We start from the raw sequence: 57,671 nt of genomic DNA, 5'->3' as shown, positions 1-57,671 counted from the left end.
AAAATAACGGGACACTTTTGCACTGAGCATGACATTTGAAGATAACTTCTCCTTTAACGCGAATGCGATATAAGGATCAATACCATCTTCAGTCGATTCAATTTTTTGCCCTTGATATTCACTCTCAAACTCCGTTCGCCAAGCTAGCGCTCCGCGGATGCCATTGAGCGACACCTTGTCGTTTTCCCACAAGGTATAATCAACATCCAATCCTATACCGTAGCCAAGTGCTGGCGTCACTTTAGCAACCGTACGGTGATGCTCCTCTGGAGATTGACTAACATCAGCTTGTAACTCAGCACTCCCCTTGCCAAGGTTGATATAGTTAACGGATACCGCCAATATCATCACAAGCCATCCTCCCAAAGAGCCACTACCCGAGTTGTTTCTCACCGCATCGTTACTAGAAAGATTTACGTTCACCGAGACATTTGAGAATGCGGTTCCGCCATTGCCATCGGAAATACCATAACTCAATGTATCGAAACCAAAAAAGTCTGCTGGCGCTTGGTGATAACTAACATTAAAATTCTCTAGTAACGCGATATCCGACAATATCTCGCGCTCAACAAACGCCACTCCATGACGGCCGCTACGTATCAATCTCGCTCTATGCCAAAAGCGCTCGCACGCAATGAGTAGCGGTGGCATATAAGCTTGGCTTAATCAACGCGCCTACCGTTTCTGTGTCACGCCAAAGTGCGCTTTTAACGCTCGAGTTAAGTGAGATTGATGGTTGAAACCAAATTCTTGCGCTGTAAGAGCGCCTAACTTGGTACCTTTTTGCATTTTATAGCTTTCAAGCTTATTAGAGACCTTTCTCCACTATCAAATACGTATGTAACTCTGGATGCTGATCAAACTCTAAATGACGAATGATACAACCAAGCTCCATAAACAGTTTTAAGAACCCATTTGTCCCTAAAGAAGAGTAATAAACCTCTGGCCCCATAAAGTCATCAGTGTGTTCTCCTTCCTCATTGGTGCCTCCAAATGAAAAGATAAACACACCACCAGCATTCAGGCTATCTACGATTTTGGTCAACACTGGAACTTGTTGCTCTATAGGAATATGCCAGATGCTATCCCAAGCCGTAATAAAATCGTACGTAGATGGCAGCTTGCCTTCACATATGTCTTGATGATGAAAAGTCACATCCGGATGACGCTCTTTGGCAAGCACTATCATCTTGCTCGAGATATCTAGACCTTCTGGTTCAAAACCATTGCTCTTGAGTAGATCGACAAACCGTCCGGTACAGCCGCAGCCAATATCTAGCGCACGGCCTTTGCTATTTGCAAACTCAAGCGCTCGCTTATGAGCCGCAATACCATTCTCTCGATTAAAATCGTCGCTTTGCCACATATGGGTGATCGTATCGTAAGCTTGGCCTATCTGACGGGGCTTGATCATTGCTGACTATCCTACTCAAAAATATATTTCACAATGCCGTTCTTCAAAATTGTTGACCGACCTATTCAAGTTAAATGACCTCCGGCGGAGCCGGAGGCTTATTGGATGACGCCCTCTAAGGGCTTCAGTAAGCGCCCAAGGCGCTAGATACCAAACTTCAATTGATCACGGTGCTCATCTTCCTGTTCTTGATTTCTTATATATTCAAGTACTGTCTCTTCATCCAAACCGACTATAGATACAAAATCCCCCCTAGCCCAGAAGTGCTCACCATTAAAGTTTCGCTGCCTACCTCGAAACTTCTTAGCTATCGATATAGCGCTCTTGCCTTTGAGATAACCAACAACACTAGATACAGAATACTTTGGCGGAACACTGATGCACATATGAACATGATCTTTCATCAAATGCCCCTCTTCTATCGTTACACCTTTACGTTTGGCTAACTCATGAAATGTTGCACCTAAGTGTTTCCTGATTGCACCGTAAATCATTTTTTGTCTTTTCTTCGGGATAAACACCACGTGGTATTTACAATCCCATCGAGTATGAGACAGACTCTTATAGTCTCGCATAGGTTGTTTCCTCTTTACTTTTGGTCGAGCAAAGAAGTTACACATACCGTTGTCACGGTCAAACCTATGCGAGTCACCCCAGCAGAGCTGGGGGTTTATCAATGTTTAATTACTCCCGTTCATTCTTCATCATCCTAGACCTAAACTGAATCTCAGCAATACAACGAGTAAAACGCAAAAAGTCAGAAACAAGGAGATTCACTATGATCACTGTCAGACATTCACAAGACCGAGGCCAAGCAAACTTTGGCTGGTTAGATAGCAAGCACAGCTTTTCATTTGGGAGTTACTATGACCCTGAGTATATGGGTTTCTCTGCTCTGCGTGTGATTAACGATGATATTGTGCAGGCTGGCGCAGGTTTCGACACCCATGGCCATCGTGATATGGAAATCATCAGTTATGTGCTTGAGGGAACGATTGAGCACAAAGACAGTGAAGGAAACGTGCAATCTCTACCGACAGGAGAGTTCCAGTTAATGTCAGCAGGAAGCGGTATCTACCATAGTGAATACAACGGTTCAAACTCCGAGCCATTACGCTTTTTGCAAATATGGATTCAGCCGAATGAGTTTGGTAAAAAGCCGGGGTATCAGCAGAAAGATTTCGGACAACAGAGTGGATTAACCACCATTGCTACGCCAGATGGCCGTGATGGCACGTTGCAGATAAAACAAGACATGACACTGAGCCAGCTCGTGTTAAAGCCCAATACAGACCTAGCGTACACCATCGAGCCAAATCGAAACATCTACGTTCATCAGGTAGCGGGAGAGTTGAACGTCAACACCACCAAGCTCACTCCAGGTGATGGTGCCAGTATTGAGTCGCAATCCAAGCTGATATTTGAAAACCATGGCGACCAAAACATTATTGCATTACTGTTTGACCTACCATAATCGACAAAGCCAGAGTATTAGGGTCAGTCTGTCGCTGAGCGTATTGCTCTGGTTAATTTATCAAACCCCGCCTCCATTTCTCGTATCATGATGCGAATATTTTCAAACATATCAAAGCCGATAATGTCTTCAAGCACTTTAGGGTGAAAAGTTGCGACTAAAATAATAAGCACGATTGATAAGTAGGAAATTAGCTTACTCAATTGATATCCTTATGTTTTACATGGGCATTCTGCCCTTTCGCTAACATAAATAGCAGTCTAAAAGCTAAGGAGAAAAAGTCCAACTTTTCTGAGTTACGACTCAATAAGAAAGAAAAACACTCAACTCGTATCGTTTTGGTTATCTGGCCAGATCATTAGAAGGATTAGATAGCAAGCAACCCAATTGGACGGGCTGCTTGCTTTTTGATCATAGCTCAGTCGTTCGTGCTGGTAAAAACACTTCTCCCAGCATACATCTCACGCTACCACCGCCAATACTTTCTATGGTAGAAACATCAAACGGCAGCAATTTCCCGTGTGTTGCAAGTTGTTGCTTTTGCGCTGGTGTAAAAGCATCAAACGCCGATTTCGACATCGCGATCACCTTGCCACCATTCACGGTTTCCAGCTGTAGAATGTTGCCACAAAAGTGGTTTACCTGCTCCAAACTGATATCAATCACTTGCTTACTGTTCGCGAGTGACTTAATAACAAAACGACGCTCATACTCAGGGATCACTTCCGAGCAAATAACCGCAAAGTGCTCCCCAATCGCCATCATGACATTGGTATGATAGATAGGGTGGCCCGATGGCAAAGCAGTCTGGAACGACACTACGCGATGGTAACCAATTCGCTTAGCATAGTCTTCCAACGCTTCGCGCTCGCAGCGTTGAGATAGTGCCGCATAGATGGTTTTATTGATGTGATCTTTTACCATCACACCGGTACTTTCCAAAAACGCCCCTTGTTCCACGTAGCTCAGCAAATTGTCGGTGGCAACCACATGTCGTCCAGCGGCATTCAGGCTATCAATTAAGGCTTGTGGACGCACTTCTCGCTGGCGGTTTTTACATGCCATCGGAAAGGTGTAAAACGCTCCATCATGAGTGGTACTAAACCAGTTATTGGGAAATACGGCGTCTGGCGTTTCTTCACCATCAAGGGGGCAATCAAATTCGATAACCTGCACACCGGATTTACGCAGGCCAGTAACCATGGCCTTAAACTCCGCCATCGCTTTGGTTTTGACAGCACTGGCGTCAAGAGCAACTTGGTGCTGAAATTCATTGTCGGCCGCAGTCTCTGCATTAAAACCGAACTCTTTTGGCGGTACCATCACCACACAATTGGCATTTTGAATCGAACGGCCGACACGAGCGGAAATCGTCGTCTCGACAGATGCAGTCATTCCATGGTTCATAAACATCCCACTTCACTAGTTATCGCTTGAAAGTCATCGTTGTTAGCAACGTATTGTTGTTTTGCTTCTTGTCTTACTTAGATTCTTAAATTGTAAATAGTGTGTTAAATATTAATTTACTGAATGCAGGATTTAATCACAGACTAAACCGAAACATTGACTGATTGATGACAGTAATTCAGGAATATTTCCTGCACAAAAACCACGCAACAATGAAAAAAATGCACCAATTTGTGGATTAATATTCCGACAGTTCAATAAAATCACGGGGTTATGTATGGCAGCGGTTGTGAGTATTGGTTAAAAGCTATACACTTACTGAGTCTGATTCATCAGATCTCTTTCACGTGTTCTATCCCGCGAAACGGAACATTCGCCATGTAAAATCAAAATCAAAATCATAACTCTGACTCGCAAGTATCTTCCGCGCAGTTGCAAATCAGCTCGACAACCGTTACTTGTGAATATCTACTCTTATCTTTAGATAGGAGGATTTTTTGACTCTTTGAAACACGACCAAATATGCAGTCAATGGATTACAAAGAGTCTTTCCAACGTTGTTAGGTGAACCATGTACAAACGCTTTGAAAAATTTACAGAAGCTTTTCCAAAGCAAGATCCGGAGAAGCCGCCAGAGGGCATACTCGCTTTCTGCCGCTACTTCACGCGCGGCTTTGAAAAGCCGATCATTTTAATGTCACTATTTTCAACCATCATCGCTATCGCAGAGGTGATGCTGTTCGGATTTATGGGACAAATCGTCGACTGGCTAACCGCCAGCGATCCCCAAACCTTTTTATCTGAAAACGGTCATACCCTGTTTTGGGTTGGTTTTTGTGTTCTGGTGGTGCTTCCCACCATCTTGTTGATTGCCTCGCTGCTCGTGCATCAAACGCTGCTTGGCAACTATCCGATGGCTATTCGCTGGCAGGCACATCGCTATTTGCTCAAACAGAGTCTCTCTTTTTATCAAGATGACTTTGCTGGGCGTATCGCGACCAAGGTAATGCAAACCTCTCTTGCGGTGCGCGAAACCGTGATGAAAACAGCAGATGTATTCGTGTATGTCTCTGTTTACTTCACCTCAATTTTGGTGATGCTCGCGGCAGCAGACTGGCGTTTGATGATGCCAATGTTGGTTTGGCTATGTGCTTACGTCTGCATTCAGATTTACTTCGTACCAAAACTGAAGAAAGTGGCAACAGAGCAAGCCGACGCGCGCTCTACGATGACCGGACGCATTGTGGATAGCTACACCAATATCTCTACCGTGAAGCTATTCTCCCATACCGATCGTGAAACCGAGTATGCGGAAAAAGGCATGAAAGGGTTCTTGGATACCGTCTATCGTCAAATGCGCTTGGTAACAGGTTTTGATGTTGCGGTTGAATTTACCAACTATGTGCTGCTGTTTACCGTCACTTCTATCTCTATTTACTTGTGGATGGATGGCGCGATTACGGTCGGTGCTATCGCGATTGCCATTGGTCTTGCGCTGCGTATCAACGGTATGTCGATGTGGATCATGTGGGAAGTCGGTGCCCTGTTTGAAAACATGGGTACGGTGGTTGATGGTATGAAGACCCTTTCTAAGCCTATTGATATCAAAGATGAAAAAGACGCTAAGCCCATCGTCGTCGATAAAGGCAGCATCGACTTTGATGACGTGAGCTTCCACTACGGTGAAAACAAAGGGGTCATCAGTAACTTGAATCTCAACATCAAACCGGGCGAAAAAGTCGGCTTGGTGGGACGTTCAGGTGCAGGTAAATCAACACTGGTGAATCTACTGCTACGTTTTCACGATGTGGAGGGGGGCAACATTCGTATTGACGGTCAATCCATCTCGAAAGTTACCCAAGACTCACTGCGCAGCAAAATTGGTATGGTGACGCAGGATACCTCTCTGCTGCATCGCTCGATTCGTGACAACATCCTCTATGGTAAACCCGATGCCACAGAAGAAGAGTTGCTTGCTGCAACCAAGCAGGCTCATGCTCATGAGTTTATCGAAACCCTAACCGACCCGTTTGGCAACGAGGGTTACGATGCACAAGTTGGTGAGCGTGGTGTGAAGCTTTCCGGTGGTCAGCGTCAGCGTATTGCCATCTCACGAGTGCTGTTGAAAAACGCCCCTATTCTGATCCTTGATGAGGCGACATCAGCGCTGGATTCAGAGGTAGAGGCTGCGATTCAAGAAAGCTTAAATGAGCTGATGGAAGGTAAAACGGTTATCGCCATCGCACACCGGCTATCAACCATTGCGGCTATGGATCGCCTGATTGTCCTAGACAAAGGTGAAGTCATTGAGCAAGGCAGCCACAAAGAATTGGTCGCGCAAGGTGGAGTGTATGCTCAGCTCTGGGCGCACCAAACTGGCGGCTTTATTGGTGCCGAAGATACTGATAAAGATAGCGTAGCTTAAAACACAAAGCGGAGCATAAATGCTCCGCTTTTTTGTTTCATTTCAGTCACATGTTGATCTCACTCGCAACAATGTGACCCTGTGTACAATTTTACACACCCATTCGAATTTACAAGATTTTCCGAATCTAGATCAGTATTTAGCACTGCATACGGGAGCATGATAACTCTGTCGCTATTAAAAGGAGTTGTTATGTTTTATGTTCACATGCTGCTGCTTCTGGCAGTCATTTTTGTCGGTATTCGCTATGGTGGGATTGCCTTCGGTCTACTTGGTGGATTAGGCGTTTCCATACTTAGTTTCTTCTTTGGCATTGCTCCCGGTACGCCCCCTATTGGCGTTATGCTCATCATTCTTGCGGTTGTTGCGGCGTCAGCAACACTTGAGGCAACAGGCGGCCTAAAACTACTCGTCCAATACGCTGAGAAATTGCTTCGTAAGCACCCATCTAAAGTCGTCTTCTTAGGACCTTTGTGTACTTATTCACTAACAGTCATGGTCGGTACGGGTCACTCGGTGTATCCACTGCTGCCGGTTATTTATGACGTCAGTATTAAGCGTGGTATTCGTCCAGAGCGTCCTATGGCTATTGCGACCATCGCCTCTCAAATGGGCATCACAGCTAGCCCTATTGCAGCGGCAGCGGCGGTAGTTATGGCAACGGCTGCGACCAACCACCTAGACATCTCTTTGGGTCAAGTGTTAATGGTGACCATTCCTGCGACATTAACGGGTGTATTGATTGCTGCAACTTGGAGCTTAAAGCGTGGTAAAGATTTGAATGACGATCCGGAGTTTTTGGAGCGCATGAAAGATCCACAATTCAAAGCGCAGCTTATCGACACCAGTGAAGAGAGCACAGGTGATGCTGGCATCAAAGAGAATCAAACGGCAAAACGCGGCCTAACCGTATTCTTACTCGGTATTTTGACGGTGATTTGCGTTGCTATGTTTGGTAAAGATCTGGGTCTGCTGCCTGATGGCGTAAAAACGTCGACCGCGTTGCAGTTCTTGATGCTCTCTGTCGGCGCTATAATCTTACTAACCACCAATGTTGATCCTAAAAAAATCGTCAACACCAACGTGTTTATCGCCGGTATGAGTGCGGTCATCATCATCTTTGGTATTGCCTGGATGAGTGACACCATCATTGCTTACAACAAGCCTTACATCATCAGCCTCGTTGAAGACGTCGTGAAGTCGCACCCTTGGACCTTCGCAATCGCCATGTACGTTTCTTCTGTGTTCCTTAAGAGCCAAGCTGCCGTATTGACTATTATGCTACCTTTAGGTTTTGCACTAGGCATTCCAGCAGAAGTCCTTATTGGCGTACTTCCCGCTTGTTACGCTTACTACTTCTTCCCATTCTACCCATCTGATCTGGCAGCGATTACTTTTGACCGCTCTGGTACCACTAAGATTGGTAAGTACATACTTAACCACAGCTTCCTGATCCCTGGCTTCATTGGCGTGATCACCGCGACAGCGATTGGTTATGCGATATCAACAGGTGTACTACCTATCTGGTTATGGGCGATTGCGACAGTTGGACTTGCATTTGCAGTGAACAGTTACATGAATCGAATGAGCAGTGAAACGCTTAAATTAGCGTAGAGACTCGCACAAACAGCACGAAAAAAGTGGAGGCAAACAAACGGCTCCACTTTTTGATCCTTTGGCGCTTGCCCCCTAGTTGAATGGGGTTCCCACTTTACGACTGAGGTGTACAATAAGCTTTACTTTTTTAACATTTCATTTACACCCCTCTTTTCTGCGCCCCTCTCTACCTAATATTTTATTTCCTTTAACTTCAATATATTAATCATCATTAATACTCAACACCAATCACACAAAACGACTTGTAGCAAATTTGTTACGCAATCAATTCACTAACTGCATTTTTGTCTAACGCTTTGACCCTATTCCCTTTTCCTTCAACTTTGCTCAAATTTAACTCAATACCCTACAACAAGGTCTTCCAACGAAGGAGACCGTCTGACTATCAAAAGGAAATGACCATGACTATCAACTTCAACCCTCTTGGAACCGATGGCTTTGAATTCGTTGAATACACAGCAGCGACTGACGATGGTATTAACGATCTAAAACGCCTCTTTGACTCGCTAGGGTTTGCTGAGATTGCTAAGCACCGCTCAAAAGAAGCTTGGTTATATCGTCAAGGAGACATCAACTTTATCGTCAACGCACAGCCACACAGCCAAGCAGAAGAGTTTGCGCGCATTCATGGCCCTTCGGTTTGTGGTATGGCGTTTCGAGTGGAAGATGCCGCGAAAGCGATGGCACATGCTCTAGAAAATGGGGGAGAGCAATATGTCACCGAAATCGGTCCTATGGAGCTAAGCATTCCTGCCATTTACGGCATCGGTGAGAGTCTGCTCTACTTCGTTGACCGCTACGGAAGCAGCAGCATCTACGATGTGGACTTTAAGTTCTATCCAGATGCCCAAAAACGCCTAGCCGAGCAAGACGTGGGGCTTTACGAGCTTGACCACCTAACTCACAACGTTAAGCAAGGTAACATGGATGTGTGGTCGGGTTTCTATGAGCGTATTGGCAACTTCCGAGAGATCCGCTACTTCGACATCGAGGGCAAACTCACAGGGCTTGTTAGCCGTGCGATGACCGCGCCTTGTGGCAAAATCCGCATCCCTATCAACGAATCTTCAGACGACAAATCGCAGATCGAAGAATTCATTCGTGAGTATAACGGCGAAGGTATCCAGCACATCGCACTGACCACTGACGATATCTATCAGACCGTACAAACACTGCGTGATCGCGGCATGGACTTTATGCCAACTCCAGATACCTACTACGAAAAAGTCGACGCACGAGTCAAAGGTCATGGCGAGGATGTAAGCCGCCTGCAAGATCTGCGCATTCTTATCGATGGTGCACCAATGAAGGATGGCATTTTATTGCAGATCTTTACTCAAACCGTCATTGGTCCTGTGTTCTTCGAAATCATTCAGCGCAAAGGCAATGAAGGCTTTGGGGAAGGCAACTTTAAAGCGCTGTTTGAGTCGATTGAAGAAGATCAGATCCGCCGCGGCGTGTTAAACGAGGTAACCGATAATGCGTAAATGGCCAACGTTCCCTCACCGCGAGGGAACCTATTCGAAGCAGGCTCATGCCGACTTTCCTGACGAGGCGATTTATGAGCGAGAAGCAGGTCGAGAAGGTTTCTTTGGCCCTGCTAGCCACTTTCACCACCAGCATGCACCAACTGGATGGACTGAATGGGAAGGCGATCTCAAGCCTCGTGCCTATAATCTCAACCATGTTGAGTCTGCTCAACAATCATCGCCTTGGTCTGCCCCGAGCATATTGGAAAATCGCGAATGTAAAGTGCGAGTCTGGAAGCTAGCAGAAAAAATGTCAGGTCTTGCTCGTAACGGCGACGGTGATGAACTGCTATTCATTCACCAAGGCAGCGCAGATCTTTATTGTGACTATGGCCATCTTAAAATTGAAGAAGGCGATTACGTACTGATCCCTCGCTCAACCAACTGGCGACTAGAACCTAAAGCGCCGATGTTCATCTTAATGATAGAAAACACCGGCTCAGCCTACGCACTTCCAGAAAAAGGCATCGTTGGTCAGCACGCCGTATTTGACCCAGCGATACTTGAAGCACCTGCGATTAATGAACGCTTCAAGGCGCAATACAGTGAAGAGCAAACCACGGTTTCACTCAAGCGCGGCAACAAAATCAACACCATCACTTATCCGTTTAACCCACTGGATGCGATTGGCTGGCACGGAGACTTATCGGTACTTAAGCTCAACTGGCGAGACATCAGACCGCTGATGTCTCATCGCTATCACTTACCACCTTCAGCGCATACGACGTTCGTCGGCAATGGGTTTGTGGTTTGCACCTTCGTACCAAGACCTATTGAGAGCGATCCCGGTGCACTGAAAGTTCCGTTCTACCACAACAATGATGACTACGATGAAGTGCTGTTTTACCACGCTGGGGACTTCTTCAGTCGAGATAACATCGAAGCGGGCATGATGACGTTCCACCCTGCTGGGTTCACACACGGGCCACACCCTAAAGCATTCAAAGCCGGGCTGGAAGCTAAGAAAACCTTTACCGATGAAGTCGCAGTAATGATAGATACGCGCAATGCGCTCAAGCACAGTGTCGAAGCCGAGGCGGTGGAAAACCGCGAATACGTTTACAGCTGGAAAGCAGGGAATTGATATGAAACTAGCAACACTTAACAACAACACCCGCGACGGCCAGTTGGTTGTCGTCAGTCGCGACCTCAGCCAATGTATTGCCGTGCCTGAAATAGCCTCAACTCTGCAAGCCGCTCTCGATAACTGGCAGCAACTTGAGCCTCTTCTCAACGAAGTTTACCTTGGCCTTAACCAAGGCATTTTGATGCAAACCATGCCATTTGAGCAGTCACAATGCGAGTCTCCTCTGCCGCGCGCCTATCAATGGGCGGATGGCTCGGCTTATGTCAATCACGTAGAACTGGTTCGCAAAGCACGCGGCGCAGAAATACCAGAGAGCTTTTGGACCGACCCTCTTATGTACCAAGGTGGTTCCGACACCTTCTTGGCACCGCGCGCACCTATTGCTATGGAAAGTGAACAGTGGGGCATCGACTTTGAGGGCGAAGTCGCCGTCATTACCGATGACGTCCCGATGGGAGCAAGTTCCGAGCAAGCGCACGACTCAATCCGACTGCTAATGCTCGTCAATGACGTGTCATTGCGTGGACTCATTCCAGGAGAGCTTGCTAAAGGATTCGGCTTCTTTCAATCCAAACCTTCATCGGCATTTTCGCCAGTTGCTATCACGCCCGACGAACTTGGCAAAGCATGGCGCGACAGTAAGGTTCACCTGCCACTGATCTCGCACTACAACCGTGAACCATTCGGGCACCCAAATGCGGGCGTTGATATGACATTCGATTTTGCCGAACTCGTTGCCCACGCAGCGAAAACAAGACCGTTGTCAGCTGGCTGCATCGTCGGCTCTGGCACAGTCTCGAACAAGCAAGGCACCGAATACGGCACATCCATTGAAGAAGGTGGCATTGGATATTCATGTATTGCAGAGAGACGAATGATTGAAACTATTCGCGATGGTCAACCAACCACATCATTTATGCGCTTTGGCGACAGCATCAAAATAGAAATGCTGGATGATAGTGGCCAATCTATCTTTGGCGCGATTGAGCAAACAGTCGAGAAATATTAAGGGTCATGATTTGATTCTGTATGACTACTGGCGGTCATCGGCCGCTTATCGGGTACGGATAGCGTTAAACCTAAAAGGCATTTCGTTTCAGTCCGTACCGATAAATCTCATCAAAGATGGGGGGCAACAACACTCGCCCGACTACACCGCACTCAACCCGAATGAACTGGTGCCACTACTGGTTGATGGTGAAATCACACTCAATCAATCACTGACCATCATCGATTACTTGGATGAACGCTATCCAGGACTAAGATTGACACCGAGTGAGGGTAAGCAGCGTTATCTGGTGAAAGCACTGGCGCAGGACATTGCAATCGACATTCATCCAATCAACAACCTGAGAGTGATTCAACACTTACACCAACAGTTTGAGATCGATGAGCAAGATAAAGTGCGCTGGATGCAACATTGGATTAGCAAAGGCTTTAGCGCACTAGAGCAAAAACTGACACCGATTCGTGGTGACTATTGTGTTGGAAATAAAGTGAGTCTTGTTGATGTCTGTTTAGTGCCGCAGGTATACAACGCTCAGCGCTTCGGTGTCGATATGTCGACCTACCCGAACATAGATGAAATAGCGGGCAGGCTTAATGAGCTCGACGCCTTTCAGAGAGCGTCCCCTGAGAATCAAAGCGACGCCACATAGCTGAACAGACTAGTCAAATAGAAAAAGGCCAGTCTACTGGCTTTTACTGCTCGCTCACTTGAACTTGTGAATCACCCACACCTTCGTAAGCGGTTGGCGGCCATGGACGATGCTGCTCCGAATCTATCCACTCTTGCACCCACATTGGAATATCACTTGTCATTGGCTGTTCGCCCGCAGCATCAATCACTTGCTGAGGAGGTACAATGCCATTTTTCGAGGTGACACCTGCACGAATCAAAACTGAAGAACAAGGGTGTCCTTTCACCCACATCGACTGCTCAAGATAGAACCATTTGTCATCAGTAGCAACACACTGGGTTTTCATAGTGATTTTGTCGAACATACGCACGCGCTTACGATAGCGAACCGAACTTCCGGCGACCACTAAACCCCAACGGTTTTGTTTGAGAGTACGCATCAATCCACACTTGACCGATAACGCCGTGCGTCCCAAATCATAAAGGGTAAGAATGCGGCCGTTGTTCATCTCCATGAACATATCTATGTCCCATGGGTGACAACGAAATTCGATTTCATCTTGTTGGGTATAACTGATGGCTGGCTTCTTATTAGATTGAAAAATGGTCTTGGCCAGTCTTAAAAAAGGGTACATGTTATTACTCATCTTTGAATGCTGATCTGTAACCATAGACCTGAACTGGAACCTTTACTCTAAAAAGAGTGCGTTTTGTGACCCATATGGCACACACAGTGGTATTGCTAGCATCTGTACGTTCAACGTTTGGTGGTGTTTTTACCGCCAAGAATTGCTACAGTCTTGTCTGTTTAGAGGCCACTAAAACGTTAACCATGACGATATTACTTATTGCTACTCGACTGACTCGCGGTCAAGATCTAAAACTTGCCATTGCTGAACTTATTCTCCAGCACAACTTAACCGCTGGCTCTATTGCTTCTTGTGTTGGTTGTCTATCGAAAGTACACCTTCGCCTTGCAGGTGCAGAGAGAACCTTGCTACTTGAGGAGCCATTAGAGATCGTCTCGATAATGGGCACGCTCACCCCAGATCATCAACACATTCATATTTCAGTTGCCAACAAACGTGGAGAGGTCTTGGGTGGACACCTTCTCGAAGGAAGCATCATAGATACAACAGCAGAGCTGTTGATTCATCGCTATCCAAAGCGCCGCTTTGCTCGAGAGTATGATGCAAATACGGGTTATAGCGAATTGGTTACCGACGAGAACTAAAAAAGGCCTCCAAATGGAAGCCTTTGATTAATATGAATCCTTATTGTGGATTCAACCCTAGCGTTTGCAATACCAGCTTAAAGTTGTCCTGACGCTCTTTCACCGCGTGAACCTTACCACTCACCGGACAAGTACTATCAGGACAGCCACGGTTAACAATACCTGACACCGCATCGATAAACTCAGTGCCTTGCATTCCACCGTCTACGTATTTCTTAAGCTCAGTATGATAGTTCCAAGCCGCGTACGGACCATCTTCATCATTGTAAGTTTGAACCGAAGAGACCCAGTAGAACAGGCCCGCAATCCATTTGATTTCGCGATTCTCTTCTGAGCTACAAATTAAGCCTGGGTTTGAACAGAAATCTAAATCAGCATAAAGAGGATTAGCAGGAGGTGCTTCCACCACCACACCATTCACAGTAGTGCCTACGGTATCTGGGTCAACATGCGAGCGTCCCATAAAGTGGTTAAGCGTACCGAAGTTTTGGCGACCAGTGGTTTGAATAACGCCACGTCCCCACCAACCACAGCCTTCAACCGTTCCAGTCGTATCGCTTCCATCCCAGATAAACTTGCCGGCCTTCTGGCCTTCGTAAACTTTACAGTCAGCACGCTCCCACACTTGCTGTGAGCTATCCACCGTCGATGGGACTTCCATGCAGTGACCATCGTTAGTCCAACGACCAACGTTACCGTTCACTAGCAGGCCTTTCTCGGCAAGAACAGAGTCTGGCGCTGCGAAAATCGGAGCAGGTGCGCCGTACCATTTGGCATTGGTCAGTGCACTGACTTCCATCTTAGGATCGCGCGGACATGAGTATGGATGATCAATACCCGTCACGGGGTCCATCCCGTAATCGGCATACTTCTGACCCAATTGACCACAACTTGCCGTCATAGGGTAGTTAACCGCAGCGCCGTATCTAACTTCTGACCAGTTGTTTTCATCACAGGCGTTGTAACGAATGGTCTCTTGCATACTTTGTGATAGGAAAGCGGCAATCGCAACTTTAGCGTATTTAGCATTGGTCGCGTCATCAGCCGTCTCGTCCAGTAGCCAGAATGTATTGCCCGCCACACCGACGTTGTGCATAGAGTTGAGCCCTGCTAGGAAGTCCGCCCATTTATACACAGTCGACGGTGACCAGTTACCTTGCGACACCTCATACAAGAATGCTTGATTGTTCATTGCATTTTCCGCACTCGCCAGCTCGCTGTTAAGTGCAGCGATACGGGTAAGAGGACCATTGGTGATGCTCTCTCCCACGTAGTAAAGCGGCAACTTAGCGGTTTGGTACTGCTCAATCTTATTGGTAAGTTCGACAGTTTCACTATCAAACAAAATCGCAAACACATTGCTATGCGCTGCCTTACGAAGCTGACCTTGTTTGGACAAGTCCCCCATGAAGTAATTCACCGTTTGCGACGTTGGCATGGAGGTTAACAACGCAGGGGTACGGATATGATCAGAGACTTGCTTCACATACTCTAAAGCGTAGTACCACTGCTCATCAGATAACGCAGGCGTGTCAGCCGACTTAGTAAAGGCAATAAAGTCCGCTTTATTTGTCGAGCCTGCGTCATAAAGTGTAAAGCTTGATAGCAAATCTGCAGAAGATGAAGAGGCCGCATTCCAAACCGCACGCTTACCTGAGTGAGAGTTGTAAGCAAAGTCACCAATAGTTAATGTCCAGCCAAAGGTCGCCTGAGGCGCTAAAGTGGAAATAATAAGGTTATGAGCCTGTGCCCAGCCATTAACATCATCAGTCAGTGCGCTAATGGCACTCGCATCAATCGCGCTGGCGGTTGATGCCACCGCCGCTGTAAGTGCTTGTTTGACTGCTACAGAGCCAAGCGCTTGCCCTTTGTCAGCCGTCGCCAAGTCAAGAACATCCGATGTGAGTACAATCGAGCTGCCACCCGCCGCTTCAGCGATTTGAATGAGTGTAACAAAGGCATTGGTCAACTTAGCGACGTCTGCCAGGTCCTGACTACTATTGGTTGCAAAATATTGACTCGCAGGCGCATCAAGAGAAGCAGGACTTGTGACTACCAAATGGCTTGGCCATCCAGCGACTTCCAATCTCACCGGATCAAGAGGGTTTGGCAAAGTAAGTTTTGCACTTGGCTCAGAAGAGGCACCACCACAATCTAGATGTGTTGCCCAGCTGCTATCGCTACCCGGAATGGAAGACGTCCACCAGTTGGCCTTATACGCTACATTTTCGTTGACCATAATGTCGCCAGCTGTAGCGTGGTTTCCTTGCGTCCAATCTGGGTAAACATTGAAGTCAGCACACGCACCACTTGGAGGAGGAGTGCCAGGGTCTGGTGTTGGCTCAGGCGTTGGATCTGGAGTTGGTTCAGGAGAAGGATCAGGGGTTGGTTCTGGTGACGGATTGGTGCTACTGACCACTTTCCATGGAGAATCCCATTCATTGGCATAGGTGTCCGTTGGGCTTTGACCTGCCCCAACCCACCACTTAGCCTCATAGGTGGTGCCATCCACCGTTACTTGACTACCACCAGAGTACGACTGCGTGGCATCATAAGGTTCAGCAGCAAACACATGGCTGCTAAACACTAGGCACGCTATAGAGAGCGTGACCTTGTTCATCCTAAACATATTTTTACCTTTCTAAAGAGAATATCTTTCTGTTTCACGAGCTAAAAAAGAGCGAATAGAAACCATTTCGTTATTTAGTAGCTAAAAATATGCTAGCAGCCTAAAGGCAGGTTATCAGGCAATAGGTCAATAATAATGATCAGATGCGGGAGATTTCACAAAATAAATGCAAATTTATAATGAGTTAATTATTAGTTGGAAATAAGTTCAATTATTGAACAAAGCTCGCTTGAATCCTGTTTTGTCACTCATCGCTCCTTAACTCCACGAGATGCAACAACTCAGAACCTCTTTCAAAACCCAAATGCTTATTCAACACTTTGCAATAAAGCTGTCACACTTTGTCACTATCTTGCATCGCGACACTCAAACGAAACCACCTTCATTCGGTCAGTTAATCAAACGCTATGCAACAACACAAACACCCGATGGACGCCACTATCGTGCGTCTGATGCAATCACAAGGCTTGATAAAAAGTGAGGCACGCTCAAGGCTTAAACGCGAAGTCTATCAACTCGACCCGAGCCAAATTCAGAAGGTAAAACGCTACGCTGAACATTTTGGCATCAATGCACAAGAAAAGTTGATTGAAGAGATATTGGAGCTAAGACGAGAAAGATTAATTTCCCGATTGACGTGCTAATTGATTCACACATACAGATGCCACGAACCTAAGATTCAATGCTAAGATCATTAAAACTGATCGCTAGGCAAACGCCCTAACGTATCAAATCGTCGAGATTCAAACTAGTAGAGCAAAGCATGGAAACTCTAATCAACGCCGATTTTGACCAGCGCGTAGTGATACGACCAACTGACTACCAGTGGGTTGACTCTCCTATGCCCGGCGTAAGTCGCATGCGTTTAGACCGCATTGGTGATGAAGTGGGACGTGTGACGTCCATTGTACACTATGAGCCAAACAGCGCGTTTTCAGCACACACCCACAGCGGCGGTGAAGAGTTTTACGTTTTGGAAGGCACCTTTTCCGATGAGCACGGCGACTACCCAGCAGGCAGCTATGTCCGTAATCCCATTGGCAGCGCACATACGCCGAAAATTGGCTCTGACGGTGCGACTATCTTCGTCAAACTGCACCAGTTCCATGAGCAAGACCAAGCTCAGTTTTGCATCAATACATTAAAGCAGTCATGGTATCGAGGATTGGTCGACGGACTCACCGTGATGCCGCTACATGAGTTTGAAGCTGAGCATGTTGCGCTAGTTAAATGGGCGCCCAATACCCAGTTCAATGCTCACCAACATTGGGGCGGAGAAGAAATATTGGTACTAGAAGGCACCTTTTATGACGAGCATGGTGAATACCCTAAAGGCACTTGGATTCGCAGTCCTCACCTTAGCAAGCACACCCCCTTCACCAAAGAAGATGGTGCGCTTATTTACGTCAAGACTGGGCATTTATAGTCGAGTTTATTTGATGGCAAACTCGTAACTTGTACTGTGCTTATACTGATTGCCAGGTCGTAGAATCGCATCTGACTCTTTCCAGTCGCGATTGGGCGAGTCTGGATAGAACTGAGTTTCCAACGCAACCCCTTGATAATCTTTGTATAGTCCGCCTAGGCGATTAGGTGTATTCGCTAGCCAGTTACCCGTATACAGCTGCATTCCTGGTTTCGTCGTGAAGACGCTCATTTCAACACGACTGTCTGGAGAGACGAGACGCGCCACCGGCTCGTTACCTTGGCTCTCTAAAACGTAACAATGATCATACCCATTTGCTTGTCGTTGCTGCTCATCGGCCAATAGATGGGTCGAAATGGGCTTGGTCATATTGAAATCGAAACTGGTCCCCGCGACAGCCTCTGGTTCTGTAAAAGGAATACCATCCGCTTGTGTCGGCAAATAGTGCGCAGCACGTATCTGCAAGCTATGACCTAAGATATCCTCTTCAGACTCAGCACCCAAAAGATTAAAGTAAGCGTGATTGGTTAGGTTCACCGGCGTTGCCGCAGTTGTTGTCGCACTGTAGTCAATAAGTACTTGGTTTTGTTCACTAAGGCTATAGCGGACACTCACCATTAGCTCGCCGGGGAACCCTTGGTCACCATCGGCTGAAACTAAACTGAGCTTAACACTGTTATCACTCTTCTCAACCAAACTCCAACGGCGCTTATCAAAGCCATCCAAGCCGCCGTGTAAACTGTTGCCTGATTGGTTGGTCGCGGCTTGAAACTCGTGGCCATCAATCTTAAACCTTCCACCAGCGATTCGATTGGCAAAGCGGCCGACTGTCGCACCTAAGAAGACCTTTTGACGCGCAAAGTCCTCCATCGTCTCAACGCCCAACAGCACTTCTCGTTTTTCATCGTCGATAGGGAGCTTACAGCTGAGCCATGTCGCACCAACATCCATCACCGTTACTTCCATTCCAGAAGCATTCGACAAGGTGTAAAGTGAAGGTGGTTTGCCGTCTGCTGCAAGTCCATTCATTATGGCTGTCATCGCAATCCTCTTATCTCAAAGTCAGTCATTCTCAATGTTCAAGCACTTCTACAACACCTGACCCTGCACTTGCTTGGCAAACATAAATCGATGCTTGCAATCCAGTGGCTGCTTGATACTTCGCGGTCACAGTTTGCTCAACGGCATCGGTTAGACTTGGTGGGATCAGTGCAACGATACAGCCGCCAAAGCCGCCACCAGTCATTCTCACGCCGCCTTGGTCGCCAATCACATCTTTGACAATGTCAACTAAGCAATCTATTTCGCTCACGGTGATCTCAAAATCATCACGCATCGAAGCGTGTGATTCGGCCATGAGCTCGCCCAAACGTTTCATGTCTTGAGCTCGCAATGCCTTCGCAGCCTCAAGAGTTCGGTCATTTTCAGTGATAACGTGGCGCGCTCTTTTAGCAACGACGTCTTCTAAGCTTTGTTGGTTTTGATTGAACTCTTCAATACTCACATCCCGCAGCGCTTTGACGCCAAATACCTGAGCGGCTTTTTCGCACTGCAGACGTCTTGTGTTGTACTCACTGTCGACAAGACCGCGCTGCTTGTTGGAGTTGATGATGACCACCGCCATTGCTTCTGGCATCGACACCGCTTCCGATTCTAGCGTTCGACAATCAAGCAACATGGCGTGATTTTGCTCGCCTTTGGCGGAAATCATTTGATCCATAATGCCGCAGTTGCAGCCGACAAACTCATTTTCAGCTTGCTGACCATTGAGCGCGATTTCCGCTTGGCTGATATCGAGATCGTAAAGTGTTTTGAAAGTCTGCCCAATCACCACTTCCAAAGCCGCAGAAGAACTCAGTCCCGCGCCTTGAGGAACATTGCCCGTAACACAAATGTCAGCGCCGCTGAAGGTGTAGCCCCGCGCGAGCAAGAATTTCACTACACCACGAATGTAGTTTGCCCACATTTTTCCCGGCAAAAACTCGATCGGTTTGGAGAGGTCAAACTCATCGGTATCATTGCCATAATCGACCGACACCAAACGAATGAGGTTATCTTCGCGCTTTGCAGCAGCGACCACAGTTTGGTAGTTAATGGCACAGGGCAGCACAAAGCCATCATTGTAATCGGTATGTTCGCCAATTAGGTTCACTCGTCCAGGCGCTTGAATAATATGGGTCGGTTGATAATCCAGCACCTGTTTAAACACGCTTTTCACGTTAGTTATTAATTCAGACATAATACGCCCTCAATCCTTGGCTAATCACGGCAGCGTCAGCCGCCGTTTAAAATAGGGTGGTTACTGCTCTTTGTAATGCACATCACTCAACGCTCTCAGCCGATCAGCCGCTTGCTCTGCCGTCAAATCACGCTGTGATTCGGCGAGCATTTCATAGCCCACCATAAACTTTCTCACTGTTGCGCTGCGCAGTAGTGGCGGATAAAACAAGGCATGTAACTGCCAGTGCTCAATATCTTCACTGGCTTCAAAGAACGGCGCGAAGTGCCAGCCCATGGAGTATGGGAAAGAGCACTGGAATAAGTTGTCATAGCGGCTGGTCAGTTTTTTCATCGCCACCGCCAAATCATCTCGCTGCTCATCGCTGAGTTCGCTCATACGGCGAACATGCGTTTTGGGTAGCAACATGGTTTCAAACGGCCATGCTGCCCAGTAAGGTACAACAGCAAGCCAATGCTCGGTTTCAACCACGGTTCTTGAACCGTCTTGTCGCTCTGCCTCCACATAATCGACCAGCAGATTCGAGCCATATTGCTCAAAGTACTCTCGTAAGTGCTTATCTTTGCGCTCGATTTCGTTTGGCAAAAAGCTGTTCGCCCAAATCTGGCCGTGGGGATGCGGCTGTGAGCATCCCATGGTTTCACCTTTGTTCTCAAACGCTTGCACCCAAACGTAATCTTTACCTAGCTCTTCAATTTGCTCATTCCAGGTATCGATAACGCCACGGATTTTACTGACGCTGAGCTCAGGCAAAGTTTTACTGTGATCAGGAGAGAAGCAAATCACTCGGCTTAAACCTCGTACCCCTTGCGTTCTAAATAAAGGGTTGTCGGATTGCGGTGCATCGGGAGAGTCAGGCATTAGTGCCGCGAAATCGTTGCTAAACACGTAAGTACCTTGGTAATCCGGGTTCACATCACCAGAAATACGAGCGTTGGTAGGACACAAGAAGCAGTTTTCATCGAAGCTCGGCAACTGTTGCTTAGCAGGATTTTCGTCTTGACCACTCCAAGGACGCTTTGCACGATGTGGTGATACCAAAATCCACTGCCCGGTCAGTGGATTGTAACGACGATGTGGATGATCCACTGGGTCAAACTGAATGTCGATCATAGCTTTTCTCTATAGGTTAATTGCCCGCCGCTGAACATCTTATCAAGCTTTGTCTCGCTCGATCCGTGATCCAATTCGCGACAATGGAAACGTTTACACATAACTTTCATCAAGGATAGTCTTAAAATACAACACACTAAGACGTTATCGCCTTGATATTACTAGTAGGCGCTGTTATATAATTGGAAACGATTACAAACCATCAAGTTAGGAACCAAATCTTAGTGTTACCTCATATCGATAGCGTTGCTCGCTAAGCTGATAAGCCTTGTGGACGCTTGGTGTCCAAGAGTCATCGCCTCCTACGCCCATGTGGTAACCATCGACGCGCACATACAAGCAGCCATCTTTTTCAAGCTCGTTAGTGTGCTTAGCATTAGCTAAACTATGTTGGCTGAACTCGCTGACAGAAAAATGAAACTTGCCCTTCACCGTTAAACTTCCAACCTTTAACTCACGGCTATCACAGCGCAGACCATTTTCCGATGGGAAAATATAGTCAGTATGCATGCTAGACAGTGGCTGTTGATAGCGACCAAAGTGCGCTGATCCAATTCGGTCAGGGTAGTTTTCATGCGGCCCACGTCCAAGCCACTCAACTTGGGTGTCATCTTGTGGCTGATGATATAGCCCGAGCTCCAACCCCACTCTTGGCATTGGTGGTAAGCCTTTCGCGAACGCGACATCTACGTCCACAGTCAACTGACCTTCGCTATTAATGTGGTAACGCCAAGTGCTGCAAATGATTGGTGGCTGATCGTTGCTATAAATGGCTACGCAGGTGATATCGACACCACCCTCAGCCTCGTAATAATCGAAGGAATGACACTCGCGAGTTAAGTTCGCCAAGCCTGCGGTTTGCCAGCGGGCAAACCAAGAGTTGGGATCAAGTTTGTTGGCTTCACTAGTGCCGATATCGTTGTCGATAGGAGCTCGATAAAAGTTGTCTTGAATCGGCTGCGTTAGCTTCTCAACACCGCGAACTTTGCAGCTAACGAGATAGCCGCTAGCACTATCAAATCCAAAGGCGATATCATCGCTCACTACCGAGAGAATCTGCTCAGTTTCCTCCAGTTCTAACTTGGTGATTGGTGGCGTTTGAGGTATCACAAGCATCGGTAGCGTTTGCAGTTCTATTTGCTCAATCGAAGTGATATGACCCGCCTCTGCCCACCGCGTTTTTTCATTCAGTCTAGTTTCTAGATTTAGGTGGTACTCGCCGCCAGGCTGCTTATCGATAACCTCACATAGGATGATCTGCTGTTTCTGCCCAGGCTGAATTGTCATGGACATCTCGCCAGAAGTACTCAGCATGCCATCTTGGAGCAGTTGCCAGCAAAGTACTTCATTGTCACTGGCAACAAACAAGTTTTCGTTCTCTATTTCGATAGTAAGTGGCTGCTCACTAACCAGATTAAACTGATAATATTGCTGAGCTTTTTTCACTTCAAACAAGGCAGGATGCACCGTTCTATCTGGGAATATCAAACCATTGATACAGAACTGGCGATCATTAATTTCATCACCAAAGTCGCCGCCGTACGCCCAGTAAAGACGCCCTTTGTCATCCACTTTGCTCAGGCCTTGATCGACCCAATCCCAAATAAAGCCGCCTTGCAATCTTGGATGGTCACGAAACGCTTGCCAATAGTCGACAAAACTTCCCAAACTGTTACCCATCGCATGGGCATACTCGCATAGGATCAACGGCCGTGATTCATTTGGTAGCGCTATGGCCTTTTTGATGCCGATACGCGGAGTCACTTCTGGCTGATGCCCAACCACAGGCAAGTCCCAATTTACGCGCGCGTACATGGGACAAATTATGTCCGTCGCCGCCGTCATCGCACCGCCGCCTTCATACTGCACTGGCCTCGATGGGTCACGCTGTTTAACCCATTGATACATTGCATGATGATTGCCGCCGATGCCCGATTCATTGCCAAGCGACCACACAATCACAGACGGGTGGTTTTTATCTCGCTCGACCAAATTCACCATGCGTCGCATATAAGCGTTCAGCCATTCGCTGTCATCAGACAAACGGCACATCGGCACTTGGCCATGGGTTTCTATGTTGGCTTCATCGACTAAATACAGCCCAAACTCATCACACAGTTGATACCACATCGGATGGTTGGGGTAGTGCGCGGTACGTACCGCGTTAAAATTATTTTGCTTTAGGAGTTTGATGTCTTCTATCATCGCCTCGCGAGTCATGACATGCCCAAGCTCTGGATGATGCTCATGACGATTGACGCCACGAATAAGCAGCGGTTTACCGTTGACGCAGAGCTGGCCATTTAAGACTTCGACATTGCGAAAACCAACCGAATAGGCTTCGCAGTCAATGAGCTGATTCTGGTCATCAATGAGTGACACGACAACGCGATACAAATGGGGCGCTTCGGCGCTCCAAGCTTTCACATCGGCTACCGACAAGCGATGAATCGCTTTGTTGTCCCACGCACCTTTTTCATCGACAAATTCGACGCCAAATGCCTGAGTTTGAGCTGCTATTTCATTACCTGCTGCATCAAATATTGCCACGTTCACTTTAAGTGTGTCGCTTGGCGAAGATACCGTCGTCGTCACCGTTAACAGGTCATCTCGATAACCAGATTGTAAACTGGCGACAGTCTCCACATCCGCTATATGTGTTATAGGTTTCGTGCGCAAAGTAACATCACGGAAGATGCCACTTAGCCACCACATATCTTGATCTTCAAGATAAGAGCCGTCAGACCATCTCAGCACCATCACGGTTAGTTGGTTGCGACCCGATATCAGATGCTGGCCAAGGTCAAACTCAGCCGGCAGTCGAGAATCTTGTGAATACCCTACCCAATGTCCGTTACACCACAAATGGAATGCACTGTTCACACCATCAAAGGTGATGGTGGTGGACGTGTTTTCTCGTGGTGAATAATCAAAACTTTTACGATACACCCCTGTTGGGTTCTGCTCTGGAACGTAAGGAGGATTATCGACAAATGGGTACTTCACATTGGTGTAGATTGGTTTATCAAAACCATGCAATTGCCAGTTAGAAGGAACCGGAAGAGAATGCCAGTCTGCATCATCAAAATCTGGCTCAGTAAAGGCTTCTGACATAGCCTCTGGCGCTGTCAGCAAGGTAAACTGCCACTGCCCATTAAGAGAGGCTTGATTGTCTGATACGTTACCAACTCGAGCTTGCTCAATACTGCTGTAGGCATGCAAAGGCGCGTGAGCGGTCAGTACGTTACGCTGAATAACGTGTTGATTTTCCCACTCTCGTGCCGCCATCACTTGGGCAAAAGTTCTCATCTCTACTTCCTATGGTTTCATTAACAACTGCTTTGAAACAAAAAGAGCGCTCCAATGGTTTGGAAACGCTCATTGGTATCGTTATTTAAACGCTTTACAAATTAGTTCTTAAACGTGCGCTGACGTACTTTTTCAAGACGTTTTAGGATTTGATCCACACGCTCAGGTTTTACCATGAACTCTTGGAAGCCCTTCATGCCTTCTTTCGCCATCGCAGGATCGGTATCACGATCATAGAACTGCGCCGTACCGCTCGCATCTGCTAACATTTGCACGCCAATGTTTAGGAACTCATCATCAGCTGGTTTGGCTTTGCTATTGGTTGGGATTTGCAGTAGTACATCATTCACCAACTGCTGGATCTCTGGTTTGGCAACAAACGCTAGGAACTTACGTGCATCTTCTTTGTTCTTCGCTTTGGTTGGGATATGAATGGTATCCATTGGCGCATCTTCTGCAATTGGCACAGCAGGATCGATAACTGGGAATTGGAAGAAGCCCATTTTGCCATCAAGCTCAGCAGGGAAGTTAGGCGCAATAAAGTTACCAATCAGGTACATAGCCGCTTCACCGTTATACAAGAACGGCTGCGCTTCCTGCCAAGAGTAAGACGCGTGGTTGTCTAGGTAGTAGCCAGGCTCCACCAGCTCAGCCCAATTTGCAAAAGTCTTTTTAACTCGCTCATCAGTGTAAGGTACTTTGCCGTCCATCAAGTCGATGTGGAAATCAAGACCGTTGGTACGTAGGTTGATGTAGTCGAACCAACCTGCTGCTGTCCATAGGTACTTGGTACCGATAGCAAAAGGGGCTACTTCATTTTTCTTCAGTGTCGCAGCTGCAGCTTTTAGCTCATCCCACGTTTTTGGTTCAGCGATACCATACTTCTCAAAGATGTCTTTACGGTAGTACACACCCCATTGATAGTAAGTGTAAGGCACACCGTATTGCTTACCATTTACCGTCATCGCTGGCGCTGCAGATTTAAAATCTTGAGCCATGTTGTTGTCAGCCCAAATGTCACTTACATCTTCCAATAGTCCACGATCAACGAATGTTTTCATTCGGTTACCCGCATACCAGAACACAACATCCGGTGGAGACGTGACCAGCCAGTTACGAATCGTCGTCTTGTACGCTTCTTTATCATACAAGTTGTACTTCACCGTAATGTCTGGGTTTTCAGCTTCAAATCGTTTCACGATTTCAGCCCACGCTTCTTTTGGTGCAGGGTCTGCTTGATCCGAGTTAATCACTAACTCGCCCGCCCAAGCGGTTGTTGAGAGGGACGCGCCAAGTATGGCGGTAGCAGCGAGGTGTTTCACAATTTTCATAGTAAGATCCTTATTGTCGAGCTTGCGCTCAGGCTCCATTGTTATCGTTATAGCTTGCTGGTCGTCACCAACCAGCACTGATTGTGCGGCTAAATCGGGATTAACCTTTGGTTGCTCCCAACGTTAGACCAGCAATAAAGTGACGCTGCATGGTAAAGAACAGCACCACTGGAGGAATTGCAGCGACGACGGCACCAGCAGAAATAAACTGCCATGACGCCAACCACTGCCCTTTCAATGCACTCAATCCTGCCGTTACGGGGCGCACTTCGTCGCTTTGCACCAAAACCAGCGCCCAAAAGTAGTCATTCCAAATAAAGGTAAACACCAACACAGACAGTGCAGCCAGTGCCGGCCTGACAAGCGGCAACACCACATGCCAGAAGATTTTCATTTCACTCACACCTTCAACGCGCGCCGCCTCTATCAAGGCATCGGGAATACCGACGATAAAGTTGCGCATAAACAGAGTACAAAACCCGGCTTGGAACGCGACGTGGAAGAAGATTAGCGCCCAGTGCGTATCATAAAGACCAAAGGTAATGGTGAGATCGCGCACTGGAATCATCAGGATTTGGAACGGAACGAAGTTACCTGCAATGAACATCGCAAAGATCCAGATGTTGGCCTTGAAGTTGTACTTCGCGAGCGCAAACCCTGCCAGAGTAGACAGCGCCACTGCGCCTGCAACTGCGGGCAATGTGATGATCAAACTGTTCAGCAGATACTGCCCCATCGGCGTTGCAGTGAACACTTGCGTGTAGTTTTCAACAAACTGGATATCACTCGGCCAGCCCCAGTAATTACCTTTGTTGATGTCTTCCATTGAACGAATCGAGGTCATCATCACCGCGATAAGCGGCAGCAGCCACATCACAATCGAAATAGGCAGCGCCACTCGATAGCTGATATTGGTAAAGCGTCCAGATTTTTCTATCGGTTGTGGGTACATTATTTTTCACTCCTTAGCATTCGCCACAAGAAGTAAGCGATGTAGATATCCATAATCAGAAACAGAACAACCGATACCGAGGCGCCATAACCCATGCGGTAGTTGAATATTGATTCTTCGTACATTTGATAAGCGAGTACTGATGAGCTCCCCCACGGACCACCCGCCGTCATGGTCGCCACTAGGTCAAACGAACGAAGTGCGCCGATGACCGTAACCACGATAGCGATAAACGTCGCTGGACGAAGCTGAGGTAACACCACGTACCAAAGCATGCGCAGTTTCTTGGCACCATCAAGGCGCGCAGCTTCCAACTGCTCTGGATCCAGGTTATTCAGACCCGTGAGATACAAGATCATGCAATAGGAAATCTGCGGCCACAGACCGGCGGCAATGATCCCGTAGGTCACGTAATCTTCGTTGGACAAAATCGCAATAGCTTCAATATCGAAAAAGCCAAGTACGATGTTGAACAGACCAAAAGAAGGGTCATAGAACCACGCAAAGACGAGACCCACCACCACTTGAGAGATAACGAAAGGGAAGAAAAACAGAGATTTAACTACGCGAATTCCTCTTACTTGTTGATTGAGAAAGAGCGCAATAGCCAATCCAATGGGTGGTGCCAACATAAAGAACACCAACCACAAAAAGTTATTTTTAAGCGAAGTATAGAAAGCTTCTGAGTCAAAAAGCTCTCGATAGTTGTCGAGACCCACCCAAGTTTTTTCACCCAATCCATCCCATTCATAAAAGCTCAGCCAAATACTGTCCAGAATTGGATAGATGACGTAAACAGCAAAAATTAGGATAGCTGGCGCCAAAAATATCCATGGCGCGACTTGGGTATTAATACGACTTTTGCGTCGCTGTGACGGTAGCTGATTTTGTGGGTATACCGTTTTCACAGATTGTTCCATTTCAAGGTGACCCCTTACCCCATCGCAACATATTGTTAACAGTCATTGATTTCTGAAATCATCAACAATAAGCACTGTTTTAGATGGGTTTTAGTGAAAATACACTCAAATATTAGCCAACATGGTGAAATGTTGTACTGGTCAAAATGAAAACTGTAAACGTTTCCACAGTTTTCACTCAATGTCGTTAACATTTTATGATCATGATCAACTATTCTTGGTTTGACAGCTAACAAGTTGCCAATTAGCGCGTATGGTCATGGTATTCACAAATCTGGCATTCACAAAAACCGGCGTGAGGATTCACGCTTTTTCATGCTGCCACTTGTCTGCATAACGAGGAGTTCTTATGGCTGACATCCGCTTAAACCAAGTCATCAAACGCTATGGCAAGGTACAAACCATTCACGGCGTCGATCTCGACATTAACGATGGCGAATTTGTGGTGTTTGTTGGTCCATCGGGCTGCGGCAAGTCGACATTGCTGCGCCTAGTCGCCGGTTTAGAAGAGATCAGTGACGGCGAGATCTTCATCAATGAGGAAAAAGTAAACGACGTCGATCCTGCTGATCGCGGGGTGGCGATGGTGTTTCAATCCTACGCTCTTTACCCGCACATGACGGTTGAAGAGAACATGGGTTTTGGCCTCAAGATGAATAATCACCCTAAAGAGTACATCCATAAACAAGTGCAAAATGCCGCCAAGACACTGCAACTCGAACACCTTCTCAAGCGCAAACCCAAAGAACTCTCTGGTGGTCAAAGGCAGCGTGTTGCGATTGGTCGCGCGATAGTACGTAATCCAAAGGTCTTTTTGTTCGATGAGCCACTTTCCAACCTAGATGCTGAGCTTCGCGTTGATATGCGTTTGCAGATCGCCAAGCTGCACCAAGACCTTGCCAATACAATGATTTACGTCACCCATGACCAAGTGGAAGCAATGACACTGGCCGATAAAATTGTGGTGCTTCGAGATGGCCAAGTTGAACAAGTCGGTAGCCCACTGGAGTTATATCACTCGCCGAAAAATGAGTTTGTCGCAGGCTTTATCGGATCGCCAAAAATGAACTTCATTCCAGCTCATGTTGAGCAAGTGAACGAGCAAGAGATTACGGTTAAAACCGCGAAAGGTGAGCAGTTCACGTTACCAAGAACCGCAGAACAAGCTCCAATAGCCGGTGATACGCTTACCCTAGGCGTCAGACCAGAGCACCTTACGCTTAATCACGACAATCCGGTTAGATTCGAATTCCAAAGTGAAGTCGTCGAAAGGCTAGGCAACAGTACGTATTTGTTTGGCCAAGCTTCTGGTGTCGATGGTTTCAAAGTTCACCTGCCGGGCGATCAGGCTGTAAACAAGTTTGAGGAAGTCGCCATTAGCTGCAGCTATGACGATATTCATTTGTTTGATGCCGACGGTCAACGAATGACTTTATAGCAAACAATGCGAGTGAGCTTTGAAAATAAAACCTGATTCAAATGCTCACAACGTGCTGTTAAACATACAAATTGAACTCTTATATGAATCGAGTTCTAATACTAGCAATCGTAATAGTTCCAATGCAAAAGGTGCCCCATGGCAACCATAAAAGATGTCGCTAAAGAAGCAGGAGTCTCTGTCGCCACAGTGTCTCGTGTTATTAATAAATCGCCCAAAGCCAGCCAGTCTTCCATCGACTCAGTGTCAGCGGCGATGAAAAAGTTGGGCTATCGCCCCAATGCGGCAGCGAGAGCGCTGGTCAGCCAAAGTACCAATACCATCGGCGTCGTGGTTTCTGACGTTTCGGATCCGTTTTTTGGCACATTAATCAAATCGGTCGATCAAGTCGCCAGAGAAGCCGGTAAACACATCCTTATCGGCAATGGTTATCACAATGCTGACGACGAGCGCCACGCGTTAGAGTTACTCATCAATAGTCGCTGCGAAGCCATTATTCTGCACGCAAAAGGGCTCCGTGATGAAGAGCTCATCAACTATGCCAAAGAAGTGAAAGGGCTGGTGATCATTAACCGCTTTATTCCAGAAATCGAATCGCGCTGCATTTCACTCGACAATGAGCGCGGCGCTTATCTTGCTACACTGCATTTAATTAAGTCAGGCCATCGCAATATTGGATGCATTGCTTCTTCCCAAGATATTGAAGATACCCATCAGCGTATTAAAGGCTATCGTACAGCACTTGAAGATCATGGCATCCTGCTCTCCAAAAACTACATTGAAGCGGGTGAGCCAAGCAGTGATGGCGGCGAACTCGCCATGACCAATTTACTGTCTAAATCGTTAGATATTACTGCGGTGGTCACCTACAACGACTACATGGCTGCAGGCGCAATTCAAGCGCTTGAAAATAATGCCATTTCGGTACCTAAAGACATTTCTGTTATTGGTTTCGATGACGGCTTAATCGCCCGCTTTGTGCACCCACACCTCACAACCGTGCGCTACCCAATCGCAATGATGGCCGAACGTGCCGCTAGGTTAGCATTACTACTTTCTCGCGGCGATGCCATCGAAGATGACCCGATTGTGTTCACGCCGACACTTGTCCAACGTAAATCTGTATTCGCGCGTTAGCCAAAGCGCGCCCTTCATAAATAGGTGGTTGAATGATTTCGATTAATGACCAAGGATTAGAGTTTCACCTTCAAACCAAGCGCTCCAGCTATTTAATCAAGGTCACGAGCACCGGCCACCTTGTTCATCTTCACTATGGAGATAGGCTCAACCACCGCCCCAACTTCGATGCCCTTGAGCATATTTACCACAGTAAAATGGGCTCTTCGACAGACTATGCGGATGTCCCAGGGCAAACACTGAACACCTTCCGACTTGAAGTGCCTACTTTCGGAAAAGGCGACTACCGAAATCCACTTTTGCATGTCGAATATGCCGATGGCTCACGTGTCACCGATTTACTCTACCAATCACACCAACTACTAGACAGCAAACCCGATCTCGAGGGTTTACCGTCAGCAAGTGCGGAGCCAGATAGCCAGCACCTAGTCGTTACCTTGGCCGATCCCGTTACCAAACTTGAAGTGGACGTGCACTACTCAGTCTTTAGCCAATCGGACGTCATCACTCGCCATCTAGTAGTGCGAAATCAAGCCAATCAGCCCGTACAGCTTCTGCGCGCACTCAGTAGCTGCGTCGATTTTGCAGACGAGAACTGGGATCTGATTCACCTGCAAGGCAAATGGATCAAAGAGGCACAAATCGCGCGCCAAGGGCTGGAAAAAGGCACGGTTCAAATAGATTCCAAAAAAGGGGTGAGCAGCGCCAACCACAATCCGTTTATTGCCCTAGCTAGAAAAGAGACCAATGAACATCTTGGCGCCTGCTACGGGTTTGGGCTCATGTACAGCGGCAACCACCTATCGGTGGCAGAAGTCTCCCCGTACAACCAAACGCGGGTCATGACCGGCATCAATGACTTTGATTTCCGCTGGGAGCTGGAGTCAGGCGAGACATTTACCACGCCAGAGATCGCTCTCACCTACTCTGCTAGCGGCTTGAATCGTATGAGTCAGCAAATACACCAGTTTATCAACCAGCATGTTATTTCAGAGCAGTGGCGCGGCGTAGAACGTCCTATCCAAGTGAACAACTGGGAAGCAACCTACTTCGATTTTGACTACAACAAGCTGGATGCTATCGCACAAAAAGCCAAGTCTATTGGTGTCGAGCTATTCGTACTTGATGATGGCTGGTTTGGCAAACGCGATGACGACACTACCAGCCTCGGTGATTATTTTGACAACCCAAAACTTGTGGGTGGCATCGCGCGAATCAGTGAAACCGTGAAGGAGTACGGACTCAAGTTTGGCATTTGGGTCGAACCAGAAATGGTCTCACCTGACAGCGAGCTATTTCGCTCGCACCCTGAATGGGCAATTGCTCACCCCGAGCGAACGCCTTCATTAGGTCGAAATCAGCTAGTACTCGATATGGCCAATCCAAAGGTGATTGAGTATCTATTCGAGAAACTCAGTGATGTATTTACCCGCGCCAAAGTGGATTACGTGAAATGGGATCACAACCGAAACTTTAGTGATACCTACGCTCATTCCTTGTCAGCAAAAGAGCAAGCTTCGTTTAATCACCGCTACGTACTTGGACTGTATGACTTACTCACCCGACTGACAAAGGCTTTTCCGCACATTCTATTTGAGTCTTGTTCTAGCGGCGGCAATCGCTTTGATCTCGGTATGCTCAGCTACATGCCGCAGACCTGGACGAGTGACAACACTGATGCCATTGAGCGCTTGAACATTCAGCACGGCACCTCTCTGTGTTATCCGTTGTCGGCCATGAGCGCCCATGTCGCCGCGAAACCATCGCACCAAGTTCTGCGCCGCACACCGATTGAAACGCGCTTTAATGTCGCTGCCTTCGGAAACTTCGGCTATCAACTCGACATAACTCAGCTCACCGAGCAAGAAACCCAAGCAGTGGTGGAGCAAATCGCTTTCTATAAACAGCACCGACAACTGCTTCAATTTGGCCGCTTTTACCGTCTGTCTTCGCCATTTGAAGGCAACATCACCACCTGGTTGGTGATTAATGAAGAGGGCAGCGAAGCCCTGCTTGGCTACTACCAAAAGCTGCAGCAAAGCAATGGCGAACTGGAATGCATCAAACTGCCCGCGTTAAACCCAGACCGGGCATTTAACGTGCGCTCTAGATCCCAATACAGCGAAGAGGTTGAAACCACCGACACGCGTGTTAACAGCGAACTGTATCAGCTCTATGGCGACCAACTCGCCAATGTTGGCTTACCGCTCAACAATCAGTTTATGGGGGTAGAAATTACCGAGCGTACTCGACATATCGGTGATTTTGGGTCTCGGATTTATTATATTGAGGCGGCGAGTGATTGACTTAGGCGAGATTGCCTTTTTCAAGGAAAAAGCTACTTTTGAGTTCCGGGGATAGCTCTGGGAACATAGAGCTAAACGACTTGGTTTACACCTTGCCATTAAACTCTAGCTTAATCTGCCTTAGGGTAAACACGCCTGCTACATTGAGTGCATCAGTAGGTTGTGCGGATTGAAAGTTACTCGGTTTCACGCCCTTCGGAAAGGCATGAAACCCTTTCGCGCGATCGTTTTTCGACGGTTCCCCGCAAAATACATGGTGCAAATTCACTTGTTTGCCATCGATGGCTGAGCTCCATTCATCCAATGTGTCACAATTGATAGCAAAAGCTTGGCCCGAAAGGGCTGAGCCACACAATACACAGAGTGATAAAGCCCATTTTGAAGAGGTTTTCATATTAATAATTCCTTGTTCTAGCCTGACGATATGTTGTACTAACCCGTTTGGACTCTAGACACGCTTGAGGGAACACGCGAGTAAAGCATGGCTAAAGTAGGACAAGTTGTGACTCAAAGATAATCTTGGTGTAAATGACAACTTTCAAGATTTCATCCTCCTTTCAAAACACAGACCCATTTAAGTCTCGCTAAGTCATTTAACAAGCAGCAAAAATTTGGACTACCGCACAGATGCCGATATGGAATATGTTAGGATGCGGTTACCAATTCTTCTATGGGTTAACATCACCTTGAACAGCAAATTAAAAATTCTCCTTGTTGCGGCAGCGCTGGGCGCTGGCTTCTATTTGCCATCGGTGTTTAAACAGGCGCCAAACGCAGAGATAGATTTGACTGACTATTGCATGCTCTCTGACGAGGTTTGCGAGCAGCAAGGCGTAAAAGTTAAGCTCGATACGCGCCGTGTCACGCCGCTGACGCCGATTAAGGTCGATGTATTTTGGCCAAATGCCAATGCGGAGTTTTTAACCGTTTCTTTGGAAGGCAAGGAGATGGACATGGGCGTCGCTAAGTATCAGCTTGAAATGATCAAACCTGACGTCTATCAAGGTGAAATTATCTTACCGGTTTGTGCCGAGCAACGTATGACTTGGTATGGTAAGGTTTCTGACGGTAAGACCGACATTAAAGCAGCCTTGAGGATGAGTGCTCGATGAACAAAAAATGGATAGGACTTCTAGCGGTCGCGTTTGGCCTTGGCATAGGCAGCAATCTCTATCTCAACGACCAGCAACAAAAGCAGCAACAAGCTGAGGAGCTTGCCAAGCTGCAAGCGGTCTCCGAGTCGGTACTGTATGGCGAGAATGGGCAAGCTGTAGCGATTTTTGATCAAGCTGATCCTCGCACCCGTGTGGTCTACTTTGGGTTTACCCGCTGCCCCGATGTCTGCCCAACCTCATTGGCGATGCTAGCTGGCGCGTTGAATCAGGTCGATGATGAAACCAAGGCCACACTAAGACCTATGTTTGTCTCCCTCGACCCTGAGCGCGATGCCGCGGAAGCCTCTGCCGAGTACGCCCACTATTTTCACCCAATGATTGAAGGCTTATCTGCGCCGTTGGAAGTCACCCAACCACTTGCTCACAAGTATGGCGTTATCTTCCGTAAGACAGAACTTGAGGACTCCAAGCTTGGCTATACCCTCGACCACAGTTCGTATTTCTATTTCCTAAGCCCGGACGGCACGCTTATTGAGAAAGTGCCCCACACGCTCAATCCTGCTCCGATTATTGAGGCGATTCATCGCGTTAATAAGCAAGGGTAAACAACACGATATTTATAAACGATGCACTTATAACACTGCACCTATAACAATGGAATGAACCATGAAGCTCAACAAACTCCTTCTATCTGCAATCGCCCTAGCTCCTATTTCGATGGCCCATGCCGCTATCGATGTGAATGATGTGTACGCACGCGCAACACCACCAAATGCCACAACCAGCGCAGTATTTGGCACCATTGAAAATACCGGCAATGAAGTCCGCACTATTGTCAGCGCAAGCTCACAAGCTTCGAGCGTGGTTGAACTTCACGATGTCATTAAAGAAGGTGATGTCATGAAGATGCGCCAAGTGAACGCCATCGATATTCCAGCCAATGGTAAAACCATCCTTAAGCCGGGCAGCCTGCATGTAATGCTATTGGATGTAAAAGCGCCAATGAAAGAAGGGGACACCATTAACGTTGAGCTGAACTTTGCTAATGGCGAAGTAAAAGTCCTGACCGTGCCCGTGAAAAAAGTCATGTCGGGTATGAAGCACCATAAACATCACTAAGCTCAACACTTAATGTCACAGCGCTGTACAAACAGCGCTGTGCTGCTATCATTAGCCTGTTTTTACTCGTCACATTGGAGGAAGTTCATGATTGTTATCCATACCCACCCGGTAAAGTTGGCTAAAAACAACGGTTAAGCGAAACACAACAAGACTCTATTTCTTAACCCTCTTCCCTTCTTTACCCGGTGCTCATAACCGGGGTCTTGTGCAACCTGCACACACTTACATCGGTAAGTACCTGACCCTTATAAAAATAAGTCTATTTTAGGTACTAACAATGCATTCTATTTTTATCCATCCAATCGCGATCAACGAACTTGGTTGGAAAACCTATTTTCAACAACAACTCACGCTTGAAGAGTACGAAGGTATTATTTTCGGTCGTGTTATTGCTCATCATCGCAGTGGCTACATCCTCTGTACTGAACAAGAGGAATTTCACCTTGAGCATCATATCAGTCACCCTCAAATGACGGTGGGTGATTGGGTACTTCTGGATGAACAACATCGATTTGTGAGACTGCTCGAACGGAAATCTCTGTTTAGCCGCAAGGCTCCAGGCTCAAAGCTAGAAGAGCAATACATTGCTGCTAACGTCGACACCGTTTTTATTGTCTGTTCTTTGAACTTAGACTTTAATCTCAGTCGCATAGAACGCTACCTGACTTTGGTCAATGAAGCCAAATCAGAAGCAGTGATCGTGCTAACCAAAGCCGACCTATGCGAAGACGTAGAAGAGAAACGTCAACAAGTACAATCACTTGACCCATTCTTGATGATAGAAACGGTCAACGCGTTAGAGATTGATTCTCTTCAGGGTCTTCAGTCTTGGTGCAGTGTAGGTCAAACCGTGGCATTTATGGGCTCTTCTGGTGTGGGGAAATCAACACTAGTAAACACCCTAATGCAGGCACAGACGCAAGCGACGGGTGGTATTCGGGAAGATGACAGTAAAGGTCGCCACACGACAACCTCTCGTTCCATGTACAAGATGCCAAACGGTGGTTTGCTACTTGATACACCTGGTATGCGAGAAATTCAGCTTACGGCAAGTGAAGACGGTCTGTCCGAGACCTTTAGTGATGTTGAAACCTTAATTAGCCAATGTCGTTTTGCTGACTGCCACCACACTAATGAGCCTGGCTGTGCCGTACGAGGTGCACTGGAGAAGGGTGAGCTTGATGAGAGACGAGTAGATAACTATTTCAAGCTACAGCGTGAACAAGCTCGAAACAGTGCATCTTTAGCAGAAAAACGAACCAAAGATAAAGAGTTGGGTAAGTTCTATCGCTCGGTTCAGTCAGAAAGTCGCCATCGTAAAAAAGGCTACTAACCGTTTCGAACAATTCTGACTACTATTAACCCAACATGGTTTAGGTATACCCGGTTACCCACAGGCTCAGTTAAACGGGCTGATAGCCGGGTACATCTAACAGCAGCATTCTACTGCGCACAAATAGTCCATTACCCCGACCAATCTCGCGATCTTCACCATCATAAACCACCGATTCAACAATAAACTGACTGCTATTGATGTTAACGACTTTGCCCACCGCTCTCATACGGCCCTTGGAAACTGGACGTGTGATATAGGTAGTAAACGAAGTAGTAAGGACGAAATACTCTTTCTCTAAACTAGCCGCAGCAAAAAAGGCGGCATCATCAAGCATTTTAAAGTAGACCGAACCGTGAACCGCGCCTGCAGTGTGAAAATATTTTTTATGTAGCTCAATTTCAATATCCGCCTGAGCTTCCTGAACCTTAATTCGAGGTAGGTAGAATTCGTTAATTGGTGCTGCTAAGTACATGCTTTCTAAGGCTTGATAGTGTTGGGAGTTCTCCATAATGTTCCTCGTTGAAACTTAAATGTTTGTTATCGTTATACAAAAAAAGCCTGGCTACCGAAGTAGTCAGGCTCTAGATGCTAGCTTGCGTTGGCTAGCACCTCTTGCTTTTGAGGAGCGCCATTCGTTAGCGTAGTCTTCATATCATGGCTGAAATGGTCAACCTGAATCGCGCGGTAGCGAAGCGCGTCCGCCTCTAGAATTTTATCGACTTCTTCTTGGCTCAAAACATTTTCTTTCAGTGCTTGTGCCAAACGGTCAGCCAATAGCCCCTTACGAGCAACCTTGCCTGCTTTAACGCCAGCAAGAAGCTTCTTCTCTAAATCTCGAACGCCATACATGGCAACAAAGGCGCGATCCATCAATCCCACATTGTCGTCTTCAGCCGCACCGACATAACAAAGATGTGTCAATCGATCACGCATCTCACCGGGCACCATCAACTTGTTAGCGATGCGCAAAGTGACATCATCGCTTGGCAATTTGAAATGGTTACCAATTGGGAATAGAAGTGTTTTTAGTGTCTTACCTGCGAATCCGCTTGGGAAATTACGGTAAGCTTCATTAAGCGACTTCGCGGCGTGGTAGAAACAGTAATCGACTGCATAATCGACAAAGTCGCGCTCTTCTGCTCGGCTGCCCTCGTCTTGATATTTCTTCAATACCGCTGATGCCAAGTACAAATAAGCAAGTCCATCACCCAGTCGCGCAGAAATCAGTTCTTTTCGTTTTAGCTCACCACCCAGCGTTAACATGGCAAAGTCGGCGCTCACAGCCAGTGCTTTGCTCAAACGCTTCAAGTTTTTGTAGTGACGTGCTGTTTCGCCACTAATCGGCGATGATGTCAGCGCGGAGCCAGTCAATGCCGCAAACAGACCACCGATCGAGTTTTTCGTCGCATGACCGATATGTTTGAACAGCAATTTATCAAACGCCTCCAGTCCCGCTTGATGATCTGGATTGGCCGCTGCTTCCATTTCTTGGAACACGTATGGATGGCAACGCGTGGCACCCTGACCAAAAATCATAAGGTTACGAGTTAGAATGTTCGCACCTTCTACCGTTATCGCAACCGGCACTCCCAAATACGCCGAGGACAAATAGTTCATTGGACCACATTGGATGGCGCGACCAGCGTGGATATCCATTGAGTCATTCAAGATGGTGCGTGAAATTTCCGTCATGTGGTATTTGGCAATGGCGGTGACAATGCCCGGCTTTTGGCCCATATCAAGCGACGTCGTTGTTAAAGTGCGGCTCGCTTCCAGCAAGTAATTCAAACCACCAATACGACCTAGTGCTTCGGCCACCCCTTCAAATTTACCAATCGACATACCAAACTGCTTACGTACATAGGCATACGCGCCGGTTGTTCTCGCCGTCAAATGGCCAATAGCAGTGCCTAGTGCGGGCAGCGAAATACCACGACCTGCTGACAGACACTCCACCAACATGCGCCAGCCCTTACCCGCATAGTTAGCACCGCCAATGAGCCAATCCATTGGGATAAAGACATCCTCACCTTGGATCGTGCCATTCATAAAGGCCAAATGAAGAGGGTCATGTCTTTCACCTATCATCACACCTGGGTGATCGGTTGGGATCAATGCACAGGTAATACCGACGTTCTTTTTATCGCCAAGCAAACCTTCTGGGTCTAGCATCTTAAACGCTAGTCCCATTACGGTCGCTATAGGTGCTAGGGTGATATAACGTTTGTTCCAGTTAAGTCGGATACCCAACACTTTCTCACCTTGGTGTTCGCCATAGCAAACAACGCCCGTATCCGGTATACCACCCGCATCAGAACCTGCTTCAGGCCCCGTTAGGGCAAAACATGGTGTGTCTGTACCATCAGCAAGTCGAGGCAACCAATAGTCTTTTTGTGCTTGAGTACCATAGTGTGAAAGCAGTTCGCCTGGGCCTAAGGAGTTAGGTACCATGACTGTAATCGCCGCGCTCATGCTGCGGGTCGCGATTTTAGACACTATGGTTGAGTTGGCCAGCGCAGAGAAAGCGCGACCACCGTATTCCTTGGAGATGATCAGCGAGAAGAAGCGCTCTTTCTTTAGGTACTCCCAAACTTGTGGTGGCAAATCACGATCTTCTTTGACAATTTTGTGATCATCGAGCATCGACAACAGCGTTTCGAGCTGGTTATCAATAAAGTGCTGTTCTTTCGCAGTCAGCGTCGGCTTGGGATAATTGTGAAGGGTATTAAAATCTGGATTACCAGAAAACAATTCGCCATCCCACCATACTCCACCCGCTTCCATTGCCTCACGTTCAGTGGCTGACAGAGGTGGCAGCACTTTCTTAAACAAATTAAATGCTGGCTGGCTGATCAACTTCTTTGTAATGACACTCATATCCATTAATCCTTTTGTAGAGTTTCGCAATTCTCTTGCTTGTTGTCGGTTTCTAAGCCAGCCGAAATGTAGGGTATGGCTTGCTCGATAATATTTAATAAGTCACTGTCTCGGTCGAACTGACTTGCGGCGATCTCGTTTAATGCCGTAGATGACACGGTGGCAAATACGAACGCTCCCAAAGCAAAATGCAAACGCCAAAACAAAGACTCTTCATTAATACTTGGGTTGGCTTTGAGCATGGATTGTTTGAATAGCTCTAAAGTTTTCCCGTAATGATTAACAATGAACCATCGCAAGTGTCCTTGAACATCGCTATAGCCACTGGCAATGAGTAGTAAAAAGCTAGCCATGCCATTTGGGTGTAACTTATTTAAACCCATTAGCGGCGATTTTATTGTGTTCAACACATCCTCAACGCTATAGCTTGATCTGAGGTTCAACTGTTCTAATTGCCCATGCACTTGTGGCATGAAATGGACGAGGTAATCGTCCAGTATCGCCTGCACCAGAGAGTTTTTATCCCCAAAGTGGTAATTGACAGCGGCTAGATTCACATCAGCCTTTTGAGTGATATCTCGAAGCGATGTATTGTTGTAGCCACGCTCTATAAATAGAGATTGAGCGATATTAAATATCTTTTCTTTTGTTCCAGATTTCACTTTCATTTTTTAAAACGCCCGTATCAAACGCACGTTTAATATATCCAGCAATATTTAATTCAACAAGTGATTAACATCAACTTTTTAAAATTAACATCCATTGAGTGGGGCATATACATCTAAGCTCATGAAACTAATAAAGAAATATTTTCAGGTTAGACTAAAATTGTAGGCATACCAGAAATTATCAATGGAATACAATGAGTTAACACAAATTACCGCACAAGAGAAATAGGCAGGCAACAAAGCATTCACACAGCAAATGCACACCAAAAACCACCACCAATCAAAAATGCGAATAACTAAGCCAATCTAGAAAAAGAAAATCGAATACATCTAATCCCTTTCACTTAAAGTGAATGTACATATTTTTGTGATCTACATTTCAATTTTGGCAATTAATAACCGTTCAGAAAAATCAAAATTCAAACACAACTTAAATAGCAACAAGTCATTAACAGCTGTTAAATTGGGCACTTATACAATCAAACTCAAAGAGCAATTAAACGCTGGGTAGTATTTTTAGCGCTGTTTACCTATAAATTATGCCTTTTGAGGCTAGTGACAAAGGGTTAAGCATTCTTCATCATATCCGTATTCAAACAACCGTTTGAATTCCATGACTTAAATCAATAACTGAACAGGTAACTCGATATTAGAGACGCGTTGTTCATCAAAAAAGACGTTTAAAAGGAAGGTAACCATGCAAAATCAAGCCGCCCTAGAAGCAGTAAATGCTCAACTACAATCTGTTCTTAACCCATTTGCTAACTTCAGCCAGTTAGTTGCAAAGAACGTAGAAACGCTATCGAAGATGCAACTTGAAACAATCACTGCATACAGCGAGTTGACCAACGAAAACCTACAAAGCCTTGTGGCGGTTAAACAACCACAAGATCTGATGAACCAAGGTAGCAAGCAACTCGAAATCATTACCAAAGTAAGCCAGCGCCTACTAGAAGACGGTCAAAAGCTTAGCCAGATTGGTAACGAGTTTAAAGCTGCAGTTGACGAAATTTCGGCAAGCTCAATTACGCCAAACAAGTAATCTTGGCTTCCCTTTTTGAGAAGGGCGTACCGAAGTTAATAGCTATCAGTTTATAAGAATCCGTTTATAAACATAAGCTTGCGAACATGAGTTTCTAGACACACGTTTCTAAACATAAGTATCTAAACATGGTTTCGCCCACTATTTTCTGTGCAATTAAGGATGAGAAGATGGAAAATAAGCCCCCATTCCAAGATGTCATCGATAGTTACTTTCAAGCCACCCAAGGTTGGTTTGACGCGTTTCAAAAGCCTACTCAATCCACCATCTTCAAATCTCAAGTGGAAGACTGGAGTCAGCTTGCACAATCTGTTGCTAGCAACCCTACCAGTATCCTAGAGCAGCAAATGACATGGTGGAACCAACAAATAAACCTGTTTAATGACTGTATTTTGTCAACTAGCGAACCCGCCGAAAAAGAAACAGATCCTCGTTTTAGGGATGAAAGTTGGTCTGAGAACCCGATGTATAGCTACATCAAAGAGAGCTATAAACTGGTCTGTAAATCGGTACTCGATACGATTCGTAATACCCAAGATATCGAACCGGAAGCAAAAGAGCGCCTCGAGTTTTTTGCTCGCCAGTTTCTCAATGCGATGTCACCGAGTAACTTCATCACGACCAACCCAGAGATCATGAAGCTAACCCTAGAGTCGAACGGTGAGAACCTCATCAAAGGCCTCGACCAATTGCAAAAGGATATGAGCAAAAGCGTAGACATGCTCAACATCCGTATGACTGATAGCGAAGCGTTTGTGGTTGGCGAAAATGTGGCAGCGACAGAAGGCAAAGTAGTATTCAAAAATCATCTGTTTGAGCTTATTCAATATCAAGCAACGACAGAAGAAGTTTACAAGCGTCCGATGATGTTGGTACCACCCTTTGTGAATAAGTACTACATCATGGATTTGAACCAGCGTAAGTCATTTGTGAAATGGCTGGTCGATCAAGGCCACACCGTATTTATGATCTCTTGGGTTAATCCGGATGCATCGTACCGTGATACTGACTTTGGCCACTACGTGACGGATGGCATCATCCCAGCGCTGGATGCTATCGAAGCCCAGACAGGTGAGCGTGAAGTCAACGGATTGGGTTATTGTATTGGCGGCACACTACTGACAGCCGCGATGGCCTATCTTGCAGGAAAGCGTCGCAAGCAGCGCATTAAATCAGCCACGCTGTTAACCACGATCCTCGATTTCCAGCAGCCTGGTGAGCTTGGCATCTTTATCAATGACCCGATGATTTCGGCCATCGAAACCCAGAACAACCATCAAGGCTATATGGATGGACGCCAAATGGCGGTGTCGTTCAGTTTACTTCGTGAAAACAGCCTTTACTGGAACTACTACATCACCAATTACCTAAAAGGTGAAAAACCTGTTGCATTTGACCTCCTGCATTGGAACAGCGACAACACCAACGTGCCCGCAAGTTGTCACAACCAAATGCTGCGCAAGTTCTACCTTGAGAATAAACTGAGCCAGCCAAACGGCATATCGATTGATGGAGTCGGGATAGATCTTGCTAAAGTGAAATCCCCTACCTTCTTCCTTTCTGCTATCGAAGATCATATCGCACTCTGGAAAGGCACCTTTAAGGGCACTGACCTTTTAAGTGGTCAAAACACCTTTGTACTTGCAGAGAGCGGTCATATAGCAGGCCCAATGAATCATGCCGATTCCACCAAGTATGGCTATTGGACCAATGACAATGTCGATACCGACGCCGACAGTTGGCTTGAAAAAGCAGATAAGCACACTGGCTCTTGGTGGGGGCATTGGCAACAGTGGCTGGATGCGCGCAACTTCTCACAGAAAATTGAAGCACGAGTACTTGAGGGTGAGCTTGACGCACCAGGCAATTATGTAAAACAACGCATTGAAGACGTACTAAAAACACAAGAGGAGAGCCGTCATGTCGCTTGAAGTAGGACAACACGCGAGCCTGAGCAAAACACTCGATAAAGCGGCCGTAGAACAGTTCGCCTCATTGGCGGAAGATTACAACCCAGTGCATTTGGATGAAGCATTTGCCGCTATGACGCCGTTTGAGGTACCCATTGTGCACGGCATGTTGGGCGCGAGCTTAGTGTCTGGACTGCTAGCATCAAAAATTCCGGGACCAGGGGCAATTTACCTTGGACAAACACTGCAGTTTACCTGCCCGATCCGTGTAGGAGAGACGGTAACAGCTCGAGTAGAGGTAACAGAAGTACGAGAAGATAAACCCATCGCTAAACTTCTAACTCAAGTGCTTAATGAGCAAGGAAAAGTCGCCATCAAAGGTGAAGCGACGGTCATGCTTCAAGGCTAAAACTGAGTAAAAATTATCGTTTTCTATCCTCGAAAGGCAGCTAGCGCTGCCTTTTTTCGTGTCACAGACACCAAACCAATCAACACTTAAAACCATTAAATTCAACAATAACAATTAATTCATTCAACAATTGAATTATTTGTAGACACATCATCCTGCCTTGATAAGATACCGAACGCAAACACACTTTATTACATAATAATTGCACTACCGGAAGAGTCGCGTCTAGCGAGCACCACGAGTCAGTGCAAAATCTATACAGGGATATAAAAATGCAAAGTTCTAGCATCCTTGCCCGTTATGCGAATGGAAATCTGGTTCTTCAGATCCTCGCGGGTATCGTTTTTGGTGTTATCCTCGCTGTCGCGTCTCCAACAACGGCTCAAAGCTTCGGAATGCTTGGTAGCTTATTCGTTGGAGCACTTAAAGCTGTCGCCCCAATTTTAGTCTTCATTCTTGTTGCAGCTTCTATTGCTAACCAAAAGAAAAATCAAACCACGCATATGCGTCCAATCGTTGTGTTGTATCTAATTGGTACTTTCTCTGCGGCGCTGACTGCCGTTTTGCTTAGCTTCCTTTTCCCAACCGAGCTTGCCTTGGTTGCTGGCGCGGAAGGAGCAGCGCCACCGCAAGGTATTGGTGAAGTTCTACATACACTGCTGTTTAAGCTGGTCGATAACCCTGTTAGCGCGCTGATGAATGCCAACTACATCGGTATTTTGGCGTGGGCAATTGGTCTGGGTTTAGCCTTGCACCATGCTTCTGACACCACCAAGGCGGTATTTGAAGATCTGAGCCACGGCGTGTCTCAAATCGTACGTTTCATTATTCGTCTAGCCCCATTTGGTATTTTTGGCCTAGTGGCGAACACCTTCGCAACGACTGGTTTTTCTGCACTTGCTGGCTACGCACAACTGCTATTCGTCCTGCTGCTTGCTATGGCAATCATTGCGCTGGTTGTCAACCCAATCATTGTCTACGTGAAGACCAAAGAAAACCCATACCCGCTTGTATTCCAATGCCTACGCGAAAGTGGTGTGACGGCATTCTTCACACGCTCAAGTGCGGCGAACATTCCAGTGAATATGACACTGTGTGAAAAACTGGATTTGGATGAAGATACTTATTCTGTTTCTATCCCGCTAGGTGCGACCATCAATATGGCGGGTGCTGCGATTACTATTACAGTGCTGACATTGGCTGCTGTGCATACCATGGGCATCGAAATCGACATCTTTACTGCACTACTACTAAGCATTGTAGCCGCGGTATCTGCGTGTGGTGCGTCAGGCGTTGCTGGCGGTTCGCTACTACTTATCCCTCTAGCGTGTGGCCTGTTTGGCATCTCAAACGATGTCGCAATGCAGGTTGTTGCCGTTGGCTTTATCATTGGTGTGATTCAAGATTCTGCCGAGACAGCGCTGAACAGCTCAACTGACGTGGTATTTACTGCCGCAGTTTGCAAAGCTGAGCAGAACAAGCAGGGTTAATATCTGCTAACATCTCAACTTCAAAGGGCTGTGTCATCGACACAGCCCTTTTTCTATTTTAGTCCTCATCATCAGCCGCTACGGATCAATCTTAATCACATTCATGGTATCAAGTTGATTGAGTAGCTCTGTTTGATGATTACCCGGATCATTGATCACGCTAGCGTCCGAGATCCCAAGCTCATTCCATCCAACGCCTTCTAAGGTAATGTCTGTTTGTTCACCATTGTTGGTGACGCTAATTACCGTTGTCGCGTTGTCTGTCGCATCTGCTGGGTCGTCTGTCACCGATACGCTGATATTACCGAGCAAGTCACCGATATTATCGTGCGCGGGTAACAGATCAGAAATGTCTAAAATATCGCTGCCAACACTAAAATCCATTACCGTTTGCTCGGCAGGATCTATCGTGGTGCCCGCGGCATCTTCCGTGAACAAGAACAAATCATGTCCATCACCACCGGTCAGGATATCATTGCCACCGCCACCAAATAGGATGTCACTTTCATCAGTACCAACGATTGTTTCCGTCGTTGCTGAATCAGTACCTATCTTGATTTGATCGGGTAGTGTCAGTTGCTCAGATTGGTACAAGGCAACCAATACTTCAGTTGGAGTGAAATCACCGATTTCGCTTGGCGTTACCCCAAGCAGAGTATGCAGTGCAATGCCCTCAAGGACGATGGATTGCACCACGACACCATTGTCAGAAATCTCAAACACCGTATTACCACTTTGCTCTGCCACGCTGAGCTGATCGGTGAGCAACTGATCATCTTTAAATGCGACAGCCGTTAAGTCGACAACATCGTGTTTAATATTTGGATCACTGGTTGTAAAGTCACGTACATCAAAGTCTTTGATAGTGTCAGTACCGGCTAGGTTCGCGGTTTCCCAACGGAAGGTATCTTGCGAGTCATTATCGCTACTGATACCGCCACCAGCAGGGATGGTATTACCAAACATCCATTCGTCATCTGATGTGGCAACTAAGATGTCATCCAGTGCGCTGTCGCCTCGAAGCCCTTGATTACCTGTCACCGTAATGGTGATGGGTTGCTCAAGCGAAGTCAGGCCATCACTGACATCGATAATAAAGTTGTCGGTGTCAGTATCACCCGCAGCGAGCGCATTGCTGTTTCCAGCAATCAACACATAAGCCCAGATACCGGTGGCAATATTAAAGGTTAAGGTACCGTAAGTCCCTGTTGCGGTATAAACATCGCCTACTAAAGTCCCGCTACGCAATGAGCGAGTAACTGTACTGTCCGCATCTTGTGCCGTAACGGTTCCTGTGGCTGAATCGGTCACACCTTCCTGAACGCCAGAAGACGCAGCACCACCAATCACAGGGGCATCGTTCGTCCCCTGAATTCTCACCGTGACCGACGAGATAGTGCCATCGATTGACTGTACATTGAACGAGTCTACCAATGAGTCACCAACATTGAGATTGTCGAATGCCTCGTTTGCGGTATAGCTCCACATACCGTTGGCATCAATCGAGAACGTACCATTGGTACCTGCCACGTTGTTCTGTGCGATAAACGTATTGTCTGGATTATCGACGTCGGTTGCGGTCAATGTGCCGCCTGTCGTCAATGCAATGTCGTTCTCTTGCAAACTGATATCCGCAGAATCAACCGTTGCAGCGTCGTTGCTGCCCGTAATACCGATGGTCACTTGCGATTGGGTGCCATCAATCGAGAACACGTCAAACACCTCTTCAACGCGCTCACCATCTGCAAGATTGTCAAAGGCGCTGTTGGCTTCGAACGTCCACACGCCTGATGCGCTCAGCGTAAAGGTACCTAACGTGCCAACCGTGCTGCTTTGGGCGATAAAGCTGTTATCTGGGTTATCTGGATCAACAGAGGTTAGCGTACCACCAGCCGTTAGAACACTGTCAGTCTCTATAAGCTCTTGGCTTGCAGCGCTTATTGTCGCGGCATCATTGGTACCGTTGATCTGTACCGTTACCGTGGACGGTGTACCATCAACCGAGGTGACATCAAAGGTCTCTTTAACATTCTCACCCACATTTAAGTTATCGAAGGTGCTATTCGCAACAAACGTCCATACACCATTGGCGTCGATAGAGAAGCTGCCGTAAGTACCCACAGTGCTTGAAGGTGTAAAGCTATTGTCTAAGTTATCGACATCGGTCGCGGTTAAGGTATCACTGATAGTAAGAGCAGCATCAGTTTCGTCCGTTACCACAGAGCCTACACTGACCTGCGCAGCATCATTGGTACCTTCGATCTTCACCGTCACTGACGTTGGCGTACCATCGATGGTGGTCACTTGGAATGTTTCCGAAACACTTTGTCCAACGTTAAGCGAGTCATACGCTTCATCTGCAACGAATGTCCACTGACCATCTGCTTGCACACTGAACTTACCATAGGTGCCTTGAACATCTGTTTGCACCGTAAAGGTATCGTCAAGGTTATCAACATCGGTCGCATCTAGGTTGCCCGACAATGTCAGTGCCGCATTGGTTTCATCTAGAGTCTGAGAGTCTGGACTAACAATGGCAGCATCATTACGACCTTGGACAGTAACATCAATCGATTGGGTGATCGCATCACCTTGGGCAACGCCGCCAACTAAGCTCTCAATATATAAATCAAAGCTCTCACTGACAGGGCCATCATTAAGCGAATCAACCTTAGCCTGATCGATCACGTACTCCCACTTCACCGTATCGTCTGTATCGCAATCGATGAGTTTCAACGTGCCGTAAGTACCAACGATTTCGGTCACCATACCGCTACCGCTCAGGCTATAGCTATGCGTATCACCTTGATCAACATCGGCAATTTTCACTTCACCCGTCGCCGTCCCTGACTCTACACCTGTTGGGTCTTCGAATACGGTGCCTGTTGCGACGGTATCAGCAGCAACGACCGTTGGTGCGTCATTTGTACCGGTTACTTGGAACTCAACTGTAATGGTATTACTCGCACCATGTTCATCCGTCACTTTGACCTCATAAGTCAATGGTGTCGGTAGCGTTTCACCTTCAGACAAGTACTCAAAATCACCGGTAAGATCAAACGTCCATGCCCCTGTTGTAGGGTCAACACTCAAGTCACCACGCGGGTCACCAGAAACAACTTCCCAAAGATGCTCATCGGCAATATTCACCGTATCCACATCACCATCATCAAACACGCCTGATAGCTGAGTATTGGTGTTTTCAGTGGCCATCTGCTGACCGATATCGACAATCTTAGGCGCATCATTGGTACCAACAATGGTGATAGTAATAAAGTGCTCGTTCGATTCTTCCGTTGCGCTTATATTGGAATCATCCGTAGCAATCACGCTTACCTGAACTGTCTTGGTTTGACCTTTGGCTAAAGCGTTAATTTCTTCATTTTCCTCATCGACAACAAATGTCCACTTACCGGTATTGTCGATGGTGAATGTGCCTAAATCGGTATCTTGTTTAACGTCGAAAGTGTGGTCATCGCCAATATCTACATCGGCGACGGTGACTTTACCGCTGGCTGTGCTGCCTAAGTTATCACTCACTGAACCTGTTGCGGCACCAAATAGACTTGGTCTGTCATTGGTACCAGTAACCGTCACTTCGACGGTTTGTGTTACCTCTGCGCCGAAGCTGTCTGTTGCGCGCACCGTAAATGATTCAACCACTTTCACCCCATCGGCCAAAGCTTGAACATGCGGCTGATCATTATAAAGTTCGTACGTCCAAGTATTAGTTGCAGGGTCAACAACAAAGTGGCCATAAGTGCCGTTGAGATCTGCTGCTGTCAGCATCACCGTATCGTTAGTATCAACATCATCAAGGACAATCGCTTGAGTAACAGAAACGCTGCCAGAGCCGTTGGTATCATCTTCGGTCACTTCACCATCTTGAGTGACCATAGTCGGCGCTTGGTTATCACCACGAATGTTAATAGTGAGCGTTTGGGTATCGGTAAGACCAGATGGATCTGTGACCGTAACTTGCCAGGTTTGTGGGATTGACTCATTGGCACCAAGCGCAATGATATCCGCATTGTTTGGATTGACCACGTAAGACCATGAGCCGTCGCTATTGAATTGAAGCGTGCCGTAGTCATTTTCTACGCTCGTTGGCGTCGCGGTCCAAGTATGGAGATCCTGATCTTGAGTATCGACGTCAGACACCGCTAGCTGACCAGAAATGGTTTGGTCGGGGTCATCAGCCACAATAGTCTCTTCGACGTTCGCTTGCAGCGTTGGTGCGTCGTTTTGACCATTGACGTTGACCACAATCTCTAAGGTTTGAGGAAGCCCGTTTTCATCAACAATGGTTTTACCATATTGGTCAACGGCGTAGACCTCGAAGACATCCTGACGAGTCTGCCCCTCTTGGAGTGATTGTACTGCTTGACTGTCATTATCAAGCGTAAAGACCCAGGAACCATCTTGATTCACTGTGATATTTCCGTATGTACCACTTCCGTCAATCAGGGTCCAAGTGATTTGGTCACCCAACCCAAGGCTAGGATCAAGTGTGAGAGGCCCACCAGCGTCCGCAGACGTAATCGTGATCGCAGAATCACCAGTGCCAATCTCATTTGGATCATCGTTGTCTTCGTTCGCAGTGACGGTTTCAACCACGATTTTGTCTTCCACAACAACATCTTCAGCTGAACCGACAATCTTAACCTTCACTTCACGTCTATCAGAAGCTGTACTTGGGTCTTCGTTAGGGTCAGTGTCTGTGACAGTAACAAAGAAGGTATCGAAAACTTCTTCACCCGCAGGGAGTTCTACGGAAGGATCTAACACATACGTCCATTCACCAGTTTCTGAGTCAACCGTTAACGTACCGTAGCTGCCCTGACCATTCTCTACTGCCCACTCATGAGTATCGCCAAGATCAGCGTCATCTACGCCCAACACACCCGAAATTGAGTCCGTTACGTCCTCTAGAGCTTCACCTAATAGAATGGTGTCATCTTGTGGACTCGTGGTGTCTGAACTGTAAGTAATCTCAGGCTTATCCGCCGTCCCATTGATGGTCACATCAACATTAATGTAGAACGGACCAAGAATAATACGCCAATTCTCTGTCGCGGTTTCTCCCTCATCCAGACCTTGAACGAGAAGTGAATCATTATCAAGCTCGTACTGCCAGTTGCCGTCTGGCGTTCTCACCAACTGCCCGTAAACCCCACCATTAATCGGTACAAAGCGAGCGGCCTCAGGGACATCAAATATGTATGAGTCGCCGTCAATAAGCTGACCGTCCTCAGTTACCTCTAATTCTGAGATATCCACTGGAATGATGCCGCCGCCTCCAGAACCGTCACCTGGATCACGCTGACCGATAACATCGATCACGATCTCTTGACGATTAGATACACCTCCGTCGTTATCTGTCGCCACAACATAAAACGTTTCCTGAACAGTCTCTCCAGAGATCAAAGCTTGTGTTGCAGGAAGAGAGTTGTCGATGACATAGGTCCACTTACCATTATTATCGACCGTTAACGTACCGTAGGTACCCACTCCGGAGGTCTCGATCGACCATCCACTAATAGAGCTATCATTGTCGACATCGCTGGCAACTAATTGACCGTCAGTACGTGTCAAATCAACCCCATAGATGTCAGCCGTACCATCCTCTACGACCGTACCCGTAGATTCACCCGTTATTACCGGAACATCATTCCGCCCTTCAATCGAGATCGTAATATCTTGGGTAATAGTGGCTCCATTTTGATCCTGAGCGATAACGGTAAAGACTTCTTGCTTCACCTCATCCTCATTCAACGACTGCATTACATCGTTTTTCGGTGTGAACTGCCAGTTGCCATCTTTATCGATTGATAGATCGCCATAAAGACCTGTATAGACATTCTCTGTTTGACCATCTGCGATAACAAATTCAGCAAAGTCATCATTATCAACGTCTGCCAGTATTGCGCGACCCGTGATCGGAGTAAGATCATCGGATGGGTCATCAGTACCGTTATCTTCAACGTAAGTACCTGTGATATCGCCACTTACCGTCGGTGCATCATTTTGACCTTCAATTCGAATTGTCACGAGCTCGGTGGACGTTGCACCATGGCTGTCAGTAACAGTCACCTCGAAGGTGTCCGTCAACCTCTCTCCAGGCTTTAGTGCTTTAATATCATCGAGCTTGTCCACTTGATCATAAGTAAATGTCCACTGGCCGTCAGATGACAATATCAATGAGCCATATTCGCCACGACCACCGTTCGAATCGGATATCTCCCATTGATGGAGGTCATCCGCATCAATATCGCCAGGATTCAACTGACCGGTAGCTGTATAATTCCCAGCCTCAATCGTATCTTCTGAAATAGTGCGAGTCTGTGCACCGCGAATATTGGGTGCATCATTTTCACCGACAATATTGATGGTGATATCTTGAATCGATTCATGACCAAATTTATCCAGCACACGAATGCGAACGCTGTCATCTAGGGTGTCACCCTTATCGAGTGAATCTACCGCCAGAGCGTTATTGTTAAGTACATACTGCCAAGTGCCCGTCACTTCATCGATACTGAAGGTGCCGTATTGACCGCCGTCTAGCACGCTCCAAGTCACTATTTCATTGAGATCAGGGTCACCGCCGCCAATCACGTTGTTATCAAGCTGATCTTGCGTCGGTACGCCTGCGATTATGGTGCCAGTTAGGTTGGCTCCATCCTCGATGACGGTGTAGCTTGGCTGCACCGAGATTTCTGGATCGGTATTGGTACCGGCAATAGTGACATTAACGGTAATGGTGTCAGTCAGACCACCTTCATCAGTAACAATGATTTCGAAACTGTCGACACGGCTTTCACCCGGTGGGATTTCTCGGGTGGTATCCCAGTCACTTTGCAGCTGATACGTCCATCGACCATTGTCGTCAACCGACATATAGCCGTAAGTACCGCTTGCTTGGCCTGTCGCCTGATCTTCATTCTCGACTGTCCAGGTATGAGAGTCAGTGGTATCGATGTCGCTGACCGTAAGCGCGCCAGTGGCACTTGAGCGCGCGTTCGTTGCTTCAATCACGCTGCCAGAGGTGTCACCTTTGACATCCGGCGCGTCATTGGTGCCTTTAATCGTCACCGTGATCGTTTGAGTTGCGGTGTTATCGCTTTTACCCGAATCATCTTTCACCGTAACGGTAAAGGTATCGGTTAGCGTCTCACTATCAACACCTTTCAGCCCCTGAACGGTAGGGTTGTTATTGTTGAGGGTATACACCCACTCGCCAGTTTGTGGGTCAATAGAGATATTGCCGTACTGCCCTTTCGTCGAGTTGATTGACCAAGTGTGGTCGTCACCAATATCGACATCGCCGTCCGTCAGCGTACCCGATGTGGTGATTGGGTTAGCAGGGTTGTCATCAGGATGAACATCTTCCCTCACTTCACCGCTTAACGTACCGCCAATGACTGGACGGTCGTTGTCGCCGTTAACGGTAATGGTGATGGTTTTAGTGCTTACCGCGTTGTATTTATCCGTCACGCTGACAGAGAAGGTTTCAGTGACAACACTGTCGTGAGCCAGAGCATCTACAGAGGCTTTTTGACCATCACTCACGCCCAGCGTATATTCCCATTCGCCGGTCATTGGATTAAGCGTCAAGGTACCGTAAGTACCCACACCCGTATTGGTGTCGTTAATCTGCCATGCTTCGGTTTCATTGAGGTCTGGGTCGTTCGTGCCTAAGTCAGCACCCACGGTTTGGCCATACCCATTCACTTCATACAGCACGCCAGTTCGCACACCATCAATGTCTGGTGCGTCATTGGTACCAATAACGTCAATGCTGACTTCGAATACCTTGGTTGCCGTGCCATCAGTGACACTGACCTGGAATATCTGCTCACCAAATGGGGAATCTGCTGGATAGGTAACATTGTCTTCTAAATGCTCCGCACGATCTGGAGCGAGCGTGTAAGTCCATTTACCGTTCTGGTCGATAGTTAAATCACCAAGTACACCGACCGGATTCAACACTTTAAATTCAAACGTGTCTTTCGTATCGAGATCGCTAACGTCAATGACGCCATCTTCGGTAATGTTGAGGTCTTCAACGACTGTTGCGCTATCATCACCCGTCAATACCAATGCGTCATTAGTACCAGTAATATTGATCGTAACGTCTTGGGTGCGTGTACCACCGTTGCCATCGTCGACAAGAACCGTAAAGGTTTCCGTGACGAGCTCATCTTTTTGCAACGAATCGGCTTTATCGTTATCGAGAATATACTCCCAAGTACCGGTAGAGGCATTGATTGAGAACGAACCATACTGCCCTTCTGAACTGCCAACCACAGACCAAGTATGCACATCTGTCACATCCGCATCTCTCGGGCTGAGATCGCCAGTTGCTTTAACTTCGCTATCATCCCCTTCGACATTCTCAGTGATTGACTCTGAACTATTACCACGGATCCTTGGGCGATCATTGGTACCAGTAATCGTGATAGTGATGATTTCAAAGGACGTGCCATCAACAGAGTAAACACGGAACGACTCTTCCATGGTTTCATCCACACCAAGACGTTGAATGGCTCGCTCGCGAGTGTTTACCTGATAATCCCAGTCACCAAGTGCGTCAATGGTTAAAGTACCGAGAGGCGAGCCTACTGGTTCAACGATAGTGTTAAAGATGCTCTCTCCTGTATCGACATCGTCGACACGAAGTGACCCTTCACTAGTGATGTAACGAACACCATTTTCTCGAGTGACATTTCTATCTTCAACCACATCTCCGGTGTTGGTGCCCGATATTGTTGGCTGATCATTGGTACCATTGATGGTCACCGTTAGGGTCTGGCTTATGTAAGCATCTCGGTCATCGATAATAAAGGCATCAATATCTACCGTTGTCGACTCTCCGGCTCTCAGCGCTTGGGTGGCAGGTTTTGTGTTGTCCAATTCAAACGACCATGAGCCGTCACTGTTAATGGTAAAGGTGCCGTATTGATTTTCAACACTGGTTGCGGTGCTGTCATCAGCATCAAAGGCATAGCTCAACTGCGCATTATCCGCGAGGTCATAATCATCAGCGTTAATTTGTCCGTCAGCTCGCTGATCGCCCGCTGCGTTCAGCCCAGATTCTTTGACTGAATCGGCAAAGACACCTCCAGAAGTTAAGTACGGCTTGTCATTGGTACCCTGGATGGTAATTGTGACTTGCTGAGTCGCTGTGGCGTTCTGATCATCGGTCACCACAACATCAAACGTTACAGTAGCCGTCTCGTTCTCTTCTAGTACTTGAGTAGCATCTGCACCATTGTTTAGTTCAAATTTCCACACGCCATTTTGGTCAACCGAAGCGGTGCCATAAGGGTTGGTGGCATTAGCCACGGTGTAATCAAGTACATCGTTGTCTGCAAGGTCGATATCACTCGCATCAATTTGGCCTTCAATGCTTGGCGTGCCTGATACCACCCCACCAGTATCCTGGTGCCCAGATTCCACCACGGTGCCAGCCGTCTCACTGGTGCCCGCAATCACAGGCGCGTCGTTGGTACCATTGATGGTAACGGTTACCGTGTGCGGCGTGCCATCTTCAGATAGTACCGTAAAGGTTTCGACTGCGGTTTCGCCTTGTCCTAAATACTCTACGTTGGCATTTGGTATTTCGTAGCTCCAAGCGCCGCTAGCGGTGATGGTTAAGGTGCCTAGGGCTTGATCGGCAGCGGCGCCTTCAACAGTACTGGTAGAGGTAAAGGTATTCGGATTAGTATTGAACACCTCTTCATTCGCGCCATCGACATCAGACAACTGCAATACACCACTGTCTGACAGCGTCACTTGCGTATCGTCTTCGGTCACACTGCCGAGTGATTCAGATGGATCACTGATCAGCACGGAACTATCGTTCACGCCGACGATATCGACGGTAATGGTATGTGTGGTGTTATTGTCTGTTTCAACAGTGAAGGTTTGAGTTGCACGCTCACCCGCAGCGAGCCCTTGCACGTTCGCGCTACTGTTTGAAATTTTGTACGTCCAATTACCCGCAGCATCTATGGTTAACGCCCCATCGGTAAAGTTTCCAGCCGCGGCGGTCAACGTACTTGGAACAAACGCGCCTTCACCTAGATCCACATCGCTAATCGTTGCTTGCGATGTGAAGTTCAAGTCGCCATTGATGTCAATCTGCGTTGCTTGGTCTTCGGTAAGTTCTACATATGATAAGCCGCCGATCTGAGGGGCATCATTGGTGCCATTGATGGTAACCACTACGTTGTGGGGAGTGCCATCTTCACTGAGCACTTGGAACGTTTCTGTTCTGGTATCGCCCGCACCAAGTTGCTGAACTTCGGTGGCGGTATTGTCGACTTCATAACTCCAAGCACCAGTCGCGGTAATGGTCAGCGTACCAATAGGCGTGATGCCCCCTACAGTCACTGGCGTGACTGTGGTTTGGAACTTGGCCTCGTCTGTATCCACATCGGAAATAGTGAGCTGACCGTTATCTTTGAGAAGGTCACCAGGCTGGACATTGATATCCTCAATGACTAGACCAACGGCATCACCAGCAATCACGGGCGCATCGTTAGTGCCTTGAATGGTCACTTCAATGGTTTCGGTTTTTGAGCCATCGACAGAGGTCACAGTGAATCGCTCAACGCGAGTATCGCCATCGCCGAGAGATTGGATCGCTTGCAGTGCGTTAGAGACTTGATAAGACCAGTCGCCATCTTCGGTGATGGTTAAGGTGCCAAGCGGAAGCTGACCGTTGTCGTTCGCGACACTGGTGACTGTGGTGCTGAACTTGTTCTCGCCAGAGTCATTATCAGTGATAGTGAGCGACAGATTATCGCCAGCAATCAAAAGACCAGCATCCACATCGGTGTCTTCTTTCACTGTGTCTGCCGTTGGCCCGGTGATGATGGTTTCATCTTCGGTGCCGTTGATAGTAACGGCAATCGTGTGCTCGGTGCCGTCGGCAGATGTCACCGTGAATTCTTCAATCACTTGGTCGCCATCATCTAGCGCTTGAACGGCGGTGAGCGTGTTATCTAGTGTGTAGGTCCAAGTGCCATCGGCCGTGATGGTAAGCGAGCCCAGCGTTGAGCCAACTGGCGTCGCGGCGCCTCCGTTAAATACATTTTCACCGGCATCTTCATCGCTGATGACTAGTTTATCCGTGGCCACCAAGGTATCGCTTGGCGTAACGGCGGTATCTTCAGTCACAGCTCCCGACTCGCCACTGACAATCGACGGTACGCCATTCACACCGGTAATGGTCACCACGATGGTTTGACTCACTGAGCCATCAATTGAAGTGACTTGGAATACTTCGTCACGAGTCTCATCCTCACCTAGCTCTTGCACGCCAGTGAGAGAGTTATCGACCGTGTACGTCCAGTTACCATTGGCATCAATGGTGAGATTACCCAATGGCGATTGACCATCACCATTATTGAGTTTGGTGACCGTAGTGTTGAACAGCGCTTCACCGGCATCGAGGTCAGCAATGGATAAGCTACCCGAGTCAGTCAAGATACCTGCGGTATCTTCCGTGACAGCACCAGGCTGGTAGTTGCTAATAATAGTTGGATCTTCAGTGCCATTAACCGTGACATCGATTTGATGTTCAGTGCCATCAGCGGATGTCACAGTGAAAGATTCAGTGAGGCTAGTGCCCACATCCAACGCTTGAATTTGCGGCAGGGAATTATCGACTTTGTAAGTCCAGCCCCCCGCGGCATCGATGGTTAAGGTGCCAAGTGTTGTGCCAACCGGAGTAGCGACCCCTGCATTAAACACTTCCTCGCCAGTATCATCATCGGAAATCACTAAGGTATTGGTCGCGACGATGTTGCCATCGCCATCCACCGCCACGTCTTCTTGGGCAAGCGCAGCATCGCCCGACGTAATAGTTGGTACGTCGTTAACGCCATTGATAGTGATGACGATGTTTTGCGGCGTGCCGTCTTCACTCAAGACCTGGAACGTCTCAGTGAGTGAGTCACCTTCACCCAAGTCTTGAATGGTTGGGTTGGTGTTATCAACTTCATAGCTCCACGCACCGGTTTCGGTGATGGTGAGCGTACCTAAAACAGAGCCAACCGGCGTGACGACTGTCTGGAACTGGGCTTCGTCTGAATCCGCATCAGAAATCGTTAACTGACCGTTGTCTTTCAGGAGGTCACCGGTTTGTACTTCAAAGTCCTCGGTCACGCTGCCTACGGCATCGCCAGCAATGACAGGCGCATCGTTAGTGCCTTGAATGGTTACTTCGATGGTTTCCGTTTTTGAGCCATCGATAGAGGTAACAGTGAAGCGCTCAACGCGAGTATCGCCATCGCCGAGAGATTGAATTTCCTGAAGCGCGTTGGAAACTTGATAAGACCAGTCGCCATCTTCGGTGATGGTTAAGGTACCGAGAGGCTGTTGGCCTTCGTCGTTTGATTCTTTAACGACAGTAGTACTGAACTTGTTCTCGCCTGCGTCATTATCCGTAATGGTAAGCGACAGATTATCGCCAGCGATCAAGAGACCTGCATTCACATCGGTGTCTTCTTTCACTGTGTCGGTCGTTGGACCGGTAATGATGGTTTCATCTTCGGTGCCGTTGATAGTAACGGCGATGGTGTGCTCAGTGCCGTCGGCAGATGTCACGGTGAATTCTTCAATCACTTTGTCGCCATCATCCAGTGCTTGAACGGCGGTGAGCGTGTTATCTAGTGTATATGTCCAAGTGCCATCGGCCGTAATAGTGAGCGAGCCCAGCGTTGAGCCAACTGGCGTCGCGGCGCCTACGTTAAATACATTTTCACCGGCATCTTCATCGCTGATCACCAGTTTATCCGTGGCCACCAAGGTATCGCTTGGCGTAACGGCGGTATCTTCAGTCACAGCTCCCGACTCGCCACTGACAATCGACGGTGCGCCATTCACACCGGTAATGGTCACTACGATAGTTTGACTCACAGAGCCATCGATTGAAGTGACTTGGAATACTTCGTCACGAGTCTCATCCTCACCTAACTCTTGTACGCCAGTGAGTGAATTATCGACCGTGTACGTCCAGTTACCATTGGCATCAATGGTGAGATTACCCAATGGCGATTGACCAT

Annotated in this window: 40 protein-coding genes (1 of these 40 running past the window's edge); 21 read left to right on the top strand and 19 right to left on the bottom strand. The window is 47.3% G+C overall.

All coding sequences use genetic code 11. The annotated features are described in order from the left end of the window. The 3 genes from ACJB0T_RS05170 to tnpA all read right to left on the bottom strand — a co-directional run. Positions 1-651: the 5' portion of a hypothetical protein gene (locus ACJB0T_RS05170; RefSeq protein WP_479292451.1), read on the bottom strand. The gene continues 63 nt to the left of window position 1, outside the view; only the first 651 of its 714 coding nucleotides appear in the window; it begins with the start codon at positions 649-651; its stop codon lies off the left edge, out of view. Between the two features lie 157 nt (positions 652-808). Continuing rightward, positions 809-1,411 (bottom strand): class I SAM-dependent DNA methyltransferase, encoded by a 603-nt coding sequence (locus ACJB0T_RS05165; RefSeq protein WP_479294514.1) that lies wholly within the window; start codon positions 1,409-1,411, stop codon positions 809-811. 146 nt (positions 1,412-1,557) lie between these two features. Then, positions 1,558-1,989, bottom strand: coding sequence for an IS200/IS605 family transposase (gene tnpA / locus ACJB0T_RS05160; protein WP_479292449.1), 432 nt, complete (start codon positions 1,987-1,989; stop codon positions 1,558-1,560). Positions 1,990-2,192: 203 nt separating this feature from the next. Between tnpA and ACJB0T_RS05155 the strand changes: the two genes are divergently transcribed. After that, positions 2,193-2,888 (top strand): pirin family protein, encoded by a 696-nt coding sequence (locus tag ACJB0T_RS05155; RefSeq protein WP_479292447.1) that lies wholly within the window; start codon positions 2,193-2,195, stop codon positions 2,886-2,888. A 23-nt stretch (positions 2,889-2,911) separates the two neighbouring features. Here ACJB0T_RS05155 and ACJB0T_RS05150 read toward each other — a convergent pair whose 3' ends face one another. Beyond that, positions 2,912-3,091 (bottom strand): hypothetical protein, encoded by a 180-nt coding sequence (locus ACJB0T_RS05150; protein WP_479292445.1) that lies wholly within the window; start codon positions 3,089-3,091, stop codon positions 2,912-2,914. Positions 3,092-3,299: 208 nt separating this feature from the next. Then, a complete protein-coding gene (locus ACJB0T_RS05145; RefSeq protein WP_479292443.1) occupies positions 3,300-4,283 on the bottom strand; it encodes an arginine deiminase-related protein in 984 nt (327 codons plus the stop codon). Between the two features lie 583 nt (positions 4,284-4,866). On the opposite strand from ACJB0T_RS05145, the gene ACJB0T_RS05140 reads away from it, so the two are divergent. The 6 genes from ACJB0T_RS05140 (at position 4,867) to maiA (ending at position 12,611) form a co-directional block, all read left to right on the top strand. Then, complete coding sequence (locus ACJB0T_RS05140; RefSeq protein ID WP_479292441.1) at positions 4,867-6,720, top strand: ABC transporter ATP-binding protein; 1,854 nt, start codon at positions 4,867-4,869, stop codon at positions 6,718-6,720. A gap of 192 nt (positions 6,721-6,912) precedes the next feature. Further along, a complete protein-coding gene (locus ACJB0T_RS05135) occupies positions 6,913-8,334 on the top strand; it encodes an anaerobic C4-dicarboxylate transporter (protein WP_479292439.1) in 1,422 nt (473 codons plus the stop codon). A 404-nt stretch (positions 8,335-8,738) separates the two neighbouring features. Then, positions 8,739-9,824 carry a 4-hydroxyphenylpyruvate dioxygenase gene (gene hppD / locus ACJB0T_RS05130; protein ID WP_479292438.1) on the top strand — a complete coding sequence of 362 codons (1,086 nt, stop codon included), beginning with the start codon at positions 8,739-8,741 and terminating at the stop codon, positions 9,822-9,824. Further along, positions 9,817-10,950, top strand: coding sequence for a homogentisate 1,2-dioxygenase (locus ACJB0T_RS05125; protein ID WP_479292436.1), 1,134 nt, complete (start codon positions 9,817-9,819; stop codon positions 10,948-10,950). The genes hppD and ACJB0T_RS05125 overlap by 8 nt, the downstream gene beginning before the upstream one ends. Before the next feature lies 1 nt (position 10,951). Beyond that, positions 10,952-11,962, top strand: coding sequence for a fumarylacetoacetate hydrolase family protein (locus ACJB0T_RS05120; protein WP_479292434.1), 1,011 nt, complete (start codon positions 10,952-10,954; stop codon positions 11,960-11,962). Further along, positions 11,907-12,611, top strand: coding sequence for a maleylacetoacetate isomerase (gene maiA / locus ACJB0T_RS05115; RefSeq protein WP_479292432.1), 705 nt, complete (start codon positions 11,907-11,909; stop codon positions 12,609-12,611). Before ACJB0T_RS05120 ends, maiA begins: the two co-directional genes overlap by 56 nt. Before the next feature lie 43 nt (positions 12,612-12,654). Here the strand turns inward: maiA and ACJB0T_RS05110 are convergent, their stop codons facing one another. Next, the gene (locus ACJB0T_RS05110; RefSeq protein WP_479292430.1) at positions 12,655-13,227 is read right to left on the bottom strand and encodes an acyl-CoA thioesterase; all 573 of its coding nucleotides are present in this window, start codon (positions 13,225-13,227) and stop codon (positions 12,655-12,657) included. A 197-nt stretch (positions 13,228-13,424) separates the two neighbouring features. Between ACJB0T_RS05110 and ACJB0T_RS05105 the strand changes: the two genes are divergently transcribed. Then, positions 13,425-13,826 carry a PPC domain-containing DNA-binding protein gene (locus tag ACJB0T_RS05105; RefSeq protein ID WP_479294511.1) on the top strand — a complete coding sequence of 134 codons (402 nt, stop codon included), beginning with the start codon at positions 13,425-13,427 and terminating at the stop codon, positions 13,824-13,826. 40 nt (positions 13,827-13,866) lie between these two features. Here the strand turns inward: ACJB0T_RS05105 and ACJB0T_RS05100 are convergent, their stop codons facing one another. Beyond that, entirely contained in the window at positions 13,867-16,455 is a 2,589-nt protein-coding gene (locus ACJB0T_RS05100) for a cellulose-binding domain-containing protein (RefSeq protein ID WP_479292428.1), read from the bottom strand. A 407-nt stretch (positions 16,456-16,862) separates the two neighbouring features. On the opposite strand from ACJB0T_RS05100, the gene ACJB0T_RS05095 reads away from it, so the two are divergent. Next, on the top strand, positions 16,863-17,099 hold the full coding sequence (locus ACJB0T_RS05095; protein ID WP_479292426.1) for a hypothetical protein: 237 nt from the start codon (positions 16,863-16,865) through the stop codon (positions 17,097-17,099). Positions 17,100-17,218: 119 nt separating this feature from the next. Then, positions 17,219-17,881, top strand: coding sequence for a cupin domain-containing protein (locus ACJB0T_RS05090; protein ID WP_479292424.1), 663 nt, complete (start codon positions 17,219-17,221; stop codon positions 17,879-17,881). Between the two features lie 6 nt (positions 17,882-17,887). Here the strand turns inward: ACJB0T_RS05090 and galM are convergent, their stop codons facing one another. The 7 genes from galM to ACJB0T_RS05055 form a co-directional block, all read right to left on the bottom strand. After that, the gene (galM, locus tag ACJB0T_RS05085) at positions 17,888-18,922 is read right to left on the bottom strand and encodes a galactose-1-epimerase (RefSeq protein ID WP_479292423.1); all 1,035 of its coding nucleotides are present in this window, start codon (positions 18,920-18,922) and stop codon (positions 17,888-17,890) included. Between the two features lie 31 nt (positions 18,923-18,953). Beyond that, entirely contained in the window at positions 18,954-20,120 is a 1,167-nt protein-coding gene (gene galK / locus ACJB0T_RS05080) for a galactokinase (RefSeq protein WP_479292422.1), read from the bottom strand. Between the two features lie 60 nt (positions 20,121-20,180). Then, a complete protein-coding gene (locus tag ACJB0T_RS05075; protein ID WP_479292420.1) occupies positions 20,181-21,233 on the bottom strand; it encodes a UDP-glucose--hexose-1-phosphate uridylyltransferase in 1,053 nt (350 codons plus the stop codon). 207 nt (positions 21,234-21,440) lie between these two features. Beyond that, positions 21,441-24,542, bottom strand: a complete 3,102-nt coding sequence (locus ACJB0T_RS05070; protein WP_479292419.1) for a beta-galactosidase — start codon at positions 24,540-24,542, stop codon at positions 21,441-21,443. A 101-nt stretch (positions 24,543-24,643) separates the two neighbouring features. Beyond that, a complete protein-coding gene (locus ACJB0T_RS05065; RefSeq protein ID WP_479292417.1) occupies positions 24,644-25,873 on the bottom strand; it encodes an ABC transporter substrate-binding protein in 1,230 nt (409 codons plus the stop codon). 100 nt (positions 25,874-25,973) lie between these two features. Further along, positions 25,974-26,825, bottom strand: coding sequence for a carbohydrate ABC transporter permease (locus tag ACJB0T_RS05060; protein ID WP_042500458.1), 852 nt, complete (start codon positions 26,823-26,825; stop codon positions 25,974-25,976). Further along, entirely contained in the window at positions 26,825-27,745 is a 921-nt protein-coding gene (locus ACJB0T_RS05055) for a carbohydrate ABC transporter permease (protein WP_042500456.1), read from the bottom strand. The genes ACJB0T_RS05060 and ACJB0T_RS05055 overlap by 1 nt, the downstream gene beginning before the upstream one ends. A gap of 349 nt (positions 27,746-28,094) precedes the next feature. Here ACJB0T_RS05055 and ACJB0T_RS05050 point away from each other — a divergent pair, with 349 nt between their 5' ends. The 3 genes from ACJB0T_RS05050 to ACJB0T_RS05040 all read left to right on the top strand — a co-directional run bounded on the left by ACJB0T_RS05050 (position 28,095) and on the right by ACJB0T_RS05040 (position 32,626). Further along, positions 28,095-29,183, top strand: coding sequence for an ABC transporter ATP-binding protein (locus ACJB0T_RS05050; protein ID WP_479292414.1), 1,089 nt, complete (start codon positions 28,095-28,097; stop codon positions 29,181-29,183). Between the two features lie 138 nt (positions 29,184-29,321). Next, a complete protein-coding gene (locus ACJB0T_RS05045) occupies positions 29,322-30,320 on the top strand; it encodes a substrate-binding domain-containing protein (RefSeq protein WP_479292412.1) in 999 nt (332 codons plus the stop codon). Between the two features lie 32 nt (positions 30,321-30,352). Further along, a complete protein-coding gene (locus ACJB0T_RS05040) occupies positions 30,353-32,626 on the top strand; it encodes an alpha-galactosidase (protein ID WP_479292411.1) in 2,274 nt (757 codons plus the stop codon). Between the two features lie 85 nt (positions 32,627-32,711). On the opposite strand, the gene ACJB0T_RS05035 is transcribed toward ACJB0T_RS05040, so the two are convergent. Then, on the bottom strand, positions 32,712-33,020 hold the full coding sequence (locus tag ACJB0T_RS05035; RefSeq protein WP_479292409.1) for a hypothetical protein: 309 nt from the start codon (positions 33,018-33,020) through the stop codon (positions 32,712-32,714). A 256-nt stretch (positions 33,021-33,276) separates the two neighbouring features. On the opposite strand from ACJB0T_RS05035, the gene ACJB0T_RS05030 reads away from it, so the two are divergent. From ACJB0T_RS05030 to rsgA, 4 genes are all read left to right on the top strand, one after another. Then, positions 33,277-33,738, top strand: a complete 462-nt coding sequence (locus ACJB0T_RS05030) for a hypothetical protein (RefSeq protein ID WP_479292407.1) — start codon at positions 33,277-33,279, stop codon at positions 33,736-33,738. Further along, positions 33,735-34,346, top strand: a complete 612-nt coding sequence (locus ACJB0T_RS05025) for an SCO family protein (protein WP_479292405.1) — start codon at positions 33,735-33,737, stop codon at positions 34,344-34,346. Before ACJB0T_RS05030 ends, ACJB0T_RS05025 begins: the two co-directional genes overlap by 4 nt. Positions 34,347-34,407: 61 nt before the next feature. Further along, on the top strand, positions 34,408-34,860 hold the full coding sequence (locus ACJB0T_RS05020) for a copper chaperone PCu(A)C (protein ID WP_479292403.1): 453 nt from the start codon (positions 34,408-34,410) through the stop codon (positions 34,858-34,860). 280 nt (positions 34,861-35,140) lie between these two features. Next, a complete protein-coding gene (rsgA, locus tag ACJB0T_RS05015; protein ID WP_479292401.1) occupies positions 35,141-36,196 on the top strand; it encodes a ribosome small subunit-dependent GTPase A in 1,056 nt (351 codons plus the stop codon). Positions 36,197-36,266: 70 nt separating this feature from the next. On the opposite strand, the gene ACJB0T_RS05010 is transcribed toward rsgA, so the two are convergent. From ACJB0T_RS05010 to ACJB0T_RS05000, 3 genes are all read right to left on the bottom strand, one after another. Continuing rightward, positions 36,267-36,707: a PaaI family thioesterase gene (locus tag ACJB0T_RS05010; protein WP_479292399.1), complete on the bottom strand. Its 441-nt coding sequence runs from the start codon at positions 36,705-36,707 to the stop codon at positions 36,267-36,269. An 80-nt stretch (positions 36,708-36,787) separates the two neighbouring features. Continuing rightward, positions 36,788-39,076, bottom strand: a complete 2,289-nt coding sequence (locus ACJB0T_RS05005) for an acyl-CoA dehydrogenase (protein WP_479292397.1) — start codon at positions 39,074-39,076, stop codon at positions 36,788-36,790. 5 nt (positions 39,077-39,081) lie between these two features. Continuing rightward, positions 39,082-39,744 carry a TetR/AcrR family transcriptional regulator gene (locus ACJB0T_RS05000; RefSeq protein ID WP_479292395.1) on the bottom strand — a complete coding sequence of 221 codons (663 nt, stop codon included), beginning with the start codon at positions 39,742-39,744 and terminating at the stop codon, positions 39,082-39,084. 697 nt (positions 39,745-40,441) lie between these two features. Between ACJB0T_RS05000 and ACJB0T_RS04995 the strand changes: the two genes are divergently transcribed. The 4 genes from ACJB0T_RS04995 (at position 40,442) to sstT (ending at position 44,595) form a co-directional block, all read left to right on the top strand. After that, positions 40,442-40,786: a phasin family protein gene (locus ACJB0T_RS04995; RefSeq protein ID WP_479292394.1), complete on the top strand. Its 345-nt coding sequence runs from the start codon at positions 40,442-40,444 to the stop codon at positions 40,784-40,786. Between the two features lie 170 nt (positions 40,787-40,956). After that, positions 40,957-42,717: a class I poly(R)-hydroxyalkanoic acid synthase gene (gene phaC, locus ACJB0T_RS04990; protein WP_479292393.1), complete on the top strand. Its 1,761-nt coding sequence runs from the start codon at positions 40,957-40,959 to the stop codon at positions 42,715-42,717. Continuing rightward, entirely contained in the window at positions 42,707-43,105 is a 399-nt protein-coding gene (locus tag ACJB0T_RS04985; RefSeq protein ID WP_252015847.1) for a MaoC family dehydratase, read from the top strand. Before phaC ends, ACJB0T_RS04985 begins: the two co-directional genes overlap by 11 nt. A 272-nt stretch (positions 43,106-43,377) precedes the next feature. Continuing rightward, a complete protein-coding gene (gene sstT / locus ACJB0T_RS04980; RefSeq protein ID WP_479292392.1) occupies positions 43,378-44,595 on the top strand; it encodes a serine/threonine transporter SstT in 1,218 nt (405 codons plus the stop codon). Between the two features lie 78 nt (positions 44,596-44,673). Here the strand turns inward: sstT and ACJB0T_RS04975 are convergent, their stop codons facing one another. Then, positions 44,674-57,657, bottom strand: coding sequence for a VCBS domain-containing protein (locus ACJB0T_RS04975; RefSeq protein WP_495292913.1), 12,984 nt, complete (start codon positions 57,655-57,657; stop codon positions 44,674-44,676). Positions 57,658-57,671 lie beyond the last annotated feature (14 nt).

The sequence above is a fragment of the Vibrio sp. CB1-5 genome, assembly GCF_059412285.1.
The sequence above is the reverse complement of the archived record's forward strand: the minus strand, read 5'-3'. Positions and strand labels throughout refer to the sequence as shown.

Bases quoted from the DNA above. Each gene is read 5' to 3' on its own strand.
- maiA (WP_479292432.1), top strand. From the start codon at position 11,907: ATGATAGTGGCCAATCTATCTTTGGCGCGATTGAGCAAACAGTCGAGA.
- ACJB0T_RS05140 (WP_479292441.1), top strand. From the start codon at position 4,867: ATGTACAAACGCTTTGAAAAATTTACAGAAGCTTTTCCAAAGCAAGAT.
- ACJB0T_RS05035 (WP_479292409.1), bottom strand. From the start codon at position 33,020: ATGAAAACCTCTTCAAAATGGGCTTTATCACTCTGTGTATTGTGTGGC.
- galM (WP_479292423.1), bottom strand. From the start codon at position 18,922: ATGACAGCCATAATGAATGGACTTGCAGCAGACGGCAAACCACCTTCA.
- ACJB0T_RS04995 (WP_479292394.1), top strand. From the start codon at position 40,442: ATGCAAAATCAAGCCGCCCTAGAAGCAGTAAATGCTCAACTACAATCT.
- ACJB0T_RS05155 (WP_479292447.1), top strand. From the start codon at position 2,193: ATGATCACTGTCAGACATTCACAAGACCGAGGCCAAGCAAACTTTGGC.
- ACJB0T_RS05110 (WP_479292430.1), bottom strand. From the start codon at position 13,227: ATGTACCCTTTTTTAAGACTGGCCAAGACCATTTTTCAATCTAATAAG.
- ACJB0T_RS05020 (WP_479292403.1), top strand. From the start codon at position 34,408: ATGAAGCTCAACAAACTCCTTCTATCTGCAATCGCCCTAGCTCCTATT.
- hppD (WP_479292438.1), top strand. From the start codon at position 8,739: ATGACTATCAACTTCAACCCTCTTGGAACCGATGGCTTTGAATTCGTT.
- ACJB0T_RS04985 (WP_252015847.1), top strand. From the start codon at position 42,707: ATGTCGCTTGAAGTAGGACAACACGCGAGCCTGAGCAAAACACTCGAT.
- phaC (WP_479292393.1), top strand. From the start codon at position 40,957: ATGGAAAATAAGCCCCCATTCCAAGATGTCATCGATAGTTACTTTCAA.
- ACJB0T_RS05040 (WP_479292411.1), top strand. From the start codon at position 30,353: ATGATTTCGATTAATGACCAAGGATTAGAGTTTCACCTTCAAACCAAG.
- ACJB0T_RS05055 (WP_042500456.1), bottom strand. From the start codon at position 27,745: ATGGAACAATCTGTGAAAACGGTATACCCACAAAATCAGCTACCGTCA.
- ACJB0T_RS05135 (WP_479292439.1), top strand. From the start codon at position 6,913: ATGTTTTATGTTCACATGCTGCTGCTTCTGGCAGTCATTTTTGTCGGT.
- ACJB0T_RS05045 (WP_479292412.1), top strand. From the start codon at position 29,322: ATGGCAACCATAAAAGATGTCGCTAAAGAAGCAGGAGTCTCTGTCGCC.
- galK (WP_479292422.1), bottom strand. From the start codon at position 20,120: ATGTCTGAATTAATAACTAACGTGAAAAGCGTGTTTAAACAGGTGCTG.
- ACJB0T_RS05030 (WP_479292407.1), top strand. From the start codon at position 33,277: ATGCGGTTACCAATTCTTCTATGGGTTAACATCACCTTGAACAGCAAA.
- ACJB0T_RS05000 (WP_479292395.1), bottom strand. From the start codon at position 39,744: ATGAAAGTGAAATCTGGAACAAAAGAAAAGATATTTAATATCGCTCAA.
- ACJB0T_RS05075 (WP_479292420.1), bottom strand. From the start codon at position 21,233: ATGATCGACATTCAGTTTGACCCAGTGGATCATCCACATCGTCGTTAC.
- ACJB0T_RS05120 (WP_479292434.1), top strand. From the start codon at position 10,952: ATGAAACTAGCAACACTTAACAACAACACCCGCGACGGCCAGTTGGTT.
- ACJB0T_RS05065 (WP_479292417.1), bottom strand. From the start codon at position 25,873: ATGAAAATTGTGAAACACCTCGCTGCTACCGCCATACTTGGCGCGTCC.
- ACJB0T_RS05105 (WP_479294511.1), top strand. From the start codon at position 13,425: ATGACGATATTACTTATTGCTACTCGACTGACTCGCGGTCAAGATCTA.
- ACJB0T_RS05095 (WP_479292426.1), top strand. From the start codon at position 16,863: ATGCAACAACACAAACACCCGATGGACGCCACTATCGTGCGTCTGATG.
- ACJB0T_RS05060 (WP_042500458.1), bottom strand. From the start codon at position 26,825: ATGTACCCACAACCGATAGAAAAATCTGGACGCTTTACCAATATCAGC.
- ACJB0T_RS05125 (WP_479292436.1), top strand. From the start codon at position 9,817: ATGCGTAAATGGCCAACGTTCCCTCACCGCGAGGGAACCTATTCGAAG.
- sstT (WP_479292392.1), top strand. From the start codon at position 43,378: ATGCAAAGTTCTAGCATCCTTGCCCGTTATGCGAATGGAAATCTGGTT.
- ACJB0T_RS05070 (WP_479292419.1), bottom strand. From the start codon at position 24,542: ATGAGAACTTTTGCCCAAGTGATGGCGGCACGAGAGTGGGAAAATCAA.
- ACJB0T_RS05010 (WP_479292399.1), bottom strand. From the start codon at position 36,707: ATGGAGAACTCCCAACACTATCAAGCCTTAGAAAGCATGTACTTAGCA.
- tnpA (WP_479292449.1), bottom strand. From the start codon at position 1,989: ATGCGAGACTATAAGAGTCTGTCTCATACTCGATGGGATTGTAAATAC.
- ACJB0T_RS05100 (WP_479292428.1), bottom strand. From the start codon at position 16,455: ATGTTTAGGATGAACAAGGTCACGCTCTCTATAGCGTGCCTAGTGTTT.
- ACJB0T_RS05025 (WP_479292405.1), top strand. From the start codon at position 33,735: ATGAACAAAAAATGGATAGGACTTCTAGCGGTCGCGTTTGGCCTTGGC.
- ACJB0T_RS05050 (WP_479292414.1), top strand. From the start codon at position 28,095: ATGGCTGACATCCGCTTAAACCAAGTCATCAAACGCTATGGCAAGGTA.
- ACJB0T_RS05090 (WP_479292424.1), top strand. From the start codon at position 17,219: ATGGAAACTCTAATCAACGCCGATTTTGACCAGCGCGTAGTGATACGA.
- ACJB0T_RS05005 (WP_479292397.1), bottom strand. From the start codon at position 39,076: ATGAGTGTCATTACAAAGAAGTTGATCAGCCAGCCAGCATTTAATTTG.
- rsgA (WP_479292401.1), top strand. From the start codon at position 35,141: ATGCATTCTATTTTTATCCATCCAATCGCGATCAACGAACTTGGTTGG.
- ACJB0T_RS05145 (WP_479292443.1), bottom strand. From the start codon at position 4,283: ATGACTGCATCTGTCGAGACGACGATTTCCGCTCGTGTCGGCCGTTCG.